Raw genomic sequence first — 57,671 nt, 5'->3', positions numbered from 1 at the left:
CTTAGAGCATTTGTTGGTATCTGAAATACATACAATACACAAGTTAGAGCTAATGCAACACAAATCAATACTACTTTTCTTACTTTAAGATACTTCATACACATACATCCTTTTTCTCGTTTTTTCTACTACACGAATTGATTTCTTATCAAATGTTGATATATTAATTATGTATTATCATAATCAATTTGATATTATAAATGAAGTGAAAATAAGAGTCTACCTTTTTTAGGTATTTATATAAAGATGGTGTGTGTTATATAAAATTAAATATGTATAGAGTATAAAAAAGGACTCCGCCTGGAAGTCCTTACCTTTATTATACGACTTGTTTAATCATCCAAATTGATTTTGTGAATTCCTTAATGTAGTCATCCATTTGGATACCTACAACATCAATGCCTTTATCTTCAGCACTTTCTTTTACTTCACGAACTTCACTAAGAATGAATTCAAAGTCTTTTAACACTTCTTTCCAGATAGATTTACTATCCTTGTGATCCATGTTTGCTTCTTCGATTGCTGTAATAGCTAAATAATCTTTAAGTGAGGCAAGTGGCTTTTCATTTACCATTAAGATTAGTTCGCCAACTTCATCAATGGCTTCATTAATAAAGTCATAGTATTCTTCTAATTTTACGTGAGCAGTAAAGAAGTCACTTCCTTTTACATACCAGTGAAAATTTTGTAGTTTATGATATTCTACAACTAAGTCTGCTAATAATTTATTTAATTTTGTTTCCATATAAATATACCTTCCTTTTCTTTTCCTTACATGTATAATTATACTAAGAATGATTCTTAATTCAAATCATATGAATGAGAAAAATAGCGGACTTGACAGGTTTGTTATAATGATAAGACATAAGCGGACGGATATTTGTTTGTAAGTCCAATTACGTCTGAAAAAGTGCTATAATGTTGGAGAGAATGAGGTTATTATGGAACAAAATACAATACGGATAAAAGGTGCAAGAGAGAACAACTTAAAAAATGTAGATTTAGAAATTCCTAGAGATAAGATTGTCATTATGACAGGAGTATCTGGTTCGGGAAAAACATCTCTTGCTTTTGATACAATTTACGCCGAAGGGCAACGTCGATACATGGAATCGTTGAGTGCATATGCAAGACAATTCTTAGGAAATTCAGAAAAGCCAGATGTGGATAGCATCGAAGGACTTTCACCTGCAATTTCTATCGACCAAAAAACAACTAGCAACAACCCACGTTCTACGGTTGGTACAGCTACTGAAATTTATGATTATTTGCGTTTGTTGTATGCGAGAATTGGAGTGCCATATTGTCCAGTTCACAACGAACCAATTACCTCACAAACCATCAAACAAATGGTGGATAAGGTTATGGAAACGGAGAATGGAACACGTCTTCAAATTCTATCGCCAATTGTTAGAGGAAAAAAAGGAACACACAAAGACTTATTTGAAAAGTTAATGAAAGAAGGATATGTAAGGGCACGTGTAGATGGTGAACTTACATTAATTGAAGAAGTTAAGGACTTAGAGAAAAATAAAAAACACGATATTGATGTTGTTGTTGACCGAATTATTAAAGGTGAAGATCGTGGTCGATTACATGATTCATTAGAAACTGCAATCAAGTTAAGTGATGGTCTTGCTTTAGTATTAGCGGGAAAAGATGAAATGCTTTTCTCAAGTAACTACTCATGTAAGTACTGTGATTTTGTGGTGCCAAAATTAGAGCCAAGATTATTTTCATTTAATGCACCATTTGGTTCATGTCCAGAATGTAAAGGTCTAGGAGTTACACAAAAAGTAGATTTATCGTTATTAATGCCAGATAAGAATTTGAGTATTATGCAAGGTGGGATTGTCTACTATAAAAATATTCTAAAAAAGGATAACTTGGAATGGCAAAACTATAAAGCGATGTTGGATTACTACAATATTGATCCAAACAAACCATTAAAAGACATGACAAAGAAAGAAATGAATTACTTGTTATATGGAAGTGATGTGCCAATTGCCTACAAGATTTACTCAAAATCAGGAATGGTTACCCAAAAAAATCAATATATTGAAGGAATTGTAAATTTAATCGAACGTCGTTATATGGAAACAACATCATCATTCTCACGTGAATGGTATGCTTCATTTATGGGAGAAGATGTATGTCCAGTTTGTCATGGTTCACGTTTAAATGAAATTGCTTTAAGTGTTCGTGTAAATGGAATAAACATTTACGAATGGACACAAATGTCGATTAAACAAGCTTTAATCTTCATGGATAACATGGAATTAAGCAAAACACAGATGTCGATTGCAAAACTAATTCTTGCAGAAATTAAAAACCGTTTAAGTTTCTTGAGTGATGTAGGACTAAATTATTTAACCTTAGACCGACTTGCAGGAACCCTTAGTGGTGGAGAAGCACAACGAATTCGTTTAGCTACGCAAATTGGTTCACAGTTAACTGGAGTTCTTTACGTACTTGATGAGCCAAGTATTGGACTACATCAACGCGATAATGAACGTTTAATTAATTCCTTAAAGAAAATGCGTGATTTAGGAAATACGTTAGTCGTAGTTGAGCATGATGAAGAGACAATGCGTCAAAGTGACTATATTGTGGATATCGGTCCAGGTGCTGGTGTACACGGTGGTCAAGTTGTTGCGGCTGGAACGTATGATGAAATCATCGACAATGAAGGAAGTATTACTGCTAATTATTTAAGTGGACGTCTATCGATTCCAATTCCAAAAGAACGAAAAAAAGGAAATGGAAAGTTCATTGAAATTAAGGGGGCAGCTGAAAATAACTTAAAGAATATCAATGTAAAATTCCCGCTTGGAACATTGACTGTAGTTACTGGAGTTTCTGGATCAGGAAAGAGTAGTTTAGTAAATGAAATCCTTAGTAAAGGAGTTTCACAAGCACTTGGTCGTGTTCGTATGAAACCAGGAAAGTTTAAAACGATTAAAGGAATTGAAAATATCGATAAGATTATCAATATCTCACAAGATCCAATTGGACGTACACCACGAAGTAACCCAGCAACATATACTGGGGTGTTTGATGATATTCGTGATTTGTTTGCCCAAACACCAGATGCGAAAATGCGTGGATATGAGAAAGGTCGTTTCTCATTTAACGTTCGTGGTGGTCGTTGTGAAGCATGTCAAGGAGATGGTATTATTCGTATCTCGATGCACTTTTTACCAGATGTTTATGTAGAGTGTGAAGAGTGTGGTGGAAAGCGCTACAATGAAGAAACCTTAGAAGTAAAATACAAAGGAAAGAACATTCATGATGTTCTTGAAATGGATGTTGAAGAAGCAGTTGAGTTCTTCAAAAATGTACATAAAGTAAAACATAAACTACAAACATTAGCAGATGTTGGTCTTGGATATGTGAAACTTGGACAAAGTGCAACTACACTATCTGGTGGGGAAGCACAACGTGTAAAACTAGCAAGTGAATTACAACGTAAAGCAACAGGTAAAACGTTGTTTGTTTTAGATGAGCCAACAACTGGACTACACAGTAGTGATGTAAATACCTTATTAAAGGTATTACAACGTATTGTGAATAATGGCGATACGGTTGTGGTTATTGAACATAACTTAGATGTGATTAAATGCGCAGACTATATTATTGATATTGGACCAGAAGGTGGAGATGAAGGTGGACAATTGATGGGTGCAGGTACACCTGAGAAAATTGCTGCAATTGAAGAATCATACACTGGACAATACTTGAAACCAATTCTAGAGGAGAATAAGAAATGAGTGTAAAAGTAAGAGAGTTAAAAGAGCATTTTGATTTTGATGTACTTTGTGGGGATGAAAAAGCACTAAATCGTGAAATTAGTATTGCAGATCCAAACCGTGCAGGACTAGAACTTGCTGGATTCTTTGCCTATTCACAACCAAAACGTATTGTAATTTTGGGAGATAAAGAAATCGAATATATCAAAACGATGACAAGTGAACAAAAAGAAAAAAGTTTTGATTTTATTACAGGTGAAAAAACACCATTGATTCTTGTGACGAACCATCATGAATGTCCAGTGGAACTATTAGACATTGCAAAGGAAAAGAATTTTCCGATCTTACGGTCAAACCAAAGAACCAGTCGTATGACAACAAATCTAGTATCGTACTTAGATGAACGACTAGCAAAAATTGATTCACTACATGGTGTCCTTTTAAATATTTATGGAAAAGGAGTTATGATCCGTGGAGAAAGTGGAATGGGGAAAAGTGAGGTTGCGTTGGATTTGGTCCGTCGTGGTCACCAATTAATCTCTGATGATTTAATTGATTGTTATCTCATTCATAATGAAATTATTGGATATCCACCAAAATTATTGGAAGGATTTATTGAGCTAAGAGGAATTGGAATTATCAATATCCGTAAGTTATATGGTTCAAGTTCCACATTACCAAGAAAGAAAGTAGACTTTGTTATTGAGCTAACAAGTTGGGATAATGCACAAGAATACGATCGTGTGGGAATCGAAGATCAAAAATACGAGTGTATCCTTGGGATTGAAATTCCAAAGATTATTTTACCGATTCGTGGTGGTCGTTCAATGGCAACCATTATTGAAAGTGCAGTAACAAATATTGTACTTCAAGAAGAAGGATATAACTCAGCTAGAGATTTCGAACAACGTGTACTTAGTTTGATCGAAACTCAAAAAAGTGAAAGTGAAGGAGATAAGTAATGCGTTTATTTCCTGATTTAAAAACGTTTATGGAAATTGAAATTGGAAGTTTTCATTTACGCATTGCATGGTATGCCATTTTAATTGTTACAGGTGCGATTATTGCATATCGCATGTCATTACGAAATGCGAAAAAGATTGGTTATGGAAAAGAACTTCTTGAAGACTATTTTTTAATGATGATGCCTCTAGCAATTCTAGGAGCTCGTGTTTGGTATGTCATGTTTGATTGGGCAAGTTTTGCTAGTGAACCAATTCGTATCTTCTATATATGGGAAGGTGGACTTGCTATACATGGTGGATTAATTACCGGTATTATATTTTCCTATTTCTTCTTTCGTAGTAAAGGTGCAAATCTACTGCGAATTGGAGACTGTATTATGCCAAATGTACTAATTGCACAAGCAATTGGACGTTGGGGTAATTTTATGAACCAAGAGGCATATGGTGGAATTGTAAATGAAGAATACTTTCGGATGTTTCCTTCATTTATTAAAGATACTATGTACATCGATAGTGCCTATCGCCAACCGATGTTCTTAATCGAAGGGATTGGAAATATCATTGGTTTTATCTTAATCATTACACTATTCAAACGTTTTATTCGCAAGAAAAATGGAGACATGATTTTTGCGTATGTGATTTGGTATGGAATCATCCGCTTTATTGTGGAAATCTATCGTACCGATGCACTATATGCAGGAAGTTTAAAAATCGCACAAGTTACAAGTATTGTCTTTATTTTAGTTGGATTACTTGGACTTGCTGGCGTATTTGATCGTCTGTTTAAAAACATATATCCATTTAAAAAGGAAAAACCAGTGGTGCTATTTGATGCAGATGGAACTTTGATTGATACACAAAAGTTAATCTTTGATAGTTTCCGTCATACATTTGCGACATTAAAACCAGAAGTTCAATTAACGGATGAAGAACTTTTATTATTTATGGGACCACCATTATATGAAAGTTTGGCAAAATACTTTGATGAAAGTGAAGTAGATAAAGCACTTGAAGTCTATCGTGATTTCAATCATGGTCGTCATGATGAATATGTAAAAGCGGTGAATCATGCAAAAGAATTACTCGATTACTTGAAAGAAAATGGATATGAAATCGGTGTTGTCTCAAGTAAGATGCACTGGTTGGTAGACAAAGGATTGATTCAAAGTGGACTTGCAGATTACTTTGATGTGGTTGTAGGACGAGAAGATGTTACTCACTTTAAACCAAATCCAGAACCTTTACTAATTGCTTGTAAAGAAATGCGTGTACCACACGATAATTTGATTTATGTTGGTGATGCAACAAGTGATGTACAAGCAGCACAAAATATGGGTGCAGTAAGTATTGCTTTTGTGAATGATCCAAGAATGAAAGAAGCATTAATCAAGACAAAACCTAGTTACATGGTATATGATTTGATTGAAATTATAGAAATAGTAAAGGAGGATCGCACATGGAACGAATTAGTGATGTAGTGATCATCGGAGCTGGACCTGCAGGAATGACTGCAGCAATTTATGCTTCACGCGCTGGATTGAAAACAATTATGCTAGAAGCTGGAGCACCCGGTGGAAAATTAACGAAAACAAATGAAATTAGTAACTATCCTGGATATAGTTCAGCTGGTGGTTTCGAACTAGCAACGGACATGTTTCAACACTCAACAACTTTTGGGGCAGAATATCTGTATGGAAATGTTGTAGATATTGAAATTGATAAAACAAATAGTGGATTTCATTCAGTGATTACAGATGATGATACAGTATACAAAGCACGTAGTGTAATCATCGCTACAGGTACAAAAGAACAACTTCTACAAGTGCCTGGAGAAATGGAAAATATCGGACGTGGAGTTAGTTATTGTGCTGTTTGTGATGGAGCCTTTTTTAAAGGTAAAAAAGTTGCAGTCATCGGTGGAGGAAATTCTGCATTAGAAGAAGCACTGTACTTATCTACGATTGTAGAAAAGGTATATGTCGTGATTCGTCGCGATGTATTTAGAGCGGATAGCATCGTTGTAGATCGTGTCGAAAATACACCAAACATTGAAGTGATTCGTGAAAGAAAAGTAGAAGAAATTGTAAGTGATGGAAAATCTGTCACTGGAATTAAACTGTATGATAGTCACGATGAAAGCGAAAAAGAACTACTTGAAGTGAGTGCTGTATTCCCATATATTGGAGCAACACCTATTAGTAGTTGGATTGCAGATGAAGGTGTTACAGATGCAGAAGGGTACATTGAAGTTAATGAGCATATGGAAACAAAAATTCCTGGTTTATTAGCTGCAGGAGATGTAACAAAGAAATCATTACGCCAAGTTGTTACAGCAACAAATGATGGAGCAATTGCTGCTCAAAGTTGCGTACGCTACATAAAATGTGTCTAAATAAAGCACTTGCCATATAAATGGTGAGTGTTTTTTTGATATACTACAAGAAAGAACAGTAGAGGGAAACTTATGAGAATACAAAAACTTACAGAACGTACTACGATATTTACAATCTTTGAAGCATGTGAAGGTTTTGATTTACATCTTCAATTGATTCAAGGGAAACATCGTAATTATTTAATTGATACAGGACTAGGAGATAAAAGTTTAGAGCCAATATTTGAACATCTAAAAGATAGTACAAAAGAACTGATTGTGATTAATACACATCATCATTATGATCACATATGGGGAAATCTTTGTTTTAAAGATCATACGATTATTGGACATCGCAGCATTCTTGAAGCAATTAAAACAGACTGGCAAAGAGCCACAACGCAGTTTATTGAGTGGAAACAAGGGAATATTGAAATGGTGCTACCAAATCTAGTGTTTGATGAACGTATGATGTATGTTGATGATGGAATAGAAATCTTTTATGCACCAGGTCATGCAGGGTGTGATATTGCGATTTATGATGCAGTGGATCGCACGTTAAATGTTGGTGATAATATTGGTGATACGCCAGAAGAGTTAGTACCAAGTCTTGTCTGTGATGAAGAAATCTATAAAGCATCATTAGCACTTTATGAAACTTATGATGCAAAATATGTTATTTCTGGACATAATCACATTATGGATAAGTGCGTATTTCAAGAAATTCGTGAATGTTTATCTAAGTAGCTAGACGCGCTATTTGCGTATACTTATGCTATAATATTTGCAAGGTGGTGGGTGTTATGGAAGTAATGAAAAAGCAGAATATTATCTTAGTCACTGGGATGTCTGGTGCAGGAAAAACAAGTGCTATTGGTGTACTAGAAGATATGGGATATCACTGTATCGATATGTTTCCTGTGCAACTCTTAGATGAACTAGGAAAGATTATTAGTGATGAACATGATCCGCGATATCAAAATATTGCATTTGCGACAAGTGCACAAGATTATCAAAAGTTCCTTTCTTATTTTGAAGGACGCGATAAAAATGTACGTGTTGTTTATTTAGATGCAAGCAATGAAGAACTACTAAAACGCTATAAATTCACAAGACGTAATCATCCACTTATTGTCAGTGGAAAAGCAAATACATTAGAAGAAGCAATTGAAGCTGAGCGTGACTTGTTTAACGATATTAACTATCGTAAAGTCATTCATATTGACACGACAAAACTATCAATTAAAGCATTACGTGAGATGTTAGAATCACGCCTTGCCATTGACGCGAAAAATAGTTTTGTTATTTCATTTGTTTCCTTCGGTTATAAAAATGGGGTTCCTTTAGATGCCGATTTAATGTTTGATGTCAGATTCTTACCAAATCCATATTGGATTGAAAGTATGCGAAATCAAACCGGAGATGACAAAGATGTCTATGACTTTGTCATGGAAAAAGAAGAAACAAAAGAGTATCTTACGCACTTATTACCGTTTTTGGATTACTCGTTTGAACAGTATAAAAACGAAGGGAAAAATCACTTAACAGTAACGATAGGTTGTACCGGTGGACAACACCGTAGTGTAACACTTGTGAATTACTTATTTGATCATTATCGCAATCGCTATAAATGTCACAAGGGACATCGAGATAAAAAGGTGGACTAAATGAAAAATGTTGTTGTAATTGGAGGAGGGACAGGACAGTCTGTTATCTTACGCGGAATCAAAGATATTGAAAATATAAAATTGACAACGATTGTGACAGTAGCTGATGATGGAGGAAGTACTGGACGTTTACGTGATGCATATCAAATCCCAGCGATGGGAGATATTCGTAACGTTATGATTGCTTTAGCAGAAAGTGAAACACTTCTATCTTCACTGATGGATTTTCGCTTTGACGGGAAAGGGGATCTTTCTGGGCATAACTTAGGTAACTTACTTCTTACGGCTTTAACGCAAATTAGTGGGAACTTTTTAGAAGCGATTCAAACGTTCTCACGTGTCTTACGGGTGAAAGGGGAGATTGTCCCATCAACAACCCAAATCGTGACACTGATGGCTATTATGGAAGATGGAACAAAGGTTGCAGGAGAAAGCAACATACCAAAGTTTCATAACCGTATTGATAAAGTATATTATGATGAAAAAGTGTATGCCACAAAGCGTGCGGTGTCAGCCATAACCAATGCAGATTACATTATTTTTGGAATTGGAAGTTTGTATACAAGTATTTTACCAAACATCATTATTCCAGAAATTATCTCCGCTTTAAAATCGAGTAAAGCAAAAACGATTTACTTTTGTAATGCGATGAGTCAACCTGGAGAAACCGATCACTTTACGATGGAAGATCATGTTGAAGCATTAGAAAAGCATACCTATAAGGGGATCATTGATACGGTGGTTACCCACAATAATATCTTGCATGAGGAAACATTAGATCGTTATCGCAAACAAGATAGTTATCCAATATGGCAAGCAGGAAATGAACATCCATACGAAGTTGTGAAATACAACTTGTTGAAATTTGACGACGGTTTGATTCGTCATGATAGTATGAAAATCAAACGCGCGTTTGAAGAAATATTGAAATAGTTAGGAGTGAATGAAGTGTCCTTCACAAGTGATGTAAAAAAAGAAATATGCCTTTATGACTGGAATGACGAATGTAAAAAAGCACTATTAAGTGCATTTTTGCAGTTAAGTGCTTCACTTCATTTTACTAGTGAGGGTACGTCGATTAGTGCACAAACAGAAAATGTCTCTACTGCTAAATACATTTACCAAATCATCAAAGAATTGTATCAAGTTGAAACACAGTTATCGATTATTAAAAAGATGAAACTGAAGAAAAACAATATCTATGTGATTCGTATTAAAACCAAAGCCTTAGAGATTTTAAAAGATTTGGATATTATGAATGATGAAGGATTAAATGAAACACCAAGCAAGAAAATCGTGAAAAATGAAGATTGTGTACGTGCATATTTAGCGGGAGCTTTTTTATCCAACGGAAGTGTGAACTCGCCAGTTAAAAGTAACTATCATCTAGAAATATCTACTACACATACGGCACTTGCAAAATATCTAGCAAAGCAAATGAACCGTTTCTATTTATCTGCGAAAGTCACAAAACGTAGAAATCATGAAATGGTGTACATTAAAGCAAGTGATAAGATAAGTGATTTTCTAAAGATTGTAGGTGCAAGTAGTTCTTTATTTGCATTTGAAGATACACGAATTCAAAGAGATTTTATGAATTCACTAACAAGACTTGATAATTGTGAACTTGCCAATGAAGTAAAAACAATTAAGGCAGCTCAAAAACAATTGGAAGATATTGACTGGATTGATAATTATGGTGGACTGGAAAATCTACCAGAAGGATTGAAGCGTGTTGCATATACACGCAAAGAACATCCAGAAGCAAATTTAAATGAGTTATGTCAGTTCTATGAAGAACAGTATAATGAAAGTATTTCAAAATCGGGAATTCGTCACCGCTTAAATAAGATACGTGACATTGCCCAGGATTATAAACGATAGGAGTTACTTATGGAAAGTTTGAAAAAGATATTAGCTGCCATTTTAACCGTTTTAATTATTATTTGGTTAATTCCAGTTATTGCATGGTTAGTTGTACTTCTACTAATCGTGGGGATTTGTTTATATGCGTATTACCGATATAAACTTCGTAAAATGATGAATGATGCAGAATATCCATATTATCACTCACGTGATGATTACGAACAAGAAAGAGATCAAGCAAATGGATCACGTATTGATCCAGATGTAATTGATGTTGAGTATACAGAGAGGGAAGAAGAGTAATGGTTGAGATTGCAACAGAGAAAGAAAAAGAAGAGTTATTGCTGCTAAATGTGCAAAATCACCCAGCAAAAGATCAAGTGTTCTTCGAACAATATTTTCAAGATCAATTCAGTAGAAATAAAACCTACTTTTTAGAAAATGATACACGAATTTATGCAACGATGTCTTTTCAAGAACATCCATTGCGTTTTCAAGATAAAGTACTTTTATGTAGTTATATCTTTGGTGTTGCAACCCATGTCGATTATCGCAATCAAGGAGCGATGAGTGAATTGATGCACTATGTTCTTGATGAGTGTTCACAAAATTACTTGCTGACATTTATTGAAGCATACAATCCAAAGATCTATGAGAAATATGGCTTTCGTACCGTTTCGTATCGTAAAAAACTGCATTTAAGTCAAAAAGATATTCGTATCAAAGATCTTAAAGGGATTTCTACACATGTTGATATTGATGTCATGGTGTATTTATATCAAGAGTTTGCCAAACGTTTTGATTGTTACTACATCCGAGATCGTGAATACTATTTACGATATGTTGAAGCGATTGAGAAAAATGGTGGAGCCATTTGTATGTGCTATGATGAAGAAAATCAACCGTTAGGGTATGCAGTATCGTATGAAAAAGGAGATGTGATTGAAGTAGATGAAGTCATCTATTTAGACTCACATACACTGAGTAAACTGCTTCGTTATTCTTTGCAAGATAAAGAGAATATTATCGTTGAAGTATCAAGTAATGAAAGAATTGAAAAGATTTATAAAAACGTCGTTCCACGAACAACTTCGTGCGTAATGGCGCGCATCAACAATGTTCCGTTGTATGAAAAACTATACGATGTAAAAATACGAAGTGTCGATGAAGCCTTCTATAAATTAAAAAAACCAGTATTGTTAGATGAAAAGTGTTAAAAAATGCTTACACATGAAAAAAATATGTGGTAGTATAACCTTCGTCGAGTAGCAAAAGCGTAAGTCCAGATGTGGATTTACGTTTTTTTTACGGATAGAGGGAGAGATTTTTTTATGAATACAAATGATTATATGACAACTGAAAAAACAAGCGTATTAATGCGCAAATATACGATTCCGTGTATTATTTCTTTACTAGTGGGGGCACTTTACAATATTGTGGACCAAATCTTTATCGCAAATGCAGATTACTTAGGTTCTTTTGGAAATGCTGCCAATACCGTAGTATATCCATTAACGATAATTGCACTAGCTATTGCCGTTATGATTGGAGATGGAGCATGTGCTTTTATTAGTATCCGCTTAGGAAAAAAAGAACATAAACCAGCGAGTGTTAGTGTAGGAAATGCAATTGTATTATCACTTATTGCAAGTGTTGCTTTGATGGTACTATACTTAGTTTTCCAACAAGATATCGTACGTATGTTTGGGGGAGCAATTAACGAGCAAACTTTTGAATTATCAAATGAATACTTCTTTTTCATCACAATTGGTTTACCGTTCTACATGTTAGGACAAACGTTAAATCCAATTATTCGTGCAGATGGAAATCCAAAATATGCAATGTTTGCGACACTATCAGGAGCTTTATGTAATGTGATTTTGGATCCAATTTTTATCTTTGTGTTCCGTTGGGGAATGATGGGTGCAGCACTTGCGACAATAATTGGACAAATTCTTAGTTTTGCATTATCAGTGATTTACTTATTTAAGCTACAACGTTTGGAACTAAGAAAATCATATTTCATCTTAAAACTAAAATATGTAAAATCAATTCTAGAACTTGGATTTTGTAGTTTCATCTCACAATTATCAATCGTGGTATCTATTGCAGCAATCAATAATATGATTCAAACCTATGGTGCTCTTGATACAATATTCTCACAAGAGATGTATGCACATATTCCAATGGCAATTGTTGGAATTGTAATGAAGTTCTTTGGTATTGTCTTGTCGATTGTGATTGGATTAGCAGCAGGAAGTATTCCACTTGTTGGTTACAATTTAGGAGCAAACCGTAAAGATCGAGTAAAAGAAATGTTTGTAAGTTTAATGAAAATTGAAGCAATTGTTGGAGCAATTGGTTTACTAGTTGTAGAACTATTCCCAAATACACTACTTAATATCTTTGGGGCGCAAAGTGAAAGTGTCTACTATACAGCCTTTGGAATAAAAACGTTCCGTATGTATTTAAGTATGTTGATTTTTGCATCAGTGAATAAAGGAATGTTCATTTTCTTACAATCTTTAGGTAAATCCTTAATGTCTACGGTTTTATCACTAATTCGTGAAATCGTATTAGGAGTTGGACTTGTCATGATCTTGCCACGATTCTTTGGCTTGGATGGAATTTTATATTCTATGCCAATTGCGGATTTCGTAACATTTATTCTAGTTGCTTTTTTGATTGTTCATACATACCAAAGTATAAGTGAGAAAAGCAGTTTACAAGTAGAAGCGGCTACATCATAAGATTTGTCCATTTTTAAAGCTTTGTTTGTCTTTTTTAGCACATTTTTTATGTTAACTAACAAACTCTGTGTACAATACATGCATAATCTTCTAAGAGTGATATAATGCAATTGATGGAGGAATCATTATGAATCAAAACCCTTTAAAACAAATTGTTAAACTACAGAAAGAAGGAAACGCTGTAGGAATTTACTCATGTTGTAGTGCAAATAAATATGTCGTCGAAGCGGTCTTAAAACGCGGAAAAGAAGATGACTCTTGTGTGCTTATTGAAAGTACTGCAAACCAAGTTGACCAATTTGGTGGATATACTGGAATGAACCCACAAGCATTTATGGACTACGTATGTGACATTGCCAAAACATATGACTTCAATATGAAGAAATTGTTCATGGGAGGTGACCATTTAGGACCACTAACATGGGCACACTTACCAGAAAAAGAAGCAATGAAAAATGCCGAAGATCTTGTTCGTGCATATGTATTAGCAGGATTCACAAAAATCCACATTGATACATCTATGAAAGTTGCTGATGATGATCCAAATACACGCTTAAGTGATGAAAAAATTGCAGAACGTGGAGTACGACTAGCAAAAGTGGCAGAAGCTGCTTATGCAGAATACGTGGAAAGTCACCCAGATGCATTCCAACCAGTTTACATCGTTGGTAGTGAAGTACCAATCCCTGGTGGAGTACAAGGTGATGGAGAAGGTATGCAAGTCACAAGTGTTGCTGACTTTAAAGCAACAGAAGCATTATTTGAAGATGCATTTAAAAATGCAGGTTTAGAAAAAGCTTGGGACAATGTAATTGGATTTGTTGTACAACCTGGTATTGAAGAAAAAGATGCAGGATGTACAGAATATGATCGTGCAAAAGCTGCAGACTTAATGGCTTCAATTAAAGAATATCCAACCTTAGTATTTGAAGGACACTCTAGTGACTATCAAACAAAATACAAACTTCGTGAATTAATCGAAGATGGAGTTGGAATCTTAAAAGTTGGACCTGGTTTAACGTTCATGGCTAGAGAAGCACTATTTGCTTTAGCATATGCAGAAAAAGAAATCTATGCAGATCGTCCAGAAATGCAAAGTCACTTTATTGAAGTGTTAGATAAAGTTATGTTAGAAGATCCAAGTCGTTGGCAAAAATACTACACAGGTAATGAAAATGAAATTCGTATCAAACGTAAATTCTCATTCTCAGACCGTTCCCGTTACTACATGCAAAATGCAGAAGTTGTAGGTGCAATTGATTTACTTATGAAAAACATGAAGGATGGAGTTCCTTTAAACTTATTAAGTCAATTTATGCCAATTCAATATACAAAAGTACGTGAAGGATTCCTTACAAATGATCCAGAAGAACTTGTAAGAGATCGTGTAATTAACTGTATTGACGAATACTTATTCGCAACACACCAAAAAGAAATATTCTAATGGTATGAGTTTCTCTTTTTGAGGAACTCATTTTCTAAAGTAGATGAAATATAGACAAGAAAACAAAAAAGATAAACTTATTATCAAAAAAGATAAGCATTTATCGTTCGTTTTCGTCTAGAAAGATGTATAATGCAAGTACAAAGATGGAGGAATGCCTAATGATAATTCAAAGTAAAAAGGTTTGGATTGCAGGACAATTTATCCCTGCACAAATCGACGTAGAAAACGACAAAATTGTTGGTATCTACGATTATGGTGAAAAAACTGTTGATAAAGACTATGGTGAAAACCGTATTGTCCCAGGATTTATCGATATTCACTGTCATGGTGCATATTCATTTGATACAAATGATGCGCAACCAGAAGGTTTATTAAACTGGGTAAAACACATTCCAGGTGAAGGTGTTACTGCCTTATATCCAACAACGATTACACAAAGTAAAGAAGTACTTAGTGAAGCATGTGAAAACGTTGCAAATGTAATGGAAAAAGGCGATTATGAAGGTGCAGAAATTATGGGGATTCACTTTGAAGGTCCATTCCTAGATATGCAATATAAAGGTGCACAACCGCCTGAACATATTCGTAAACCAAATGTAGACGAATTTAAAGAATTCCAAAAAGCCGCGAAAGGTCATATTAAAATTATGACAATGGCAACAGAACACGATGATGACTTCAAACTTACAGAGTATGCAAGTCAAAATGGTGTAATGGTAAGTATGGGACACTCAGGTGCAACATACGAACAAGCAGTTATGGGTGTTGCTCATGGGGCAAAATCAATGACGCACGTATTTAATGGAATGTCTCCATTCCACCACCGTAATCCAGGATTGGTTGGTGCAGCTATGCGTATGCGTGATGTATATGGTGAATGTATTTGTGATGGAAACCACAGTAATCTAAATGCGGTAAATGATTTATTTATGGCAAAAGGACGTGACCACATGATTATGATTACGGATGCATTAATGGCAAAAGGTTGTCCAATTGGATCACACCACATGTTTGGTGGACATGAAATTGAAATCTATCCTGATGGAAGTGCACACTTAATTGAAGGTGTAAAAAGTTTAGCTGGTTCAACATTGCATGTAAACCACGGACTTAAATTGCTAGTCGAAGAAGCACTTATTCCATTTGACTATGCACTAAACTCTTGTACATTAAACCCAGCACGTGCACTAGGTATTGATGACCGTAAAGGTAAAATCTGTACTGGACATGATGCGGACTTAGTTGTACTAGATCCTAACTACGATGTTGTGGATACATACTGTCGTGGTAAACTTCATGTAAAAGATGGAGACGCAAAATAAAATCTGTAATTGACTCATCTACTGATTCATTAGAATCAGAGGTGGGTCTTTTTCTTTTCTTTCTTTCAAATCATGATATATAAATTATTTCATATTATTAGTTGATAATCATAATTACATCATATATAATGTCGCTTGTGTAATTTGTATGATACAAAATACACATCTAACATATGGGGATTTAACATGCGTATGTGTGCAAAAAAAGAGAAGGAGCAAACGGAATGAATAGAATGAAAAAGATAAAAATAAAGTTCTTAAATTATGCATTGTTGGTAACTGTTGTTGGATTACTATGTATAAATGTGACTTTTGTACAACTATCAAAAGATAATAAAGTTCTTATGAAGCAAGAACAATATGTAAAAATAGAGTACGATGACGAGCAAACTGAAAAAAATGAGAATAATGAGAGCCATATTGTAACTCGATCGAGTGGAAATCAATTTGTGATTACGATTGATGAAGAACCTACAGGTGCAGAATATATTATCAATAGTAAAAAGGTTGCACCTTTGCGAGTTTCAGGTCATGTTGAAGGAAAACCAAGTTCAACTTTTACATATTCCTGGTCAGTAAATGATAAACCAACAGTTGACGGGTGGAAGAAAATTGAAGGTGCAGATCAAGCAACATATACACCTCCCGTTAATGAGGTTGGGACAAAATATTATCGTGTAATGTTAGGGACTATGGTTTATGATGGTGCCTTTGTGCCATACATAGGATTAAGTAAAGCAGTCGCAATTAGGGTGCATGATGTTGCAAAAACTCCAGTGATTGAAATGCAACCAGTAGACTCAACATATATTCAAAATGAGGCTGCTAATGCATTAAGTGTAAAAGCCAAAGCGATTGATGATGGTACATTATCGTATCAATGGTTTGTGACAAATAGCAATGGCAATACACAAGGAACTAAAATCACAGGTGCTACAAATAGTAGTTATATTCCAAGCACAAGTGAGGTAGGAACAAAATATTACTACGTAGTAGTAAGAAATACTGGTTTTGATAATACCACTGCTACGGTGAATAGTGTGCCTGCAAAAATTGTGGTTAAAAAAGTAACACCAACTCCAGTTATTACAAAGCAACCAGTAGGTGCAAAGTTAGCCAAAGGTGAGACAAATCATAAACTAGATGTGACAGCTAGTGTTCTTGGGGGAGGAACATTAACATATACATGGTTTTCAAATACGAAAAAAAGTATAGATGGTGCTACAAAAATACATGAAGGAAAAGATAACTATTTTGAGGTGCCAACGACTTCATTAGGTAATCTATATTATTATGTAATCGTATCGAATGAACAAGATGGTCAAAAAAAGAGTGTTACCAGTGATATCGTTGAAGTAAATGTTTGTGAGGCTGAAATTCCCAACATTACAAAGCAACCGATATCTACGGCATATCTTGAGGGGCAAAATGCAGTTAAACTTGAAGTGATAGCAGAAAATACTGATGATGGAAATCTAACATATCAATGGTATAAAAATACAAAAAATAGTACATCAGGAGGAATTTTGATTGATGAAGCAATACAATCTACATATCTTCCAAATACAACAGATGTGGGTTCCACTTACTACTATGTACAAGTAAGTAATACATGGAAAACAAGTGTAAAAACAGTTGTAAGTAAAACTGCAAAGGTGGATGTTCTTGCAAAAGCACAAGCTCCTAGTATTACGCAACAACCTAGAAATCTTAAATTTATTGAAGATAAAATTAGTGGAGCACTTGAAGTGCAAGCAAAGTCAATAGATGGCGGAGCTTTGACATATCAATGGTATCAACATGACCATAGCGCTGGAGGAAAAGGAACTAAAATTTTAAATGCAACACAAGCAAGATATGTTCCGCTTACTCAACCACTAGGTATAAAATACTATTCAGTTGTGATTACAAATGAATTGAATTCTACAGTTGCATCAATAGAAAGCGAACGCGTTTCTGTGACATTAAGTAGTAAAGCACAAAAACCAATTATTGTGGAGCAACCCAAAGAAGTAATATATGGACAAGGGGCTAAAGCAGATCCGTTACAAGTAATTGCTACAGTGTTTGATGGGGGAACTCTAACTTATCAGTGGTACAAAAATACAGCAAGAACAACAGCAAATGATGTTGAAATGATTGGTGAGACAATGGATTTTATTACTCCTGACACAAGTGAAATTGGGGAAACGTATTATAATGTAATGGTTTCAAACCATTTGGGAAAAGGATATGCAGCACAACGAAGTAAAATTGTAAAAGTTGAAGTCGTACCTGCAGCACAAAAACCAATCATCGAAGTACAGCCAAAAGATGCGATTTATGAAATGCATCAACAAATAAATGTATTGAATGTTGATGCAAAGGTAGAAGATGGTGGGGCTTTAAGTTATCAGTGGTACGAATTCGAGTCAACAGATGGTGATAAAAAGCAACCAATTCAAGGGGCGACAAGCAAAACGTACAAACCATCAATAAAAACGATAGGAAAAAAAGCGTATAGTGTTGTGGTTACGAATACACGCTATGGAACAACGAAATCAACAGAGAGTAAGAAAGTTGAAATTCAAGTAGTTGAGCCAACCGAAAAACCAACGATTACAGAGCAACCAAAATCAAAGATTTATAGACAAAATGAAAAATCACAACCACTACAAGTAGTTGCGTCGACAAAACAAGATGGTGTGATAACGTATCAATGGTATCAAAATAAGAGTAAAGATAGTGTTGGTGCAACTGCAATTATGAATGCTACAAGTAGTTCCTATAGACCAAGTACAAACGCGATAGGACATTTATATTATTATGTTGTGATTACAAATACGAATCATGGGATTTCTAGAGAAGTAACTAGTGAAATTTCAGACATTGAAGTCATCAAACCAGCTGTAGTTCCAACAATCACAAGTCATCCCAAAGATGCTTGCTATGTTGAAGGTGAATCAGCACAAACGCTTACTGTGAAAGTAAGCAAATCAGATGCGGGTACATTAAGTTATCAATGGTATCAAAGTGATGTTAGAGATACTTCGAAAGCAACAGCAATCGAAGGGGCTAATCAAGCAGTCTATACACCAAGTACAAAGGATATTAAAACGACATATTACTATGTAAAGATAACGAATACAGTATTAGATACAACAGCAGAAGTAACAAGTGATGCTGCACAAATCGAAGTTGTTGAAAAAGCAAAGAAACCAGTGATAAACAAACAACCTGAAAATGCAAAGTTTTTAACTAATACTGATGTAGCTTTTTTAGAAGTGAATGCAACTACAACTAATGGAACACTAAGTTATCAGTGGTATGAAAGTGCTAGTCCAAACTTGACTAATGGAAAGGCAATTGCAGGTGCAACAAAACCTACATATTCGCCAAATATCGACAAAGAATCAATACGAAATTATTACGTAACAGTAACAAACACATTAAATGGTACTACTGCAAGTTTGATAAGTAACGTTGCGACAATTACAGTTATTGATGAACCAAAAGTACCAACAATTCATCAGCAACCACAAGGTGCAAGATATTTTGTAAATGGTACAGCGGAGCACTTATTTGTAGATGTTGAAATCTCTGATGGTGGAATGCTAAATTATCAATGGTATGTATCGAAAACAAAAAACTTTGATGATGCAATATTGATTGCAAATGCAACTGCAGATGGATATCTGCCAAAGACGGATGAAAAGGGAATCTACTATTATTGGGTTAAGATTACAAATACACGTAAAGGGGAAGCAAGGCATACTATAAGTGATGCAGCAAGAATTATGGTTGTTCAACCAGCAGCAATACCAATTATTCACAAACATCCAGAAAATAGCACATACAAACAAGGTGAAACACCGCTTGCTTTACATGTACAAGCAAGTGTAGAAGATGGTGGGAAATTAACATATCAGTGGTATGAGAAAACAAGTGAAAATCTAGAAGATAACTTGATAGATACTGTAACATCTCATACCTTCACACCTGATATAACATCCATTGGTTCTACATCATATTATGTGGTAGTAACAAATACGCTTGATGATCAAATTAGTCAAGTAACAAGTGAAGTTGCTACTATCAAAGTAGAACAAAAAGAAGAACTAATGATGGAGCCAAAAGAAAAAAATCCTTCACCTAGTGAGGAAACAAATATAATGACACCTACATCTCCAGAACTAGGAACGAGTGGTGATGTAGATGGATTAATACCTAGTACTAATGAATCAAGTACAAATGTGAATGCGGCACAAGAAACAAAAAATGTAGAACAAGCATCAACTCAAAATAATCAAGTTGAAAATCAACAGGGTGTGACAAAAGATGAAGTCAAAAACACAAATAACGATCAACATCACAAATCAAAAACTGCCAATACAAATAAAGATATGCTAACTCTATCTGACGATCATAAAGAATGGAATACTAGCGCATATATTTTAATGGGTGCACTTTTACTTACATTATTTGGATTATTCTTCTTACTCTTTATTTTATGGAAACGTAAAAAAGATGACGAAGAAAATGAAGAGCAAACAGCATAAGAACATTAGATACTAGCACAAAAAAGCTTGACTCAATCATAGAGCCAAGCTTTTATTCGTTATTTAATATCTTCTTTCATTAAATCTTTAGAGATATCCGCATATTTTTTAGCGTTTATTTTCTCACCTTTGTTATCGTATTGCACCGATAATAAGTAAGCAGTAACACCTTTTGCTGTGCTATCTTGCATTTCGTATTGTTCTAACATTTCATCAATGTAGTTTGATTTTTTCATCATAAAGATATCATAAATACGTTGTGCCTCAGCTTCCATTGCCGGATGATCAAGTGTTTTAACTAAATCTAAAGCTTCTTTAGCTTTTCCTGGTTTTTCAACACCTACATAGTAATTAAATGTCTTCATATACAAATCTTCTTTTTGTTTTCTTGAAATTTTGTAACTTAACAGTTTTTGTAAGGTTGCTTCAATTTTCTTTTCGTCATTTTGAATCACGTAAGCATTCAAACGCAAGTAATCAAGATTGAATTGTGGATACAAATATCTTGACAGTGGTGCATCTACAAGTTCTTCGAATGATTTAAAATCTCCAGCTTGTAAAAGTGTTAGCATTTTTTTGAATTGTTTACGTTTTAGTACTTGTATAATAATCGTTGATAATGCAACGACAACAATTGCGATAATGATAAAAGTCATGAGTCTTCTCCTTATTTCTTAACTAATGCAAGTATATATCGTACTGCCATGTATCCACTAAGTGCTGAAATCACAAATGAAGCGATTGCAATAAGGATATTTGTTTCTAAATACTTGCCTAAAAAGACATTAATAATTAATAAAATAGATAGTGCGATGTACAAACATACACGTAGAATTAGTCCACCTGTATCGATGTTCTTAGCTTCACTTACTGATGGTCGAGCATTACTTGGATTGAAACTCTTAATTTGAGTAGTTCGAGATAAGAATTTTCGATAGTTCCATTCCATATATCCATAACCACCTACAGCAACAAGTAAGGACATCCAAATATTAAAATTAAATAAAGACTGACAGAATACAAATGCAATTAGTCCAATCGTATAACGATAGCTTAATGCTTGGTAACGAGAGGTTAATTCGTTAGGGATGATGTATCCAGTTTTTGTTCGCTTGTTGTAGTAAATTGCACGGTTGTGTTTATCATAGTATATATTTCTTCCGTTTAAAACGATTTCTTTAGCCATAATATATTTCACCTCTAGAGTTTATTATATAGTCTTCATTGTGTAATATCCATAATAAATTAGCAAATCATTTGCACAAATTAACAAATCAAGGCGTATTTATTGAATTATAGTGCAAGAGAGTTATAATTCAATTGAGCGGAGGTATTAAAATGATTTATAACGTATCAATAGATGAATTGAAAAAAGAAAATGCGTTTTGGACGGCAAGTGAAATTCACCAACAACCAGAAACGTGGAAAAAAACGTTAGCGCAAGTAGAAAGTGAAAAAGATGCGATCCAAGCATTTATCAATAAGGTAATCACACAAGATGACTTTGATGTTATCTTAACTGGTGCTGGAACAAGTGAATTTGTTGGGAATGCAGTATTCTCATACTTAAACACAAAACTAAACAATAAGGCACGTTCTTATGCAACAACGGACATTGTTGCTTGCCCAGAAAACTACCTATCACGTACGAAACCAACCTTACTTATTTCGTATGGACGTTCAGGAAACTCTCCTGAATCTGTAGCAGCAGTTGAAGTTGCAAACGTGGTTTGTGAAAACATTTACCACCTATTTATTACATGTAACCATGAAGGTGCATTATCAGAATTTGCAAAAGGTAAAGACAACTGTTATGCAATTAACTTAACACCAGAAACGCATGACCAAAGTTTTGCGATGACTTCAAGTTTCTCAAACATGTATTTGGCTACGGTATTAAGTTTTAACTTAGATAACTTAGAAGAAATGAAAAACCGTGTGGATGCAATTGTTGCAGGTGTAGATGAATTAGTGAATGAACAATACACATTCCCTGAAATGTTAGTCAGTGGATTTGATTTCAAACGTATTGTATATTTAGGAAGTAATACAAACAAAGGTGTTGCGCAAGAATCAGCATTAAAAATGCTAGAATTAACAGCTGGTGAAGTTGTTACTATGTACGACACACCACTTGGTTTCCGTCATGGACCAAAATCGATTATTGACCCAGAAACACTTACAGTTGTATACTTAAGTGACGATGCTTATACACGTCAGTATGAGATTGATATTCTTAAAGAAATGAGTCCACAACGCAAAGGTAATAAAATTCTTGCGATTTCATCAAGTGAAGATGAACAAGCTGAAGAACTTGTAGATTACTTCTACAGTTTTGACAACAAGGAAAAATTAGAAAATGTATTCTTAGGACTTGAATACATAACTATGGCTCAATTAATTGCATACTACAAAAGCCTTTCACTTGAAAAAACACCAGACAATCCATGTCCAACAGGTGAAGTGAACCGTGTAGTAAAAGGGGTAACAATCTACCCATATGTAAAGAAATAAAAGGAGAAAAATTATGATCGGATTAGTAGTAACAGGACACGGAAATTTCGGGTCAGGGCTTACAAGCTCAGTAAACTTAATTGCTGGAGAACCAGCAAACTATGAATTTGTGGATTTTACAGCAGAAAAAACACCAGAAATCTTAGAAGATGAATTACGCGAAGCATTCGACCGCTTAAAAGAATGTGAAGGAATCATCGTGTTAAGTGACCTTCCAGGTGGTTCACCATTTAAAGTGGCTGCTACACTTGCACAAGGATACAAAGATGTATATGTTTTAGGTGGAACAAACTTACCAATGATTGCTGAATTAACAATGGCAAGAACTATGATTGAAGATGTTCATGCATTAGTAGATATGGCAATTAATACTGGTAAAGATCAAATTGTAAAGTTTGAAATTAAAAAACCAGCGGCTCAAGTAGAACCAACAGACGGAATTTAATTGATACAAGACGGACTTTAGCAGGTCCGTTTTTTTGAACTAACAATGTGTGTAAACAACATCACCAATATAAAAGCAGCTCGATTATTGAGCTGCTTTTAATTATAGATTGTTTTGGCATAGTCACTTGGTGTGATTCCAAATTGTTGTTTGAACTTTCTTGAAAAGTAATGAATTGATGCAAATCCTAGAATGTTTGAAATTTCAGATATTGTATATTTTGATTCCTTGATTAACTGTTTTGATCGATTGAGTTTCAAATCGGAAATGTATTGTTTTGGTGCAGTGTTTAAGTTGGTCTTGAATAATTGTTGTAGACTACTGCGTGATATATTAAATTCACTACATAGATTTTCAATTGTGATTACTGAGTAGATATTGTCATTGATGTGTATTAAAATCTCATTTAATAATTCATTTTCAAATTTTTGCTGCATTGGGCTTGTTTTAACTGGTAAGTCATCAATGTAATCAAAGTACATCAAACGAATTAAGATTTGTTCAAGGTATGAGACAAGTAATTCTCTTTGATAAGGTTCATCACCTTCGCTTGTTTTAACGAAGAGGTTAATCGTATCAAGTATTTCGCGATTTGCTTTAAATACGCGTTGGTTAAGACTGTCTACGTGTTCATTGTCACAACTCATATCAAACATAACTGTTAAATAGGAGCATGTTTGGTCTGCTTTTGTGTATTGGTTATGAAATTGGTTTGGCATATAAAACATTAGATCATATTGACCAAGTTCAAAATCTTGATCTTCTACACGTGTTTGCAGTTCTCCATTATCAATAAAGGTTAGTTCCCAGTGATTAGTAGATTCTCCTGCAAATGAGTAACTTGTGTTTCGCACTTGGTAATAACAGGCAAGCACTTCCTCCACGAAAATACGAGGACGAATTGGCATATATTGAATTGGCTCTTCTAATTTTACTCGATTACGCGTGTAATTCCCAGTTGTTGATATTTCAAGTTTCGCTGAACTTGTAATACTAATGAAATTAAAACGGACACCAGGTTCTAATCGTACGACACGGTGAATGACAAATTTCTCAATTGCACTGTCATCACTGCTTTGTACTAAAAGTAAAACAATTCCTTCGTTAACACGTAAGTATGTGTCACTTTCACTATAATACAAAAAATCAACGCTCTTGTTTGAGATTTTCTTTATCTTTTTACCTGGGGAGAGTATAGAACTGCCTTGTGAGAAGTCTTGGAAAATCTCTCCATATTTTTGAAAGATATAACTTGTTGTTTTTTTAAACATAGCGTATAGTCCTCCCTTGTCTTTTTAGTGTATCACACAAATTAATGAACGCAAAAATGAAATGATAGAAAATTACAAGAAAATACTATCACATAAGTATTTATCTTTGAAAACGCTTATATTGTTGTAAAAACAACAATATATTATGTGATTCACACAATTTTAATAAAAAATGCAAACTCATTAATAATAAGTGCAAATACTTTTACCCTTTGTGTATTAAAATGAAAGTGTAGTGAAGCCTGTCTCGATTTGCACTACAGAAGGAGAGAGAGTATATGCCAAATATTGTTTTAACTAGAATCGACAACCGTCTGATTCATGGTCAAGTTGCTACGCAATGGGCCGGAGTTGTAGGAGCTAACTTATTGTTAGTTGCAAATGATGCGGTGGCTGCTGATGAGTTCCGTCAAGGACTTATGGATATGGCTGCACCTGCATATGCACAAACACGTTACTTCACAATTCAAAAAACGATCGATGTGATCGGAAAAGCAAGTGATGCACAAAAAATTGCAATTATCTGTGAAACACCTCAAGATGTACTAAAACTTGTTGAAGGTGGAGTTCCAATTAAAAAAGTGAACATTGGAAACATGCACATGGCTGATGGAAAACGTCAAGTTGCTACATCAGTTGCAGTTGATGATGCAGATGTTGCAGCATTCAAAAAAATGCAAGAACTAGGTGTTGAGTTAGAAATCAGACGTGTTCCTGACATTGCAGCTGAAGATCTTGCAAAATTATTCAAGTAAATTTATTTAAAAAAGGAGAAAAACGATGGAAATAATTCAAATTGTTTTATTAGCAGTCGTAACATTTATTTTTGCGATTGACCAATTCTCACTAACTGAGTTAATCTACCGTCCAATTATTGCTTGTCCTATTATTGGTCTTGTTTTAGGAGACTTAAATACTGGATTAATTGTTGGTGGTACTTACGAGTTAATGATGGTTGGAAACATGCCAGTTGGTGGGGCACAACCACCAAACGCCGTACTTGGTGGTGTAGTAGCGATGGTGTTTACTGTAAAAGCAAACATGGACATTGACACTGCATTAGGAACATCTGTAATTTTCGCAGTGTTCGGACAATACGCAGTAACATTAACATTCACAATTATGTCAGGATTAATGTCAAAAGCTGATAAAGCAGCTGAAGATGCTAACCCTAAAGGAATCACAGCAGTTAACTTAACTTCAATGTGTATTCTAGGATCATTATTTGCAGCTATGGCTGTAGTTGCTTACATTGGTGGATCTGCTATGCAAAAACCTTTAGCTGATTTCTCTGAAAACTTCTCATGGATTATGGGAGGATTAGGAGCAGCTGGTGGAATGATGCGTTATGTAGGGTTCGCGACTCTATTAAAAATCATGTTATCAAACGACCTATGGGGAATCTACTTTGCTGGATTCGCTGCAGCAGCAGTTTTAGGAAATGTTGAAGCAACAGCTGGAGCAACATTGCTACTAGTAGCATTTATTGGTCTTGCAATTGCACTTTACGACTTTAACACTAGCATTCGTATGAAAGAGAATGCTGGAAGTGGAAATGGAGGTATGACTGATGGCATCTAATGCAACTGTTTATAAAAATACTACTCCTGCTCAAGCTTTAGACAAAAAAACGATGAACAAAATGGTTTGGCGTTCTCTAAATCTTCAAGCTTCATTCAACTATGAAAGAATGCAAGCTGCAGGTTGGTTATGGGGTATTCTTCCAGGATTGGAAAAAATCCACACTGATAAAGAAGACTTAAGTGCTTCAATGGAACACAACCTTGAGTTCTTTAACACTCACCCATTCTTAGTAACATTCGTTATGGGTATCGTTCTATCATTAGAACAACAAAAAGCTGATATTGCTACAATCCGTTCAGTACGTGTTGCAGCAATGGGACCATTAGGTGGAATCGGGGATGCATTATTCTGGTTTACATTAGTTCCAATTACAGCTGGTATTACAGCTAACATGGCAATCGATGGAAGTCTTGTTGGACCTATCTTATACTTTGTAATTACTTTCGGAGTACAAATGGGATTACGTTTCTGGTTAATGAACTGGTCTTATTCTTTAGGAACAAAAGCAGTTACTACATTAACAAAAAATGCAAAAGAATTTACTCGTGCTGCATCTATGCTTGGAGTATTCGTAGTTGGTGCATTAACTTGTAACTACGGAGCAACATCATTAGGAATGATGATTCCAAATGGTACAATAATTGATGAAACTGGTGCTGAAGTTGCTAACTATATCGATATTCAAGCACTATTAAATGGTATCTTACCAGCATTAATTCCATTAGCATTAACTTTAATGTGTTTCTTCTTGATTAAAAAGAAAAACTGGAGTGCTGTTAAATGTATCGCATTACTATTAGTAATCGGTATTGTAGGATGTGCTGTTGGTATTTGGTCAGGTGACTATCAAACACTTATCGACGTACCTTGGCATAACTAAAATATTGGAACTCTCTCTGTTCTAAGGAAAGTGTCGTTCATACGGCACTTTTTGTTGTTTTACGTAGATATGCTAGTATTTTTCATTGTAGTGAATGTGCCAAATAGATATTCAAAAAATAGATTAAAAAATGTGCAAAACTTTGGAAGTAGCGTATACTAGAAGAAAAGGTAGTAAATAGAGAGAGGCTACCAAGGAGGAAATAAATTATGCCAAATATAGTACTAACAAGAATCGATAATCGCTTGATTCACGGACAAGTTGCAACACAGTGGACTGGTGTAGTAGGAGCTAACTTGTTATTGGTCGCAAATGATGCAGTAGCTGGAGATGAGTTTCGTCAAGGGTTGATGAATATGGCAGCACCAGCATATGCACAAACACGGTACTTTACCATTCAAAAAACAATCGATATTATCGATCGTGCAAGTGATGCACAAAAAATTGCAATTATCTGTGAAACACCTCAAGATGTATTAAAACTTGTTGAAGGTGGAGTTCCAATTAAAAAGGTGAATATTGGAAATATGCATATGGCTGATGGAAAACGTCAGGTTGCCACTTCTGTAGCAGTTGATGATGCAGATGTAGAAGCATTTAAAAAGATGCAAGAATTAGGCGTAGAATTAGAGATTAGACGTGTGCCTGATATCGCAGCAGAAGATATCGATAAATTATTCAAATAATAAATAATAAAAAACTAGCAAACGGTCAAAATCGTTTGCTAGTTTATATATATAAGGATGTAAAAGACATTTTTGAGCTACCTGCATTAATTGTTGTGTATGAATGAATAAGGATGATAAGTTCACAGTAATTAGATGCAAAGAAGTAACTAGAGGATATATCTAAAGGTGCATGTGAATTGAATGTCAAAGTGAGAAGTCATGTACATTAATAAATAAAAAAATTGTCTATAATAAATTTGTGTGATGTATTACATAAACCTTTATTTCATGCATGATTCCGCGAAAGTTAAAATTTTCACAAAAGTTGAATTTTTCGGGTGATGTTAATTGACATTAACATTTGTTAATCATATAATGGTTAGGTAAAACGAAGGAGGACTTTTAACATGGCAGTAAAAGTTGCAATTAATGGTTTTGGACGTATTGGACGTCTAGCATTCAGACAAATGTTTGGTGCAGAAGGATATGAAGTCGTAGCAATTAACGATTTAACAGATCCTAAAATGTTAGCGCATTTATTAAAATATGACTCAGCACAAGGAACTTACGCATTAGCTAGTAAAGTAGAAGCTGGTGAAGGTTCAATCACAGTTGACGGAAAAGAAATTAAAATTTACGCAGAAGCTGACGCTTCAAAATTACCTTGGGGTGATTTAGATGTAGACGTAGTATTAGAATGTACTGGATTCTACACTTCAAAAGCTAAAGCAGAAGCTCACATTACTGCAGGAGCTAAAAAAGTTGTTATTTCAGCACCAGCTGGAAACGACTTACCAACAGTAGTATTCGGAGTTAACGAAGGTGTATTAACAGCAGAAGACACAATTATCTCAGCTGCTTCATGTACAACTAACTGTCTTGCTCCAATGGCAGACACATTAAACAAACTTGCTTCAATTAAAGCTGGAATTATGTCAACAATTCACGCTTACACTGGAGACCAAATGTTATTAGATGGACCTCACCGTAAAGGTGACTTACGTCGTGCTCGTGCAGCAGCAGTAAACATTGTTCCTAACTCAACAGGAGCTGCAAAAGCAATCGGATTAGTAATTCCTGAATTAAACGGAAAATTAATCGGTTCAGCACAACGTGTTCCAGTTCCAACTGGATCAAGTACAATCTTAGTATCAGTAGTTGATGGAGACGTTACAGTTGATTCAATCAACGCAGCTATGAAAGCAGCAGCTAACGATTCATTCGGATACACTGAAGACCAACTTGTATCTTCAGACATCGTAGGATCTACTTTCGGATCAATCTTCGATGCTACACAAACAATGGTTATCCCAATGGATAACGGAACTACACAAGTTCAAACAGTTGCTTGGTATGACAACGAAAACTCTTACACTAGCCAAATGGTAAGAACAATTAAATACTTCGCTGAATTAAGCAAATAATTTCAGAAAGCTCACTTAGGTGGGCTTTTTTCTTGCTTAAGTAAACTGAAAAGTGTATAGAAAAAGCCGGTTATATTTATCCGGCTTGTGTTTTATATTTTATCTTTCTCGTTAATGTATAAATCCATATCAATACAAGTACCAGTAATATGGCAAAAATCTATGATTTCTTTTCCTAAGGTGAATGATGGTGTAATTTCATCAGGGTAAAGAATGGGAACGATTTCTAAGTAGAGAGTAACGTCATACTTTTCATGAATTTCTTTTAGTATATCAGTTTTGGGGATTAAATCTTTAATAGTTGTGAGCAATTGATCTTCATTGTTAATGTTGTATTCATTAACGCGACCATACTCCCATAATGAAAATCCAAAAGGATGACCATCTTTTCGGAGTTCATTTCTATCTCTTCTTTTGCTTGGTTCTAATTGTAATATATCTGTGATCGTATCTGGGTTAAAATCTCCGCAAATTGAAAAATATGTATAACATTGGTTTGTTTCTTTCATGTAGTCACCTTTCTATTGTATATATGTGAATATCATAATTGTTATTCGTTAATGATTAAAATAGTTTTTCTTGTTTATGTGTGTTCTTTGCAGCATAAGTGAGTGGATATTGTTTTTGTAGTTGTCCAATGTATTTGTAGAGATGGGTGCGGTATTCGTTTTTATACTCTCTATCTTGATACATACGATTGAGTTTATCATAAAGATGTGGATGGGTTTGGCGAATATTCTGGAAAAATACTTTACGTGTTTGTCCACGCAAATACATCATCCCTGGCATAATATAGTCAAAGTCATGATCATAAGCAAATTTATACAATGTGTGCAAACTTTCTTTGTGATCTGTAATGTATGGAATGATTGGCATTAAGTGAATACCAACAGTCGCACTGGTTTCTTTTTTTATTATAGATGCTGCTTCTAATCGACTTGTTGAACTACTTGCACCGCTTTCTATCTGTTTTGCAATATCATCATTTGTTGTTGTCACAGTAAATGCAATATTAACTGATGCAACTTCTGATAACTGTTTCCACAAATCTAAATCACGTAAGATGAGTGCAGACTTCGTTGAAATATTTGTAGGCCACTTATGTTTGATTAAAACGGCTAATACGTCGCGCATCAATTCAAATTTCTTTTCAAGTGGTTGATAGCTGTCGCATACACCACCTAAGTTAATAGTGCCTTTTTCTTTGATCTTGGATAGTTCTTTATCCAAAACTTCAGCAATATTTTCTTTTACAAAGATGGTTTCATAATAATCATCAGATTCCATGTATTTGTGCGAGTAGAGTGCATAACAATATATACACTTATGCATGCATCCTCGATAAATATTTAAGTCATAAGGAAAAGGAAGCCGTCCTGGCTTCAATTTATGTAATGCACTTTTCGCTTGAATGATTTGAATGTTCATATATCTATAGTAGCACGATTTATAACAAGGGGGATGTTAGAATGACAAGCAGTGTATTATAATATAGAAAAATGAGGTGCAAGATGCGAAAAGCAAATAGAGAGATTAAAGATCGAAATGAAGTATTACAAGTAATAAAAAATAGTGATGTATGTCGAGTTGCATTCTTTGATGAAGAGTATCCATATATACTGCCATTTAACTTTGGTTTTACTGAGGAAGGTGGCCAACTTGTTTTATATTTTCATGGTGCTTTGGAAGGTAGAAAATATGAACTGATGCAAGCAAATCCAAATGTAGGGTTTGAAATGGATGGAAAGCATGAGTTGATGTATGATCATGAACACGGTAACTGCACAATGGCATATGAAAGTGTAGTAGGAACTGGGAAAATAGAAATTATCGATGATACAGATTTCGATAAGAAAATGAAAGGACTACAAATTATTCTAGATCATTATCGTGAACCAGATTTTCCAATCAATGAAAAGGTTGTTTCTTTTACAAGAGTATTTAAACTAACCGTTACTGAGATGAAAGGAAAACGTCGACCTGCATTATAACCCGGGAAATGATAAAAAATAATAATCCCTATTTGCACAGTGTTGCTAAAATAAATGCAATTAAGGCGGTTAGAAATTAACCAAAAGTATTTACTTTAGTGAATAATAGTTATATTACAAGGATATATTAATCTATTTGTATTCAAGATGAACCCACCAGAGAATCATCTTGAAAAAGTAAAACTAGTCATTGATATGTCATTAAATTCCACCAAAAAACTTACTTTTTGATACTATTACTCTAAAAAATGCGATTAAATGGAGGGTTAGTAGCAACACTGTGCAAATAAGGATTTAAAAATAATAAAAAACTGTTACTTTTGTTGATAAAAGTAGGTGTTTATGAGTATAATGTGCAAGAACATCCATGATGAAGAAAAGAACATAGAAAACGTGTATAGCGAGAACTTGGTTGGTGAAAAAGTTTGACGTGACTGTGCAGATGCAACTTCTAGATGAACCGTATCCTTGACGTTATCAAGCAATGAGAACCAAGTAGAGTGGAACCGCGACTTTTCGCCTCTATGATGGTTTTTTTATTTTTTGGAGGAAGCTATGAAACTATATAACTCATTACATAACAAGATTGAAGAATTTAAACCAATTGTGGAAGGAAAGGTTTCCATGTATGCATGTGGACCAACGGTTTATAATTATCCACATATTGGAAATGCAAGACCAATTGTAATTTTTGATACTTTAAAGAAAACCTTTGAAGCAAGTGGCTATGAAGTAAAGTATGTAAGTAACTTTACGGACGTAGATGATAAAATCATCAACAAGGCACAAGAAGAAGGTGTAAATGAAGATATTATTAGTGAACGCTACATTGATGCATATAATGCAGACCGTGCAGCACTACATGCAAACTTACCTGATGCAACACCTCGAGTAACCGAAACGATGGATGCGATTATTGCCTTTATTAAGGATTTAGTTGACACAGGTTTTGCCTATGAAATTGATGGCGATGTATATTTTCGCGTAAATAAAGTAGATGCCTATGGAAAACTGTCTGGTCAAAAAATTGAAGACTTGGTCGTTGGGGCAAGAATCGATGAAAATGATAAGAAGGAAAGTCCATTAGATTTTACATTGTGGAAACAAACGGATAAAGGAATCAAATGGGATTCACCATGGGGACAAGGACGTCCAGGATGGCATACGGAATGTGTGGTTATGATTTCCAATGAATTTGGTGGAACCCCAATTGATATCCATGGCGGGGGAATGGATTTAAAATTCCCACATCATGAAAATGAAATGGCGCAAAGCTGTGCACATGATCATAGTGGACTTGCCAATTACTGGGTACATAATGGAATGGTAAACATCGATGGTGAAAAGATGTCAAAATCTCTAGGAAATGTAATTTGGGCTCGCGATTTCATTGAAAAACTTGGCGGAAATCTTGTGCGTTGGGTACTATTATCTGCACACTATCGTGCACCACTGAACATCTCAGAAGAAACCATTGATACTGCAAGAAAAGAGCTTGATAAAGTAAGCAATCCATTAAAGCAAGCATATGTGAAATTATCACTTGCCGGTGCAAGTAGCAAAGGTGAAGTAATAGATGCAGAATTTGGACCATTTATTGAAGCAATGCAAGATGATTTAAATACAGAGAATGCATTTATGTCACTATTTGATACAGTAAAGCGTTTTAATCAAAACTTACGTCAAAGAGAAATTGATGTTGATGTGGTGGCAAACTACATTGAAACGATTCAAAAAATGCTGTATGTATTAGGGATTGAAATTGCACCTATCGTATTGAGTGATGAAGATAAACACTTATACCAAAAATGGAATGAAGCAAAAGCAAATAAAGACTTTGATGTTGCTGATAACTATCGTCAACAACTACAAGAAAAGGGAATTCTCTAATGGAATTGCAAGGGTTAAATGGAACTACCTTAGCATATATTGGAGATGCTTTATATAGTTTACAAATACGTGAGTATTTGGTAGAGAAGGGGTTACAAAGACCCAATGATTTACAAAAAGAAAGCGTGAAGTATGTAAGTGCAGTTGCACAAGCAAAGTTTTTACAAGCGATGCTTGAACAAGAACTACTAACAACAGAAGAACAAGCGATCGTAAAAAGAGGACGCAATACAAATATTCACTCGCGTGCCAAGAATGCAGATATGATGACGTATCGATTTTCAACAGGTTTTGAAGCCTTGTGGGGATACTTGTATCTATCTAAACAAAGGGAACGTATAGACGAGTTATTGAAATTTGTACTTGCACAGGAGGTGTAAGATGACACAAATTGTTTTCGGAAAGAATGTCGTTCGACAATTACTAAATGATAATAAAAATATTCATAATTTATGGATTTTAGAAGGATTTAAGGATAAAGAGATTTTATCGTTAATATATAATCGAAAGATTTCGTTTAAGAATTGTGGACGCAAAAAACTTGATGAACTTGCAAACGGGGGAAATCACCAAGGGATTGTAGCTGAAATTGATGCGTATAAATATGCAGATATTCATCAGTTGGTTGATTCCATTGATAAAGAATATCCACTGCTTGTGTTGTTGGATGGACTAGAAGATCCACATAATTTGGGAGCTATATTACGAACATGTGATGCAGTTGGTGCAGATGGAGTCATTATTGGAAAACATCGTAGTGTATCATTAAATCCAACGGTTGCCAAAGTATCCACAGGTGCAATTGATTATGTGCCTGTATGCCAAGTTACAAATCTAGCAAATACCTTGCGTGATTTGAAAAAGAAAGGCTATTGGGTGATTGGTAGTGATATGTATCAAGCGCAAGATTATAGTACACCTGACTATAAAATGCCAATTGTATTAGTGATTGGTAGTGAAGGGTATGGAATGAGTGATGTAGTAAAGAAACAATGTGATATGTTTGTTAGTTTACCGATGGTCGGACATGTTACTTCTTTAAATGCATCAGTTGCCTGTGCAGTACTCCTATACGGAATCTATACAAATAGAAATAAATAAAGTTAGGGGGTGAAATTGTGAGTCATTGTCATCAAAATGACAATGAGCTTCTATATTTGATTCGACAGGGCGATGAAGAGGCATTGTCATTATTAATTGACAAATATAAGCGAATCATTCGTGCATATGTGCACGGCTATAGTAGTAAGGTGAAGACATCTTGCGATTTAGAGGATTTGTATCAAGAGTGTATCATTGCATTATACAAAGCAGCCAACACGTACAAAGAAACAATGGACTGTAAGTTTAGTAGTTACTATCGTGTCGTGATGGAGCGTACGTGTTACAACTATCTTCGTTCTGCATATAATTTGAAAAATCGTGCCAATCAAAGTTTATTATCTCTTGATCAATATGTATGTGAACAAGGCGGCTTACTAATTGGAGATATTATCGCTTGCGATCCTTGTATTGAACCAACATGGGCATTTGAGATTAAGCAACAAATGGTATCCATACGGAGTTGTGTGAAAAACATGGGTGAGAAAGAACAAAAGATATTTACTTTATGGGAACTAGGTTACTCATATAAAGAGATATCAAGGATTCTATCTGAAGCAGAAAAAACGATAGATAATACGATGTATCGTTTGAAAAAAGATTTGCGAATTCAAATGATACGTGCAGGATATAAACTACCCTCAAAAAAATGAAATTAACTAACAAGGAAAATGAGCGTATGTAAGTGAAATACGTGCTTTTCCTTGTTTGTTTGTGGTAGGATAAATGTTAGACATTCATTGACTAAGTAACTTGACTTTAGAAGTTAAAAAAGCATAAAAAATGGCTAAGCCCTTTATTCATAAGGTTTTAGCCATTTTTAGTTTCACACTTTTTTGTAGTGTATTTTACTCTTTTTTGCTAGTTGCTATAATATTTTTGATTTTTGCTAGTGTCATTCGGTATTTTGATGTATCCAATCCAAATGTCTCATCTAATAAGTCTATTATCTCGTTGCGATTTAAACATTGATAAATATTCTCAGTTACCAAGGTGTAGTTAAAACTTCTAAGGCCTTCTATTAACTGTTGTGGTGAGTATTTGCGTTCAATCTCATGTTCAATCACACGTATTAATAGTAATGATAAGAAACATGTGAAAAAGTGCGATTCAATATGATCATCTCTTGATACGTGTGCTGGTCGGGATTCTAGTTCACTTTTTGTGATTTTAAATGACTCCTCGATTTTCCATAACCCACGATAGGTATTTAAGATTTCTATATCACTTAGATTCGTTTCACTAGTCACGATTGAATAATACCCATCATATTTCTCTTCTTCTTCAATCTTGTCATAATTTATATGACGCATAATGTTATCATTCTTCTTTTTTTGTAATAGTTCACCTGTCGATTGATCAATTACATTTTCTTCAATATAATTCATGCAACCATAGTTAGATGCTTGTGTATATTTTCCGCTTGATTCAATTAGACGCTGCGCCTTCTCAACTGATTCCAGTCTTTTCATTTTTTGTCTTTTTGCATACTTTGGACTATAGTAAACTACTTGCTTTTGTTTGATTGTGACCTCATGGTTTCGTTTGCCATTTTCTTCGATTTTAATTGTCTTTCCAATGATTCGAGACTTTATTTTAAATGCATCAATAACTTCATTCTCATCATCACCTGTAATTGTGTCGGAATGATCATTGTGAGTTATATATCCGTCTTCATCAAGGACCCAGTCACGATATTTCTTATCTGCTCCTCGAATACTTTGGCTATATACATAACCATCTCCTTTACCATGTGTATAGAAAATGTTGTCACTTGTATTTAGTCCACGATCTGCAACTACAATAACTCTGCCTATATTGTAGTCAATTTTGCATCGATTGATTACAGGACGTAAGTTTACTTTTTCACTCTCGTTACCAGGGAAGAGATGGTATGCCATTGGTATCCCATTCGAATCCATCAATAATCCCATTTGAACGATTGGTGTTTTTCTGTGTTCCTTACTTGGACCTTTTTTTCGAATCCCTTTTTCTGAATCAATTTCAAAATAATAATTTGTGCAGTCAAAGAATGCATGTTCATTAGATCTTCCATATTTTGCTTTTACACTTTCATGTAAATAAGCTTGTAGTTCATTACGTAATGGATAGAGTCGAGTTAATACATCGTAAATAGCATCTGAACTTGAAGCTAATTTCTCAAAATACATAGAAGATGATTTGAAAGTAGCGATTTTCGATTCCGGTTTTAAAATTCTTGAGAATACAAGTAAACAAATGACATTATTGAAATTGTATTCAATCTTCGTATTCCGTTGTTTATTCTTGAAAAACTCAGGAAGCTTCAATGAAGAATAAACAGATTGGAGAAACACATATCCTAGGTTTTTAACTTGGCTTTGGTTAATGGGTGTGCGTTGATTCATATCTAAAGAGACAGTGATAGAATCTTGGTTGTTAGCCTTTGCTTCTTCAGTTAAACGTTTGGCTTCAGCTTTGAAATGAGCGAGAGGATCATCATAGAGTTTCTCTAGGTCATCAAGAAAACCAATACGTTTAATGTGTTTTTGTCTAGGTATTCCATTTTTATCACGATACCCTTCATAATAAGCAAGAACGATACGACCAGCAGAGTTTTTATTTTTCTTAACGAACATAGAGGATCCTCCTAATATAGGTATATTATACCACATCACATAACAACACACAACACTTTAGTGTAAAAGTATTGACAAAAAAACATCGAAATAAATCGATGAACAAAAGGTAAATGATGATTATGGTTGTTTTTTTGCTTCTAAACTCGGGGAATTCAAATGATACGTGCAGGATATAAACTACCCTCAAAAAAATGAAATTAACTAACAAGGAAAATGAGCGTATGTAAGTGAAATACGTGCTTTTCCTTGTTTGTTTGTGGTAGGATAAATGTTAGACATTCATTGACTAAGTAAAGGTCATATGATAAAGTAATAAGGCAATGAGGTGATATCGTGGCTAATAATGGACAAGCACAAAAAGTGATACTGACATGTAGCGAATGTTTATCACGTAATTATTCAACAAAGAAGAATAAAACAACCTATACAGAACGTATGGAAATTAAGAAATTTTGTAAAAAGTGTGGAAAACACACGATTCATAAAGAAACGAAGTAGGAGGAATCGAGATGTTAAAATGGTTTAGTATCCGTGGGATTATAACTGAAATCAAGCGAATTCGTTGGTCATCACCAAAAGAACTTGCAAAAGATAGCGCAACTGTAATTATCTTTACAGCTGCATTTGCATTATTCTTTTTGGCATGTACAGCGTTCAATGCATGGTTCTTGACGGATTTATTAGGTGTATAATATATGAGTGAAATAAAAAAAGAATGGTATGTAGTAAATACATATGCAGGACATGAAAATAAAGTAAAGTTGAACTTGGAACGTCGTGTAGAAACAATGGGTCTACAGGATTCACTATTCCAAGTAATCGTTGCTGAAGAAACAGAAATCGAATACAAAAACGGTAAAAAAGTTGAGAAGGTAAAAAACCTTTTCCCTGGATACTTATTTGTTGAAATGATGATGACTGATGAAGCTTGGTATATTGTTCGTAATACACCAGGTGTTACAGGATTTATCGGTTCAAGTGGTGGTGGGGCAAAACCATTCCCAGTTGCTGAAGATGAAATTGATTCCATCCTACGTCGTTTAGGAATGAGTGAAAAGAAAGTCAACGTGAATTTCGAAGTTGGAGATCACGTGCGTATTCTTGATGGACCATTTGCAAACATGGAAGGAACAGTTGAAGAATTAAATGCAGAAACACAAGTTGCAACTGTATTAACAACGCTGTTTGGTAGAGAAACACCTGCAGAAATTGGATATGCTGATTTAGAAAAGTCAGAATATACAAAAACATTAGAAGATGTAAAACTAGTGGAAGAAGAATAATCTTCTACTTTTTTTATGGAATATGATATAAAATAAACGTGGAAAGGTTGGACGTATTATGAAAGAAATAAGCATGTTTGATGTCATTGGTCCAAATATGATAGGACCTTCATCAAGTCATACCGCAGGGGCATGTCGAATTGCACAAATTGCACGTCGTATTGCTAATGAAAAAATTGTAGATGTACGTTTTGATTTATATGGTTCATTTGCCAAAACATATAAAGGCCATGGGACAGATCGCGCGCTTGTTGCTGGTATGTTAGGCATGAATCCAGATGATGAACGAATCAAGGATTCATTTAGTTGTGCTAAAGAGGCGGGACTCGCTTTTACATTTAAAGAAAAACACGATCCTGCATTTGCACCAAACACGGTAATCATTCATATGGTGGATCAGTTTGGTGTGGAATACAAGATGCGTGGAGAAAGCGTTGGTGGTGGAGAAGTAATGATTAATTCCATCAACGGAGTTGAGGTAAATCTAAGTGGAGAATATGACACGATCGTAGTGAAGCAACAAGATGCTCCAGGAGTCATTGCTAGATTATCAAGTATTCTTGCCAAATATGGAATTAATATTGCCTTTATGAAACTCTATCGCGAAGACAAAGGGAAGATTGCCTATACGATAGTTGAAGTCGATGAATATTTTGATAATGCATTATTTGAAGAATTACGCAAAGATCAAGCGATTTTAAGTGTATCCTATATAGCTAGATTGGAGTGGGACTAATGTTTAAAAGTGCAAAAGAATTATTCGCTTTAACGAAAAAAGAAAACTGTAGAATTTCACAAATCATGGTGAAGCGTGAAATGGAAGTATTCAACCGTAAAGAAGAAGATATATATTTACGAATGGAAAAATCGTGGACGATTATGAAACAAGCAGCGCATAAACCAATTCATCAAGAACTGGAATCAATGGGTGGATTTCTTCGCGAAGAAGCAAAAGATATGCAAGCGTTTATCGAAAGTGGGAAAAGCTTTTGTGGGGAGCTTGTTGATAAAGCGGTACTATATGCACTAGCAGTCAGTCAAGTCAATGCTTCAATGGGACTGATTGTTGCGGCGCCTACAGCAGGTGCTAGTGGAGTGCTGCCAGGATGTTTTGTCGCATTACAAGAAGTTCGTGGTTTTAGTGATAAACAGATAATTGAAGCACTGTATAATGCAAGTGCGATTGGTTATTTAACGATGCGTAATGCAAATGTGTCTGGTGCACAAGGTGGTTGCCAAGCTGAGGTTGGTACAGCAAGTGCAATGGCAGCAAGTGCCATAGTGGAACTAATGGGTGGAAGTGTGCAACAATCACTGCATGCAGCAAGTCATGCATTTATGAATATCTTAGGACTTGTATGTGATCCAATTTGTGGATTGGTAGAAGTGCCTTGTCAAACAAGAAACACAGTTGGTGCAACAAATGCTCTGATTTGTGCGCAAATGGCAATGAGTGGAATTGCCAATGTAATTCCTTTAGATGACATGATTGAAGTCATGGAAAACGTTGGTCACTCTTTACCAGCAACCTTACGTGAAACCGCCATGGGTGGTAGTGCAAAAGCAAAACACATTTGCAAAGGATGCAAATAAAGATACATTACGAATTATGGCACGTAGAAAGTTGCAAGAATGCTTGCATTTCGCGTGCTTTTATTATATTATAAGGAAGCCTGTTTAGGCATAAGCTTACTATGCGTGGTAGGAAGGTGCGATCCTTTCGATTGACCACTGCATAAGACAAAGAAAACGGAGGTGTCTTATGAGCAAGAAAAAAATCGCAAAAGTAGCGAAGCTACAATTCCCAGCAGGGGGAGCGAAACCAGGACCTGCATTGGCATCAGTTGGAATCAACATGCCTCAATTTACACAAGCATTTAACGATGCTACTAGAGACCGTCAAGGTGATATCGTTCCAGTAATCATTACTGCATACGAAGACAAAAGTTTTGATTTTGTATTAAAAACTACACCAGCTTCAATCTTATTAAAGAAAGCCGCTAACGTAAACAAAGGTGCAAGTGACTCAAAAGTTTCTGTTGGAACTATTAGTGCTGACAAAGTTCGCGAAATCGCTGAATACAAAATGCCAGACTTAAATGCAAACGATATTGATGGAGCAATGAAAATCATTGCTGGTACTGCTCGCAACATGGGTATTGTTGTCGAAGGTATGGAATAGGAGGTCACCATGGCTAATAAAGGTAGAAAATATTTAGAAGCTGCAAAATTAGTAGACGCTGAAAAAACATACGCTATTAACGATGCAATCGCTTTAATTAAAAAAGCAAGTTACGCAAAATTTGACGAAAGTGTTGAATTATCAATGCGTTTAAACGTTGATCCACGTCATGCGGACCAACAAATCCGTGGAGCTATCGTTCTTCCAAACGGAAGTGGACGCACACAAAAAGTTTGTGTTATCGCTCAAGGAGCTCAAGAACAAGAAGCGAAAGATGCTGGAGCAGATTTCGTTGGTGGAAAAGAATTAATCGACGATATGAAAAAAGGTTGGTTAGATTTTGATGTAATCGTAGCAACACCTAACATGATGGGTGAACTAGGAAAAATTGGGAAAATCTTAGGACCTAAAGGTTTAATGCCAAACCCTAAAACTGGTACAGTAACAATGGACGTGAAAAAAGCCGTTGAAGATATCAAAAAAGGGAAAGTAGAATACCGTGTTGATAAAGATGGAAACATCAACGTACTTATGGGTAAAGTAAGTTTCGATGATGCAAAATTAGTTGAAAACTTCAACACATTATACGATGTTGTAGCTAAGGCTCGCCCAGCTGCAGTAAAAGGACAATACTTCTTAAATATTACAGTAAGTAGTACAATGGGTCCTGGTGTCAAAGTTGCAATTTAATTGTTGACTTTATCGTAGATACCATATAGAATAACAATGTTTCAATATGCCATAGACAGTAACGGCGCAAGCTTAATCATGTTACCGAGGTAAATGAGAAAAAGATGATAAACTTTTAACTCGTTTTGTCTATGTAAGGATAAGACGAGTTTTTTATTCTCTTAGGTATATTGATCAAATATAAGTAAGAGGAGGTTAAATATGAAAGAAGCAGTATTACAAGCAAAACAGGAACTCGTAACTGAAATTTCTGACAAGTTCAAAAATAGCTCAAGTAGCGTTATCGTTGAATACCGTGGGTTATCAGTTGCTGAAGTTACTGAACTTCGTCGTGAATTACGCGAAGAAGGTGTAGACTTCACAGTTTACAAAAACTCAATGGTAGTGCGTGCTGCAGAAGATGCTGGTTATAGTGATTTAAAAGAAAGCTTAACTGGACCTAACGCATTCGCATTCTCAGAAGATGCAGTTGCACCTGCAAGAGTATTAGCAAAATTTGCGAAAACTCACAGTGCATTAGTAATTAAAGCTGGTGTGGTTGAAGGAGAAGTTGTTGGAATTGACACAATTACAAAACTATCAAAACTACCAAACCGCGATGGTATGATCTCTATGTTCTTAAGTTGCTTACAAGCACCTATTAGAGACTTCGCATGTGTTGTATCAGCAGTGCGTGACCAAAAACAAGAACAAGAACAAGCTTAATAAAATAACATATAGGAGGAAAATTTATCATGGCTAAATTAAATAAAGATGACGTAATTGCTTCTCTAAAAGAGATGACAATTCTTGAATTAAACGAACTAATCGAAGCAATCGAAGAAGAATTCGGAGTTACTGCTGCTGCACCAGTTGCTGTAGTTGCTGCTGATGACGGAGCTGCTGCTGGGGAACCAACAGAAGTTACTGTAACAATCACAGAAGTTGGAGCTTCAAAAGTTAACGTAATTAAAGCAGTACGTGAAATTACTGGATTAGGATTATTAGAAGCGAAACAAAAAGTTGAAGCTACTCCTGCAGTAATTAAAGAAAACATTCCAGTAGCTGAAGCTGAAGAAATCAAAACTAAATTAGTTGACGCTGGAGCAGCTGTAGAAGTTAAATAATTTTACATTATCTTACTTATTAACACCAAAGGATGTGGTATGATGTCTCACTATTTCGAAGATAATAAACATACAAAATCTAACCGGAAGGAATTCTCTTTCCGGTTTTGGTGTTTTGATTCAACCTTCATAAGTGACCATGGTGTCTTTAGTAAAGATGGTCTTGATGTAGGTACAAAAGTCCTGTTAGAAAGCATTGAAAATGAAGAATTCAAAGGTGATATTCTTGATTTGGGATGTGGATTAGGGACGGTTGGAATCTTGTTTAAAAAACGCTATCCACAAACACGTGTAACGATGGTTGATGTAAATGATCGTGCACTTGAACTAGCAAAAGAAAACGCGCAGAAGAATCAAGTTGATGTAGAGACTTTAAAGTCTGATGGTTTTGATTCTTTACATGAACGAAGATTCGAAAGCATTATTACCAATCCACCCATACGTGCAGGTAAACAAGTTGTTTATAAATTACTAGCTGATAGTTATGCACATTTAGTGGATGATGGGTGTTTGTATTTTGTGATGCGTAAATCACATGGTGCAAAAAGCGCGCAAAAGTATGTAGAGTCGATATTTGGTAATTGCCAACTACTGGCAAAAGACAAGGGGTTCTACGTATATAAGTCAAGTAAGAAACTCAAATAAATGATTGACAGATTGACAAAGTGTTGGTAATATAATAAATTGCAATAAAGTAAAATTTTATGATGGGGTTACATGCCCTTTTCGTCGTTTTAAAATACATAAGAAAGGAAGGCATTCATGGCAAAAAAAGAAACATATCGTACTGTAAAAATCGGTAAAAAAGCTGAACGTAGAGATTATTCTAAAGTTAGTGGTGATCTTGAATTACCTAATTTAGTAGAAATTCAAACGGACTCTTTTGACTGGTTTAAAAGCGAAGGTATCCAAGAGGTTTTTAATGAGATTTATCCGATTCAAAACCACAGTGGAAACATTAAGTTGAACTTCGTTGATTACGAATTCGAAGAACCTAAATTCAATGCTTCAGAATCAATGTATAGAGAAATTAACTATGCAACTTCATTGAAAGCAAAAATGGAACTAGAAATTGAGGATCCTAACACAGGAGAATTGATTTCAAAAGAGGAGGATGTTTTCCTTGGGGATTTCCCAATTATGACAGACACAGGAACGTTTATCATAAATGGGGCAGAACGTGTTATCGTTTCACAAATCGTACGTTCTCCAGGAGCATACTTTGCAACTGGAGTTGAAGAAAAAACTGGGCGTCCTACATATCACTCAGAATTAATCCCTTCAAGAGGAACGTGGTTAGAATTCCAAAGTGACATTAAAAAACAAACGGGAGGTCGTTTATTAAATGTATTGATTGACCGTAAACGTAAGGTGGCAAGTACCATCCTTTTCAAAGCGCTTGGAATGTCTGTCGATTTAGATAACAACATTGACCCTAATGATTCTGAACAAATCCGTATTTTCTTAGATACAATGGGTCGTAAACTTGTAAGTGAATTGCCTGAAAATAACGAAGAAAAAGAATACTTAGATTTATACTTAAACCTATATGGTTCTTACTTCGGACAATATGAAGAAGTGGAAAACACTTTATTTGAAGAAAAAGTAGCAACAACACAAGAAGCGTTGTTGACGATTTATGAAAACCAAAGAGCGGATGAAATTCCTACACTTGATGGTTCAATTAACTTAATGAATCAAAAATTCTTTGATTCGCGTCGTTATGACTTAACAAAAGCAGGGCGTTACAAACTGTCTAAGAAATTATCAGTTGTAGACCGCATGTTCTCTAATTATTTAGCACATGACATCGTTGATATTGATGGAAAAGTGTTACATAAACAAGGAACACTTGTAGACCGTACGGTGCGTGATGCATTACGTGAAGAAATGAAACGTGGTATGCATGTTACTGCATTCCCATATAACACACTGTTCTACCATAATGATGTGGTAAGTGTGCCTGTAAGTTATGCAAGTGCTTTAGTAGGACGTGTATTAGCTTACGATGTAGAACTTAAGAAAACTACATTATTTGAAAACACAGTATTAACAAAAGAAGATGTAGAATTATTACAAAAAGAAGAAGTTGAAGAAGTTGAAATCTTAGCTGGATTAATGGCTAAGGAAATCACAATCACAAAAGATAACTTCAAAGCAGTGATGGCATATGGTCAAACACTATATACATTAGGTCGTATCGTTGATGCGAAAGGTAATGATTTAGCAGATTCTGAAGGTGAAGTATTTACATATAACTTCTCACAAAAAGATAAAGTTGCTACATTAAGTGAAGCACAAGAAAAAGAATTACGTGCCCTTGTTGAAAAAGGAAATGTACGTGCTTACTTAATTGGTTGTGCCGTACAAGAAGTGCTTGTTCATAGTGGAGATAACATTCCTGTAAGTGTGGTTGGTAATGATCCATTCCTAAACAAACACACAATTACTGTATCTGATATGTATGCACTATATTCATACACATTAACTAATATGTATGGTATTGGTGAAAATGACGATATTGATATGTTAGGTAACCGTCGTATTCGTTCAGTTGGTGAACTTATCCAAAATCAATTCCGTATTGGTTTATCACGTATGGAACGTGTGGTTAAAGAACGTATGTCAATTGCTGAAATTGAAACATTAACACCAAAGAAACTTACAAATATTCGTCCATTAACAGCAGCAATTAAAGAATTCTTCTCGAGTTCACAATTGTCACAATTCATGGACCAACAAAACCCACTTGCTGAACTTACAAATAAACGTCGTATTTCAGCATTAGGACCTGGTGGTTTAACACGTGATCGTGCGGGATTTGAAGTACGTGATGTTCACTCATCTCACTATGGTCGTATTTGTCCAATTGAAACACCTGAGGGACCAAACATTGGTCTGATTTCAAACTTGACAACATATGGAAAAATTAACGAGTATGGATTTATCCAAACACCATACCGTATTGTAAAAGATGGAAAAGTTAGCGAAGACTGTGTGTACTTAAGTGCAGACGAGGAAGCGGACTACATTATTGCCCAAGCCAACGAGGTTGTTGATGGATTACTTGTTAATGAACAAGTCGTTGCCAGATTAAATGGTGAAACAATCATGGCAGAACGCGAAAAAGTAGAACTTGCCGATGTCAGTCCAAAACAAATCGTTTCGGTAGCGACAGCTTGTATTCCATTCTTGGAAAACGATGATGCTTCTCGTGCCTTAATGGGAGCGAACATGCAACGTCAAGCGGTACCTTTAATTAAGCCACAAAGTCCATTTGTTGGTACAGGTATCGAAAACAAAATTGCCAAAGATTCTGGTTCAGCAGTTGTTGCTGCAGAAGATGGTGTGGTTGATTTTGTTGATGCAACACGTGTTGTTGTAAGTGAAAAAGGCGGAAAACGCGAATACAAACTTAAAAAATTCGAATGTTCAAACGCTGGTACTTCAATTAACCAAATGCCAATCGTGCAAAAAGGTGAAAAAATTGAAAAAGGTGATGTAATTGTCGATGGACCTTCTATGCAAAATGGAGAGTTAGCATTAGGACAAAACGTTACGATTGCCTACATGACTTGGTATGGATATAACTATGAGGATGCGATCATTATGTCTGAACGCTTAGTGCGTGATGATGTATATACATCAATCCACATTGAAGATTACGACATTGACTGTCGTGATACAAAACTAGGACCTGAAGAAATTACACGCGATATTCCAAACGTAAGTGAAGCTGCTTGTCGTAACTTAGACGAACGCGGAATCGTTATGGTTGGTGCGGAAGTTAAAGAAGGAGATATCCTAGTTGGTAAAGTAACACCAAAAGGACAAAGCGAAGTAAGTCCTGAAGAAAAACTTTTATTAGCAATCTTCGGTGAAAAATCTCGTGAAGTTCGTGACAATAGTTTAAAAGTACCTCACGGTGGAGATGGTATCGTACATAGTGTGCGTGTCTTCAAACGTAGTGAAGGTCACGATTTACCTCCAGGGGTAAATGAAACGGTAAAAGTATACATTGTTCAAAAACGTAAAATCTCTGAAGGGGATAAAATGGCCGGACGTCACGGTAACAAAGGGGTTATCTCTAAAATCTTACCGATTGAAGATATGCCATATATGCCAGATGGAACTCCAGTTGACATTATGTTAAATCCATTCGGGGTACCTTCACGTATGAACATTGGACAAGTTCTTGAGATCCACTTAGGATTCGCAGCTAAGAAATTAGGTGTAAAATTCTCAACTCCAGTATTCGATGGAATCGATAACGAAGAGTTAAGTGGAATCATGGATGAAGCGAGTATGACTAAAGATGGTAAATCTGTACTATACGATGGACGTACAGGGGAACCATTTGATGAAAGAATTTCTGTTGGGGTTATGTATATGATTAAGCTTGCCCACATGGTTGATGACAAGCTACATGCACGTGCAACAGGACCTTACTCATTAGTAACGCAACAACCTCTTGGAGGGAAAGCGCAAAATGGTGGTCAAAGATTTGGGGAAATGGAAGTTTGGGCTCTTGAAGCATATGGAGCAGCACACACATTACAAGAAATCTTGACAATCAAATCAGATGATATCCAAGGACGTACAAAAACGTATGAAGCGATCATCAAAGGTAAAGATATTCCTGAAGCTGGTATTCCTGAATCATTCAGAGTACTTGTTCACGAATTACAAGCCTTAGCTATCGATGTAAAAATGTTTGATGACAATGGGGAATTGGTAGACATCAATAACCAAGAAGAACAAGCACCTAAAGATAGTAGACAAGAAGCCAACAATGCTGATGCAACAATTGCTCAACTTGATGATGAACTTGCAAATGTACACATTGATGATGAAGAACAATTAGTTGAAGCAGAAGAAGAAATGGCAGCCGAGGATCATGATCACTCGGATGAAGTAAAAGAAGAAATTAGCGATAGTGGGCTTGAAGCTTTACTAGACGTGATTGAATAGGAGGCTAAAAGATGAGTGTAAATAAATTTTCGTCAATTCAGATTAATTTAGCATCTCCTGAAAGAATCTTAGAATGGTCTTACGGAGAAGTAAAAAAACCAGAAACAATTAACTACCGTTCACAAAAACCAGAACGTGATGGATTGTTCTGTGAGAAAATCTTCGGACCAAGCAAAGACTGGGAATGTTACTGTGGTAAATACAAAAAAGTACGTTACAAAGGTGTAGTTTGTGATCGTTGTGGAGTTGAAGTAACAAAGTCTAGCGTTCGTCGTGAACGTATGGGACATATTTCTTTAGCTGCACCAGTTGCACACATTTGGTACTTGCGTGGAATCCCTAGTCGTATGGGGCTGTTACTTGATGTAACACCTAAACAACTTGAAGAAGTAGTTTACTTCGTATCTTGGATTGTAACGGATCCAAAAGATACAAAGCTAGAATACAAAAAAGTTCTTTCGGAAAGAGAATATCGTGAAAACGTGGCACTGTATGGTGCTGGGGCGTTTGAAGCAAAAACCGGAGCTGAAGCAGTAAAAGTATTGCTTGAGCAAGTGGATGTTGAAAAAGAATACAAGGCAATCCAAGATGCACTTGACGGTGCACAAGGAGAAAAACGTAACAAACTAATCAAACGTTTGGATACAGTTAATGCATTTAGAAATTCTGATAACAACCCTGAGTGGATGATACTAACTGAATTACCAGTTATCCCACCTGATTTACGTCCAATGTTACAACTAGATGGTGGACGTTTCGCAACAAGTGATCTTAACGACCTTTACCGTCGTGTAATTACGCGTAACAACCGTCTAAAAAAATTATTGGAACTTGGAACACCTGCAATTATCGTGCAAAACGAAAAACGTATGTTACAAGAAGCTGTTGATGCTTTAATTGACAACGGACGTCGTAGTAAACCAATTACAGGAGCTGGAGGACGTGCATTAAAATCACTTTCTCACTCATTAAAGGGGAAACAAGGTCGTTTCCGTCAAAACTTACTTGGTAAACGTGTTGACTTCTCAGGACGTTCAGTTATCGCGGTAGGTCCAGACTTGAAAATGTACCAATGTGGTATCCCTCGTGAGATGGCTATCCAATTATTTAAACCATATGTTATTAATGAAATCGTTAACCGCGAAATCGCTAGTAACCATAAAACTGCTGAAAAATTAATCGACAAAGGTGACCCAAGAATTTGGGACATCGTTGAAGATGTAATTGAAGGACACCCAGTTCTATTGAACCGTGCCCCTACACTTCACCGTCTTGGTATTCAAGCATACCTACCAAAACTTGTAGAAGGTAGAGCAATCCGTCTTCACCCTCTAGTTTGTCCTGCATTCAACGCGGACTTCGATGGTGACCAAATGGCGGTCCACGTTCCATTAAGTGAAGAAGCAAGAGCTGAAGCATATGTATTAATGCTAGGTTCTAACAACATCCTTGGTCCAAAAGATGGAAAACCTATCGTTACACCATCACAAGACATGGTACTTGGTAACTTCTACTTAACAATGGAAGAAACAAAAGAAGAATTCTATGCAGAAAGTGCAGAATATAGAGCACTAGGTTGTGATAATGAAGCTGATAAATGGCAAGCGTATGGTGACAATGAAGGTCATGCTTACAACAACATCAATGAAGTTATGATGGCATATGAAGCAAACCAAGTGCACTTACATACACGTATTGCGCTTCACGGTCGTTCTTTACAAAAAGATGGATTTACAGAAGAACAAAACAACTCATACTTGGTAACAACTGTTGGTAAAGTTATCTTTAACAACATCTTGCCAAAAGACTTCCCTTACATTAACGAAGTAAGTGAAGAAAACTTCGTTGCAACTCCAGACAAATACTTCTTCCCAATGGGAACAAATATGCCTGAAGTAATCGCTGGGTTAGAACCAGTTGATGCAATGAAGAAAAAGGATTTAGGACTTGTTATCGGTCAAGTGTTTAAACGTTACTCGACGGTTGAAACAAGTGAAATTCTTGATGAAATCAAAAACAATGGATTCAAATATTCTACAGTTGCGGGTATTACAGTATCACTAGCGGATATTGAAGTTGCCCCTAACAAGAAAAAATACGTTGATTACGGTCGAGAAAAAGCAGCAGTGCTTATGGAATATCGTAAAAAAGGTAAACTTACTATGCAAGAATGGGAACGTCTACTTAACAAACTATGGGATGACGTGAAAAAAGACATTCTGATTGAGTTCAAAGCGGCAATTGCTCGTAAAAACCCAATCAACATGATGGCGACTTCAGGAGCCCGTGGTAATGACAGTAACTTTACGCAACTTGCTGGTATGCGTGGATTGATGGCACGTCCATCACAATCGAAGTCAGCTTCAGGTTACCAACCAGGAGTTATTGAGGTACCTATTTATTCTTCATTCCGTGAAGGACTAAACGTATCTGAGTTCTTTACTTCTACCCATGGGGTACGTAAAGGTCTTACCGATACAGCCTTGAAAACAGCCGAGTCAGGATACTTAACACGTCGTTTAGTTGACGTTGCACAAGATGTTGTTGTGCGTGAAGATGACTGTGGAACTGACCGTGGTTACCTTGTAGAAGAAATTCGTGACCGTAAACAAGACACAAAAATCGAATCACTATTTGACCGTCTTGTTGGTCGTTATACAAAAGATGCAATCTATCATCCTGAAACAAATGCATTGATTATTGATGCTGGAGAATTCATGGATGAAGATATAGCACAAGAAATCGTTGATGCTGGTGTAAAACAAGTGTACATCCGTTCAGCATTCACTTGTCAAACCGTTCACGGTGTATGTAAAAAATGTTACGGACGTAATATGGCGACTGGTGAAGTTGTTGAAGTTGGAGAATCTGTTGGTACAATGGCAGCACAATCCATTGGGGAACCAGGTACCCAACTTACCATGCGTACATTCCACACCGGTGGGGTTGCTGGTGGTGGAGATATCACCCAAGGGTTACCTCGTGTAGAGGAACTATTTGAAGCTCGTTCACCAAAAGGTGCTGCAGTTCTAGCGAAAATTACTGGAGATATTGTTGAAATTAAACAACTTGAAGGTATCGGTGGAATTGAAGTAACTATTGCAAACGAAACAGAATCAATTGTTCATAAAGTTGGTCCAACACAAACACTTCGTGCTTGGTTAATTGAAAAACCAGCATCTAAGAAGGAACGCGACCAAATTGAGAAGAACTTAAAAGTGGGACATGCAGTTCCTTGGCGTTTAACTGCAGGTGATAAAATCACTGAAGGTCAAGTAGCACCAAAAGAACTTCTTGAAGTAGCTGGAGTACAAGACGTACAACAATACATTCTGAAAGAAGTTAAAAAGGTATATGCAAGTCAAGGTATCGATATTTCCGATAAACATATCGAGATCATGATTCGCCAAATGTTACGTCGTGTGGAAATTATCGAAGGTAATGACACAGGCTTAATCGCTGGTGAAAAAATCTCATTAACGAAGATTACAAAAATTAACCGTGATGTATTATTGTCAGGAAAACGCCCTGCGGTGTTTAGACCAACACTACTTGGTATTTCAAAAGCATCTGTACAAACAGATTCATTCCTATCAGCTGCATCATTCCAGGAAACAACAAAAGTATTAACGGATGCTGCAATTAACGGTAGCCGTGACCACTTAGTTGGATTAAAGGAAAATGTAATCATTGGGAAAATGATTCCTGCGGGAACAGGTCTTGATGTAGATCGTGAATCAACTCGCTTAATTAATGAAAAAGCAGAAGAATTACGTGCAAAACGTATCGCTGCTAATACAAAAGAAAGCGATGAAGAAGATAAGCTATTGAGCTTTGTGCCAAAAGAACTTTTGGAAAAAGACTCAGAAGCAATCGATGCTGCAGTAGCTGAAGATGAATTAAGTATTCAAGAAGGCGAAACAGAATTATAGAATGAAAGTGGAGTTCGAAAGGACTCTGCTTTTTTTGCGCGTTGATTGAATAAACAGATGTAGATATGATGTAAATGTGTGTGCTCTACTAAAATACGTTTACACAAAAGGAAATTATGTTTAGAGTTAATGAAGTATGTAAAGAACACAATATACATGGCCGCTACCAAAAGTAAGTTTGTATATTGCGATAGTATGTATGCTTGTTTCGGTATGTACGTTAGGTTTTGGTGTTTTCCAAAAAAAACAATGCAGGAAAAGCTGAAAGGGTAGTTCAACTGGATATATTTACAGAAAGATACAATGAATCAGATTATGCAAGTTCACTTGATTTACCTAAGTTTGAATCATATGCAATAGAAGATGATGGTGAAGGAATTGAGTGTTATTATGATAATGGTATCAATTATTTATAGCACTTGCAGTCATTACATTCTAGAAATCAGATAAGAAAAGCGCGACTTGGATAAGAGAATTGTCCATCCGCGCATTTTTTGAAAAAATCGTTGACAAGATACACTAGATTGTTATATTATGAACAGGCTAGTGGGTTCCAGTGATGGAACATTTATTATGCCAAAGGATGGCACACCCGGAAATGTGTGCTTAGATTTGAAAGGAGAAATTATGCCTACTATTAACCAATTAGTAAGAAAAGGTCGTCAAGACAAAGTTTGGGTTACAAAATCACCTGCTTTAAACAGAGGTTACAACTCTTTACGTTCTCGTCCAACAAAACAAGCTGCACCACAAAAACGTGGAGTATGTACTCGTGTTGGTACAATGACGCCAAAGAAACCAAACTCTGCATTACGTAAATATGCTCGTGTTCGTTTATCAAACGGAATGGAAGTAACTGCGTACATCGGTGGAATCGGACATAACCTTCAAGAACACAGTGTTGTTCTTATTCGTGGAGGACGTGTTAAGGATTTACCAGGGGTACGTTACCACATCGTTCGTGGAACACTTGACTGTGCTGGAGTTAATGACCGTAATCAATCAAGATCTTTATACGGTACGAAAAAACCAAAAGCGAAATAGTCGCAAACTAAGAAGAAGGAGGAAATACTATGCCTAGAAAAGGACATGTCCCTAAACGTGATGTATTGGTCGATCCAATTTACAACTCGAAATTAGTTACTCGCTTAATTAATAAGATCATGGTAGATGGGAAAAGAGGAGTTGCTCAAACAATTCTTTATAATGCATTCGATATTATCGAAGTAAAAACAGAAAAGAAACCAATGGAAGTATTTGAAGCTGCGTTAGAAAACGTTATGCCTATGTTAGAACTTAAAGCACGTCGTGTTGGGGGATCTAACTACCAAGTACCAGTTGAAGTTTCTGCTGAAAGACGTTTAACATTAGGGCTTCGTTGGATCGTAAACTATGCTCGTTTACGTAACGAAAAAACAATGGAACAAAGATTAGCTGCTGAAATTATGGATGCAGCTGCAGGAAATGGAGCTTCAGTTAAGAAACGCGAAGATATCCACAAAATGGCAGAAGCAAACAAAATGTTTGCTCACTACCGTTGGTAGGAGGTTATTTATATGGCTCGCGAATTTAGTCTACAAAACACTCGTAACATCGGTATCATGGCTCACATCGATGCTGGGAAAACAACTTGTACAGAACGTATTTTGTACTATACAGGGGTAAACCACAAAATTGGAGAAACTCACGATGGAGCTTCTACAATGGACTGGATGGAACAAGAAAAAGAACGTGGGATCACAATTACTAGTGCGGCTACTACAGCTCACTGGAAAGGTCACCGTATTAACATTATCGATACTCCGGGTCACGTTGACTTCACTGTAGAAGTTGAACGTTCACTACGTGTATTAGATGGTGCTGTAACTGTTCTTGATGCAAAAGCTGGGGTTGAACCTCAAACAGAAACTGTTTGGCGTCAAGCAACAACTTATGGAGTTCCTCGTATTGTATTCTGTAACAAAATGGATGCAACAGGGGCAGACTTCGAAATGAGTGTAAACACAATTAAGGATCGTTTAGGAGCAAAAACTGCACCTATCCAATTCCCAATTGGAGCAGAAGCTAACTTCACAGGTATCATTGATATCGTTGAATTAAAAGCTTACAACTACACAAATGACTTAGGAACTGATATTGAAGAAATTGAAATTCCTGCTGACTTAAAAGACAAATGTGAAGCATTACACCAAGAATTAGTAGAAACAGTTGCTGACTTTGATGATGACATGATGATGATGGTTCTTGAAGGAGAACAACCATCTCTTGAACAATTAAAAGAAGCAATCCGTAAAGCTACAATTACTGGAGAATTCTTCCCAGTATTATGTGGATCTGCATACAAAAACAAAGGGGTACAATTACTTCTTGATGCAGTTCTTGCTTACTTACCTTCACCAGTTGATGTACCTGCAATTACAGGAACAACTCCTGACGGTGAAGAACAAGTACGTGAATCAAGTGATGATGCACCATTTAGTGCATTAGCATTTAAAATCGCTGTTGACCCATTCGTAGGTAAATTATCTTACTTCCGTGTGTACTCAGGAACAGCAAAAAGTGGAACTTACGTATTGAATGCAACGAAGGGTAAAAAAGAACGTTTCGGACGTATTCTTCAAATGCACTCAAATGAACGTAAAGAAATCTCTGAAGTTTACGCTGGAGATATCGCTGCAGCTGTTGGTCTTAAAGATACAACAACTGGAGATACACTATGTGCTGAAAACGCAGCAATCGTTCTTGAATCAATGGTCTTCCCAGAACCAGTTATCCGTGTTGCGGTAGAACCTAAATCAAAAGGTGACCAAGACAAAATGGGACTTGCACTTGCAAAACTTGCTGAAGAAGATCCAACATTCAAAACATACACTGATGATGAAACGGGACAAACAATCATCGCTGGAGTTGGGGAATTACACCTTGACATCATCGTTGACCGTATGAAACGTGAGTTTAAAGTAGAAGCAAACATTGGGGCACCTCAAGTTGCTTACCGTGAAACAATCCGCAAAGAAGCAGAATGTGAAGGGAAATACATTAAACAATCAGGTGGACGTGGACAATATGGACACGTTTGGATTCGCTTTGCACCAAACCCTGACCAAGGATTTGAGTTCGAAGATAAAACAGTTGGTGGATCTGTACCAAGAGAATACATCAAAGCTGTTGGTGAAGGGGTTGAAGCTGCTTTACATAACGGTATGTTAGCTGGATATGAAGTTATTGACTTGAAAGCAACATTATTTGATGGATCTTACCACGATGTCGATTCAAGTGAAATGGCATATAAGATTGCTGCATCTATGGCGCTTAAAGAAGCTGCTAAGAAATGTGATCCTGTCTTACTTGAACCAATCATGGAAGTTGAAGTTACAGCACCATCTGAGTACCTTGGATCAGTTATGGGAGACGTTAGTTCTCGTCGTGGTATGATCGATGGTCAAGAAGAAAGAGGAAATGCGATCTCAGTTAAAGCAAGTATTCCACTTTCTGAAATGTTTGGATACGTTACAGACTTACGTGGATTTACACAAGGTCGTGGTAACTATTCAATGAAGTTTGCTCGCTATGCTGAAGTACCAAAAAGCATTAGTGAAAAAATCATGAAAGAACGCGCTGCTGCGTAGTCTTTCATACAATTGATTTATTGTTTTAACATATTGCTTTTCTTAGTAACATGATTTAAAATGATAAAGGATAACGAAAATTCGATATTTTAAAATGTACTTAAAATTAGGAGGAAATGAAAGATGTCTAAACAAAAGTTCGATAGATCGAAAACTCACGTTAATATTGGAACAATTGGTCACGTTGACCACGGAAAAACAACATTAACTGCTGCTATTACAAACGTATTAGCAAAAACAGGAAACGCTGAAGCACAAGCTTACGACCAAATTGATGGAGCGCCTGAAGAAAAAGAACGTGGAATTACAATTAACACGGCTCACGTTGAGTACCAAACAGCTAACCGTCACTACGCACACGTTGACTGTCCAGGTCACGCCGACTACGTAAAAAACATGATTACAGGGGCTGCACAAATGGATGGAGCAATCTTAGTTGTTGCTGCTACTGATGGGCCTATGCCTCAAACTCGTGAACACATCCTTCTTGCTAACCAAGTTGGTGTAGAAAAAATTGTTGTGTTCTTAAACAAATGTGACATGGTTGATGATGATGAATTAGTTGACCTTGTTGAAATGGAAGTTCGTGAATTATTAAGCGAATACAACTTCGATGGAGATAACGCACCAGTTATCCGTGGATCAGCAAAAGGTGCATTAGATGGTGATGAAGCATGGGTTGGTAAAATTACTGAACTTATGGATGCAGTAGATGCATACGTACCAGATCCAGCACGTGAAACTGACAAACCATTCCTTATGTCAGTAGAAGATGTTTTCACAATCACAGGTCGTGGTACAGTTGCTACTGGACGTGTTGAACGTGGACAATTAAACATCAACGAAGAAGTTGAAATCGTTGGTATTAAAGACACTAAGAAAACAGTTGTTACTGGAATCGAAATGTTCCGTAAACTTCTTGACTTCGCTGAAGCAGGAGATAACATTGGAGCATTATTACGTGGGGTTAACCGTGACGAAATCGTTCGTGGACAAATCCTTTGTAAACCTGGAAGTGTAACTCCTCACACTACTTTTAAAGCACAAGTATATGTACTTTCAAAAGAAGAAGGTGGACGTCACACACCATTCGTTTCTAACTACCGTCCTCAATTCTACTTCCGTACTACAGATGTTACTGGAGTAATCACATTACCAGAAGGAACTGAAATGGTTATGCCTGGTGATAACGTAGAAATGCACGTAGAACTTATTGCGCCAATCGCGATCGAACAAGGAACTAAATTCTCAATTCGTGAAGGTGGACGTACAGTAGGTGCTGGAAACGTTACTGAAATTATTAAATAATTTTAGTTTTATCACAAAACTTAAAAAGTCGCGCAAGCGGCTTTTTTTCTGTATGGAATGCTAAAAATATTTCGTATTTGCATATTTTTCGCTATAATAAAACGTAGAGGGAACGAAAATGAAACAAAAATGGATACTGTGTGTGGTGTGTGCATTACTTGTCATGATTACAGGGTGTGACAAAGGAAGAGAAGAGCACTATACGAAAGAAGAAGCACTGTCATATTTAAAAGATGCATATGACGAAACATTTACATATGTAAGTGAAGATAAAGTAAATAATGAAATCATCTATACCTTCACACCAGAGAAACGTAAAAACTTACAAGTACAAGTCACAAGTCATAAGGCAAGTGGTGGACTATTTGGTTGTGCAGGAAGTGGCTGTGAATACATTTTGGATGATGACTATAAAGATGTAAGTATAAAATGGGAACTTGAACAGCAAAAACAAAACTTGTTAAGTGAACAAGCATATGTAGATGAATCAAATACATCTATCTATATGATGTATACTGCATATCATGAAATTGAATATAATGTGGATCGTGCCAAGGATATTTATACACAAGTAAATGAAGGTCTACCTAAGGGAGCAAATATTCCTGTAAAACTGCAATATGAAAAGGATGCATTCAAACATCTATTTCCTGATGTGTATATTATGCGTGAAGATTTAGATACAAAAATAACAAGTGAAGAAATGCAAACTGCATATGTGCAAAAAATCGTGCAATATCGTTTGGAAGATACAAGTATTCCAAATTCGAAGTTAAGTGAAGCAAGAGATAAAACTCAAGAAGTTCACATTCAATATCATGATTCATATAAACGATATACACTAAGTGGATCTAAAGATGTCACGTATGGGATACTATTTGAAATCTTTCAAGAAATTGAGTATAACGAACATTTAGGTTATGGAATTGCAGGAACAAATCAAGATTATACGATTACGTATAATGGCGATATATATCATTTTAGTTATGATTTTTACGATAAAGATGGAAGCTACTATCTAGAAAATGATGTGAAGATACCTACCAATGATTTTACAGTGAATAAAGTTGCAGGAATTAGCATATCTTCATTAACTGATAATGTTTGTATCATAAATGATGCTGGTGGAAAAACAAGTATCTGCTTTGATCAAAAAGATCAACAATATGTCCTAAAAGTTGGTAGCAATATTACAACTGCTTATCATTTTGTTGCTGGACTAGATTATGTAATCGAATATCCAAGTAACTGTTCAGGTATATGTCTAGATAAAGATAAGGAAAACTACAAGAAATATCAAAAACTTGAAAAAGATTTTGGTTCTTCACTTGTATCGTATACAGTTTATGAAATTGGTGGAAATACCTATATCATCGATGATGAATTCGCAGATAAAAAAGGTCTCTACTATTTAATGTCATTAAGTTAAGAATCCATTAACCAAGCAAAATTCATCGATGAAGTGAATTTTGCTTGGTTTTTTGTTATCTTCAGAAAGTTGTGATA

Annotated in this window: 52 protein-coding genes and 1 other annotated feature (1 of these 53 running past the window's edge); of the genes, 44 read left to right on the top strand and 8 right to left on the bottom strand. The window is 35.7% G+C overall.

Going from position 1 to position 57,671, the window contains the following annotated elements; all coding sequences use genetic code 11:
- Together M2098_RS03310 and M2098_RS03305 are read right to left on the bottom strand one after the other, a co-directional pair.
- Positions 1-98: the 5' portion of a hypothetical protein gene (locus M2098_RS03310; RefSeq protein ID WP_280681693.1), read on the bottom strand. The gene continues 859 nt to the left of window position 1, outside the view; only the first 98 of its 957 coding nucleotides appear in the window; its start codon is at positions 96-98; its stop codon lies beyond the left edge, outside the window.
- Between the two features lie 221 nt (positions 99-319).
- Complete coding sequence (locus M2098_RS03305) at positions 320-745, bottom strand: DNA starvation/stationary phase protection protein (protein ID WP_280681691.1); 426 nt, start codon at positions 743-745, stop codon at positions 320-322.
- A gap of 196 nt (positions 746-941) precedes the next feature.
- Between M2098_RS03305 and uvrA the strand changes: the two genes are divergently transcribed.
- The 14 genes from uvrA to M2098_RS03235 all read left to right on the top strand — a co-directional run bounded on the left by uvrA (position 942) and on the right by M2098_RS03235 (position 20,675).
- Positions 942-3,770 (top strand): excinuclease ABC subunit UvrA, encoded by a 2,829-nt coding sequence (gene uvrA, locus M2098_RS03300; protein WP_280681689.1) that lies wholly within the window; start codon positions 942-944, stop codon positions 3,768-3,770.
- On the top strand, positions 3,767-4,711 hold the full coding sequence (gene hprK / locus M2098_RS03295; RefSeq protein WP_280681687.1) for an HPr(Ser) kinase/phosphatase: 945 nt from the start codon (positions 3,767-3,769) through the stop codon (positions 4,709-4,711). The genes uvrA and hprK overlap by 4 nt, the downstream gene beginning before the upstream one ends.
- Positions 4,711-6,192, top strand: a complete 1,482-nt coding sequence (lgt, locus tag M2098_RS03290) for a prolipoprotein diacylglyceryl transferase (RefSeq protein WP_280681685.1) — start codon at positions 4,711-4,713, stop codon at positions 6,190-6,192. Before hprK ends, lgt begins: the two co-directional genes overlap by 1 nt.
- Positions 6,171-7,106 carry a thioredoxin-disulfide reductase gene (gene trxB / locus M2098_RS03285; RefSeq protein WP_280681683.1) on the top strand — a complete coding sequence of 312 codons (936 nt, stop codon included), beginning with the start codon at positions 6,171-6,173 and terminating at the stop codon, positions 7,104-7,106. The genes lgt and trxB overlap by 22 nt, the downstream gene beginning before the upstream one ends.
- 72 nt (positions 7,107-7,178) lie before the next feature.
- A complete protein-coding gene (locus M2098_RS03280) occupies positions 7,179-7,832 on the top strand; it encodes an MBL fold metallo-hydrolase (protein WP_280681681.1) in 654 nt (217 codons plus the stop codon).
- A gap of 65 nt (positions 7,833-7,897) precedes the next feature.
- Positions 7,898-8,752, top strand: coding sequence for an RNase adapter RapZ (gene rapZ, locus M2098_RS03275; protein ID WP_134169158.1), 855 nt, complete (start codon positions 7,898-7,900; stop codon positions 8,750-8,752).
- Positions 8,753-9,685, top strand: coding sequence for a uridine diphosphate-N-acetylglucosamine-binding protein YvcK (gene yvcK, locus M2098_RS03270; protein ID WP_280681679.1), 933 nt, complete (start codon positions 8,753-8,755; stop codon positions 9,683-9,685).
- Positions 9,686-9,700: 15 nt separating this feature from the next.
- Entirely contained in the window at positions 9,701-10,636 is a 936-nt protein-coding gene (gene whiA, locus M2098_RS03265; protein WP_280681677.1) for a DNA-binding protein WhiA, read from the top strand.
- A 9-nt stretch (positions 10,637-10,645) separates the two neighbouring features.
- Positions 10,646-10,921 carry a hypothetical protein gene (locus tag M2098_RS03260; protein ID WP_280681675.1) on the top strand — a complete coding sequence of 92 codons (276 nt, stop codon included), beginning with the start codon at positions 10,646-10,648 and terminating at the stop codon, positions 10,919-10,921.
- Positions 10,921-11,835: a GNAT family N-acetyltransferase gene (locus M2098_RS03255; RefSeq protein ID WP_280681673.1), complete on the top strand. Its 915-nt coding sequence runs from the start codon at positions 10,921-10,923 to the stop codon at positions 11,833-11,835. Before M2098_RS03260 ends, M2098_RS03255 begins: the two co-directional genes overlap by 1 nt.
- Positions 11,836-11,949: 114 nt before the next feature.
- On the top strand, positions 11,950-13,368 hold the full coding sequence (locus M2098_RS03250) for an MATE family efflux transporter (RefSeq protein ID WP_280681672.1): 1,419 nt from the start codon (positions 11,950-11,952) through the stop codon (positions 13,366-13,368).
- A 124-nt stretch (positions 13,369-13,492) separates the two neighbouring features.
- Positions 13,493-14,812 (top strand): class II D-tagatose-bisphosphate aldolase, non-catalytic subunit, encoded by a 1,320-nt coding sequence (locus tag M2098_RS03245; RefSeq protein WP_280681826.1) that lies wholly within the window; start codon positions 13,493-13,495, stop codon positions 14,810-14,812.
- A 161-nt stretch (positions 14,813-14,973) separates the two neighbouring features.
- The gene (nagA, locus tag M2098_RS03240; RefSeq protein ID WP_280681671.1) at positions 14,974-16,137 is read left to right on the top strand and encodes an N-acetylglucosamine-6-phosphate deacetylase; all 1,164 of its coding nucleotides are present in this window, start codon (positions 14,974-14,976) and stop codon (positions 16,135-16,137) included.
- Positions 16,138-16,361: 224 nt separating this feature from the next.
- Positions 16,362-20,675: a hypothetical protein gene (locus M2098_RS03235; RefSeq protein ID WP_280681669.1), complete on the top strand. Its 4,314-nt coding sequence runs from the start codon at positions 16,362-16,364 to the stop codon at positions 20,673-20,675.
- A 59-nt stretch (positions 20,676-20,734) separates the two neighbouring features.
- Here M2098_RS03235 and M2098_RS03230 read toward each other — a convergent pair whose 3' ends face one another.
- Together M2098_RS03230 and M2098_RS03225 are read right to left on the bottom strand one after the other, a co-directional pair.
- The gene (locus M2098_RS03230; protein ID WP_280681668.1) at positions 20,735-21,331 is read right to left on the bottom strand and encodes a hypothetical protein; all 597 of its coding nucleotides are present in this window, start codon (positions 21,329-21,331) and stop codon (positions 20,735-20,737) included.
- Positions 21,332-21,342: 11 nt separating this feature from the next.
- Positions 21,343-21,861: a hypothetical protein gene (locus tag M2098_RS03225; RefSeq protein WP_280681666.1), complete on the bottom strand. Its 519-nt coding sequence runs from the start codon at positions 21,859-21,861 to the stop codon at positions 21,343-21,345.
- A 152-nt stretch (positions 21,862-22,013) separates the two neighbouring features.
- On the opposite strand from M2098_RS03225, the gene M2098_RS03220 reads away from it, so the two are divergent.
- Complete coding sequence (locus M2098_RS03220; RefSeq protein WP_280681664.1) at positions 22,014-23,189, top strand: SIS domain-containing protein; 1,176 nt, start codon at positions 22,014-22,016, stop codon at positions 23,187-23,189.
- 13 nt (positions 23,190-23,202) lie between these two features.
- Positions 23,203-23,634: a PTS galactosamine/N-acetylgalactosamine transporter subunit IIA gene (agaF, locus tag M2098_RS03215; RefSeq protein ID WP_280681662.1), complete on the top strand. Its 432-nt coding sequence runs from the start codon at positions 23,203-23,205 to the stop codon at positions 23,632-23,634.
- Positions 23,635-23,732: 98 nt separating this feature from the next.
- On the opposite strand, the gene M2098_RS03210 is transcribed toward agaF, so the two are convergent.
- A complete protein-coding gene (locus M2098_RS03210; protein ID WP_280681660.1) occupies positions 23,733-24,905 on the bottom strand; it encodes a helix-turn-helix transcriptional regulator in 1,173 nt (390 codons plus the stop codon).
- A 278-nt stretch (positions 24,906-25,183) separates the two neighbouring features.
- Between M2098_RS03210 and agaV (M2098_RS03205) the strand changes: the two genes are divergently transcribed.
- From agaV (M2098_RS03205) to gap, 5 genes are all read left to right on the top strand, one after another.
- Positions 25,184-25,660, top strand: coding sequence for a PTS N-acetylgalactosamine transporter subunit IIB (agaV, locus tag M2098_RS03205; protein ID WP_280681658.1), 477 nt, complete (start codon positions 25,184-25,186; stop codon positions 25,658-25,660).
- A 25-nt stretch (positions 25,661-25,685) separates the two neighbouring features.
- Positions 25,686-26,486 (top strand): PTS sugar transporter subunit IIC, encoded by an 801-nt coding sequence (locus M2098_RS03200; protein ID WP_280681656.1) that lies wholly within the window; start codon positions 25,686-25,688, stop codon positions 26,484-26,486.
- On the top strand, positions 26,476-27,369 hold the full coding sequence (locus M2098_RS03195; RefSeq protein WP_280681654.1) for a PTS system mannose/fructose/sorbose family transporter subunit IID: 894 nt from the start codon (positions 26,476-26,478) through the stop codon (positions 27,367-27,369). The genes M2098_RS03200 and M2098_RS03195 overlap by 11 nt, the downstream gene beginning before the upstream one ends.
- Before the next feature lie 209 nt (positions 27,370-27,578).
- Positions 27,579-28,055: a PTS N-acetylgalactosamine transporter subunit IIB gene (gene agaV, locus M2098_RS03190; protein ID WP_280681652.1), complete on the top strand. Its 477-nt coding sequence runs from the start codon at positions 27,579-27,581 to the stop codon at positions 28,053-28,055.
- Positions 28,056-28,444: 389 nt separating this feature from the next.
- A complete protein-coding gene (gene gap, locus M2098_RS03185) occupies positions 28,445-29,461 on the top strand; it encodes a type I glyceraldehyde-3-phosphate dehydrogenase (protein WP_280681650.1) in 1,017 nt (338 codons plus the stop codon).
- A 92-nt stretch (positions 29,462-29,553) separates the two neighbouring features.
- Here the strand turns inward: gap and M2098_RS03180 are convergent, their stop codons facing one another.
- Both M2098_RS03180 and M2098_RS03175 read right to left on the bottom strand, forming a co-directional pair.
- Positions 29,554-29,970, bottom strand: coding sequence for a DUF4279 domain-containing protein (locus tag M2098_RS03180; protein WP_280681648.1), 417 nt, complete (start codon positions 29,968-29,970; stop codon positions 29,554-29,556).
- 55 nt (positions 29,971-30,025) lie between these two features.
- On the bottom strand, positions 30,026-30,889 hold the full coding sequence (locus M2098_RS03175; protein WP_280681646.1) for a radical SAM protein: 864 nt from the start codon (positions 30,887-30,889) through the stop codon (positions 30,026-30,028).
- Between the two features lie 83 nt (positions 30,890-30,972).
- On the opposite strand from M2098_RS03175, the gene M2098_RS03170 reads away from it, so the two are divergent.
- From M2098_RS03170 to M2098_RS03150, 5 genes are all read left to right on the top strand, one after another.
- Positions 30,973-31,452: a pyridoxamine 5'-phosphate oxidase family protein gene (locus M2098_RS03170; protein ID WP_280681644.1), complete on the top strand. Its 480-nt coding sequence runs from the start codon at positions 30,973-30,975 to the stop codon at positions 31,450-31,452.
- Between the two features lie 555 nt (positions 31,453-32,007).
- Positions 32,008-33,342, top strand: a complete 1,335-nt coding sequence (gene cysS / locus M2098_RS03165; RefSeq protein ID WP_280681642.1) for a cysteine--tRNA ligase — start codon at positions 32,008-32,010, stop codon at positions 33,340-33,342.
- A complete protein-coding gene (locus M2098_RS03160; protein WP_280681640.1) occupies positions 33,342-33,722 on the top strand; it encodes a ribonuclease III domain-containing protein in 381 nt (126 codons plus the stop codon). The genes cysS and M2098_RS03160 overlap by 1 nt, the downstream gene beginning before the upstream one ends.
- 1 nt (position 33,723) lies before the next feature.
- On the top strand, positions 33,724-34,443 hold the full coding sequence (rlmB, locus tag M2098_RS03155; protein WP_134169670.1) for a 23S rRNA (guanosine(2251)-2'-O)-methyltransferase RlmB: 720 nt from the start codon (positions 33,724-33,726) through the stop codon (positions 34,441-34,443).
- A gap of 17 nt (positions 34,444-34,460) precedes the next feature.
- Positions 34,461-35,096, top strand: a complete 636-nt coding sequence (locus M2098_RS03150; RefSeq protein ID WP_280681638.1) for a sigma-70 family RNA polymerase sigma factor — start codon at positions 34,461-34,463, stop codon at positions 35,094-35,096.
- 195 nt (positions 35,097-35,291) lie between these two features.
- Here M2098_RS03150 and M2098_RS03145 read toward each other — a convergent pair whose 3' ends face one another.
- Complete coding sequence (locus M2098_RS03145) at positions 35,292-37,061, bottom strand: IS1634 family transposase (RefSeq protein WP_280681636.1); 1,770 nt, start codon at positions 37,059-37,061, stop codon at positions 35,292-35,294.
- Positions 37,062-37,397: 336 nt separating this feature from the next.
- Between M2098_RS03145 and rpmG the strand changes: the two genes are divergently transcribed.
- The 18 genes from rpmG (at position 37,398) to M2098_RS03055 (ending at position 57,594) form a co-directional block, all read left to right on the top strand.
- Positions 37,398-37,562: a 50S ribosomal protein L33 gene (rpmG, locus tag M2098_RS03140; protein ID WP_067425738.1), complete on the top strand. Its 165-nt coding sequence runs from the start codon at positions 37,398-37,400 to the stop codon at positions 37,560-37,562.
- An 11-nt stretch (positions 37,563-37,573) separates the two neighbouring features.
- Entirely contained in the window at positions 37,574-37,756 is a 183-nt protein-coding gene (gene secE / locus M2098_RS03135; RefSeq protein WP_280681634.1) for a preprotein translocase subunit SecE, read from the top strand.
- Between the two features lie 3 nt (positions 37,757-37,759).
- Entirely contained in the window at positions 37,760-38,347 is a 588-nt protein-coding gene (nusG, locus tag M2098_RS03130) for a transcription termination/antitermination protein NusG (protein WP_280681632.1), read from the top strand.
- A 58-nt stretch (positions 38,348-38,405) separates the two neighbouring features.
- Positions 38,406-39,083, top strand: coding sequence for an L-serine ammonia-lyase, iron-sulfur-dependent subunit beta (gene sdaAB, locus M2098_RS03125; protein WP_280681630.1), 678 nt, complete (start codon positions 38,406-38,408; stop codon positions 39,081-39,083).
- Positions 39,083-39,940 (top strand): L-serine ammonia-lyase, iron-sulfur-dependent, subunit alpha, encoded by an 858-nt coding sequence (gene sdaAA / locus M2098_RS03120; RefSeq protein WP_280681628.1) that lies wholly within the window; start codon positions 39,083-39,085, stop codon positions 39,938-39,940. Before sdaAB ends, sdaAA begins: the two co-directional genes overlap by 1 nt.
- A gap of 169 nt (positions 39,941-40,109) precedes the next feature.
- Positions 40,110-40,529 (top strand): 50S ribosomal protein L11, encoded by a 420-nt coding sequence (gene rplK / locus M2098_RS03115; protein WP_280681626.1) that lies wholly within the window; start codon positions 40,110-40,112, stop codon positions 40,527-40,529.
- A gap of 9 nt (positions 40,530-40,538) precedes the next feature.
- On the top strand, positions 40,539-41,219 hold the full coding sequence (rplA, locus tag M2098_RS03110) for a 50S ribosomal protein L1 (RefSeq protein ID WP_134169682.1): 681 nt from the start codon (positions 40,539-40,541) through the stop codon (positions 41,217-41,219).
- Between the two features lie 31 nt (positions 41,220-41,250).
- Positions 41,251-41,383, top strand: a sequence feature (ribosomal protein L10 leader region).
- 37 nt (positions 41,384-41,420) lie between these two features.
- Positions 41,421-41,924: a 50S ribosomal protein L10 gene (gene rplJ / locus M2098_RS03105; protein ID WP_280681623.1), complete on the top strand. Its 504-nt coding sequence runs from the start codon at positions 41,421-41,423 to the stop codon at positions 41,922-41,924.
- 29 nt (positions 41,925-41,953) lie between these two features.
- A complete protein-coding gene (gene rplL, locus M2098_RS03100) occupies positions 41,954-42,325 on the top strand; it encodes a 50S ribosomal protein L7/L12 (protein ID WP_067425762.1) in 372 nt (123 codons plus the stop codon).
- 42 nt (positions 42,326-42,367) lie between these two features.
- A complete protein-coding gene (locus M2098_RS03095; RefSeq protein ID WP_134169716.1) occupies positions 42,368-42,970 on the top strand; it encodes a methyltransferase in 603 nt (200 codons plus the stop codon).
- Positions 42,971-43,087: 117 nt separating this feature from the next.
- Positions 43,088-47,296, top strand: coding sequence for a DNA-directed RNA polymerase subunit beta (locus M2098_RS03090; RefSeq protein WP_280681620.1), 4,209 nt, complete (start codon positions 43,088-43,090; stop codon positions 47,294-47,296).
- 11 nt (positions 47,297-47,307) lie between these two features.
- A complete protein-coding gene (gene rpoC, locus M2098_RS03085) occupies positions 47,308-51,228 on the top strand; it encodes a DNA-directed RNA polymerase subunit beta' (protein WP_280681618.1) in 3,921 nt (1,306 codons plus the stop codon).
- Between the two features lie 230 nt (positions 51,229-51,458).
- Positions 51,459-51,644, top strand: coding sequence for a hypothetical protein (locus tag M2098_RS03080; protein ID WP_280681616.1), 186 nt, complete (start codon positions 51,459-51,461; stop codon positions 51,642-51,644).
- Positions 51,645-51,855: 211 nt separating this feature from the next.
- Positions 51,856-52,272, top strand: a complete 417-nt coding sequence (rpsL, locus tag M2098_RS03075) for a 30S ribosomal protein S12 (RefSeq protein WP_067425773.1) — start codon at positions 51,856-51,858, stop codon at positions 52,270-52,272.
- 29 nt (positions 52,273-52,301) lie between these two features.
- Positions 52,302-52,772, top strand: a complete 471-nt coding sequence (rpsG, locus tag M2098_RS03070; protein ID WP_067425776.1) for a 30S ribosomal protein S7 — start codon at positions 52,302-52,304, stop codon at positions 52,770-52,772.
- 12 nt (positions 52,773-52,784) lie between these two features.
- The gene (gene fusA, locus M2098_RS03065) at positions 52,785-54,857 is read left to right on the top strand and encodes an elongation factor G (protein ID WP_280681613.1); all 2,073 of its coding nucleotides are present in this window, start codon (positions 52,785-52,787) and stop codon (positions 54,855-54,857) included.
- A gap of 123 nt (positions 54,858-54,980) precedes the next feature.
- Entirely contained in the window at positions 54,981-56,165 is a 1,185-nt protein-coding gene (tuf, locus tag M2098_RS03060) for an elongation factor Tu (protein ID WP_280681611.1), read from the top strand.
- A gap of 118 nt (positions 56,166-56,283) precedes the next feature.
- Positions 56,284-57,594, top strand: coding sequence for a hypothetical protein (locus M2098_RS03055; protein WP_280681609.1), 1,311 nt, complete (start codon positions 56,284-56,286; stop codon positions 57,592-57,594).
- The last annotated feature ends 77 nt before the right edge of the window (positions 57,595-57,671 follow it).

Source organism: Breznakia sp. PFB1-19 (assembly GCF_029893935.1).
Lineage (GTDB): Bacteria > Bacillota_I > Bacilli_A > Erysipelotrichales > Erysipelotrichaceae > Breznakia > Breznakia blatticola.
This window is presented reverse-complemented; position numbering and strand designations above follow the sequence as displayed.

Bases quoted from the DNA above. Each gene is read 5' to 3' on its own strand.
- M2098_RS03305 (WP_280681691.1), bottom strand. From the start codon at position 745: ATGGAAACAAAATTAAATAAATTATTAGCAGACTTAGTTGTAGAATAT.
- uvrA (WP_280681689.1), top strand. From the start codon at position 942: ATGGAACAAAATACAATACGGATAAAAGGTGCAAGAGAGAACAACTTA.
- hprK (WP_280681687.1), top strand. From the start codon at position 3,767: ATGAGTGTAAAAGTAAGAGAGTTAAAAGAGCATTTTGATTTTGATGTA.
- lgt (WP_280681685.1), top strand. From the start codon at position 4,711: ATGCGTTTATTTCCTGATTTAAAAACGTTTATGGAAATTGAAATTGGA.
- trxB (WP_280681683.1), top strand. From the start codon at position 6,171: ATGGAACGAATTAGTGATGTAGTGATCATCGGAGCTGGACCTGCAGGA.
- M2098_RS03280 (WP_280681681.1), top strand. From the start codon at position 7,179: ATGAGAATACAAAAACTTACAGAACGTACTACGATATTTACAATCTTT.
- rapZ (WP_134169158.1), top strand. From the start codon at position 7,898: ATGAAAAAGCAGAATATTATCTTAGTCACTGGGATGTCTGGTGCAGGA.
- yvcK (WP_280681679.1), top strand. From the start codon at position 8,753: ATGAAAAATGTTGTTGTAATTGGAGGAGGGACAGGACAGTCTGTTATC.
- M2098_RS03260 (WP_280681675.1), top strand. From the start codon at position 10,646: ATGGAAAGTTTGAAAAAGATATTAGCTGCCATTTTAACCGTTTTAATT.
- M2098_RS03255 (WP_280681673.1), top strand. From the start codon at position 10,921: ATGGTTGAGATTGCAACAGAGAAAGAAAAAGAAGAGTTATTGCTGCTA.
- M2098_RS03250 (WP_280681672.1), top strand. From the start codon at position 11,950: ATGAATACAAATGATTATATGACAACTGAAAAAACAAGCGTATTAATG.
- nagA (WP_280681671.1), top strand. From the start codon at position 14,974: ATGATAATTCAAAGTAAAAAGGTTTGGATTGCAGGACAATTTATCCCT.
- M2098_RS03235 (WP_280681669.1), top strand. From the start codon at position 16,362: ATGAATAGAATGAAAAAGATAAAAATAAAGTTCTTAAATTATGCATTG.
- M2098_RS03230 (WP_280681668.1), bottom strand. From the start codon at position 21,331: ATGACTTTTATCATTATCGCAATTGTTGTCGTTGCATTATCAACGATT.
- M2098_RS03225 (WP_280681666.1), bottom strand. From the start codon at position 21,861: ATGGCTAAAGAAATCGTTTTAAACGGAAGAAATATATACTATGATAAA.
- M2098_RS03220 (WP_280681664.1), top strand. From the start codon at position 22,014: ATGATTTATAACGTATCAATAGATGAATTGAAAAAAGAAAATGCGTTT.
- agaF (WP_280681662.1), top strand. From the start codon at position 23,203: ATGATCGGATTAGTAGTAACAGGACACGGAAATTTCGGGTCAGGGCTT.
- M2098_RS03210 (WP_280681660.1), bottom strand. From the start codon at position 24,905: ATGTTTAAAAAAACAACAAGTTATATCTTTCAAAAATATGGAGAGATT.
- agaV (WP_280681658.1), top strand. From the start codon at position 25,184: ATGCCAAATATTGTTTTAACTAGAATCGACAACCGTCTGATTCATGGT.
- M2098_RS03200 (WP_280681656.1), top strand. From the start codon at position 25,686: ATGGAAATAATTCAAATTGTTTTATTAGCAGTCGTAACATTTATTTTT.
- M2098_RS03195 (WP_280681654.1), top strand. From the start codon at position 26,476: ATGGCATCTAATGCAACTGTTTATAAAAATACTACTCCTGCTCAAGCT.
- agaV (WP_280681652.1), top strand. From the start codon at position 27,579: ATGCCAAATATAGTACTAACAAGAATCGATAATCGCTTGATTCACGGA.
- gap (WP_280681650.1), top strand. From the start codon at position 28,445: ATGGCAGTAAAAGTTGCAATTAATGGTTTTGGACGTATTGGACGTCTA.
- M2098_RS03180 (WP_280681648.1), bottom strand. From the start codon at position 29,970: ATGAAAGAAACAAACCAATGTTATACATATTTTTCAATTTGCGGAGAT.
- M2098_RS03175 (WP_280681646.1), bottom strand. From the start codon at position 30,889: ATGAACATTCAAATCATTCAAGCGAAAAGTGCATTACATAAATTGAAG.
- M2098_RS03170 (WP_280681644.1), top strand. From the start codon at position 30,973: ATGCGAAAAGCAAATAGAGAGATTAAAGATCGAAATGAAGTATTACAA.
- cysS (WP_280681642.1), top strand. From the start codon at position 32,008: ATGAAACTATATAACTCATTACATAACAAGATTGAAGAATTTAAACCA.
- M2098_RS03160 (WP_280681640.1), top strand. From the start codon at position 33,342: ATGGAATTGCAAGGGTTAAATGGAACTACCTTAGCATATATTGGAGAT.
- rlmB (WP_134169670.1), top strand. From the start codon at position 33,724: ATGACACAAATTGTTTTCGGAAAGAATGTCGTTCGACAATTACTAAAT.
- M2098_RS03145 (WP_280681636.1), bottom strand. From the start codon at position 37,061: ATGTTCGTTAAGAAAAATAAAAACTCTGCTGGTCGTATCGTTCTTGCT.
- secE (WP_280681634.1), top strand. From the start codon at position 37,574: ATGTTAAAATGGTTTAGTATCCGTGGGATTATAACTGAAATCAAGCGA.
- nusG (WP_280681632.1), top strand. From the start codon at position 37,760: ATGAGTGAAATAAAAAAAGAATGGTATGTAGTAAATACATATGCAGGA.
- sdaAB (WP_280681630.1), top strand. From the start codon at position 38,406: ATGAAAGAAATAAGCATGTTTGATGTCATTGGTCCAAATATGATAGGA.
- sdaAA (WP_280681628.1), top strand. From the start codon at position 39,083: ATGTTTAAAAGTGCAAAAGAATTATTCGCTTTAACGAAAAAAGAAAAC.
- rplK (WP_280681626.1), top strand. From the start codon at position 40,110: ATGAGCAAGAAAAAAATCGCAAAAGTAGCGAAGCTACAATTCCCAGCA.
- rplA (WP_134169682.1), top strand. From the start codon at position 40,539: ATGGCTAATAAAGGTAGAAAATATTTAGAAGCTGCAAAATTAGTAGAC.
- rplJ (WP_280681623.1), top strand. From the start codon at position 41,421: ATGAAAGAAGCAGTATTACAAGCAAAACAGGAACTCGTAACTGAAATT.
- rplL (WP_067425762.1), top strand. From the start codon at position 41,954: ATGGCTAAATTAAATAAAGATGACGTAATTGCTTCTCTAAAAGAGATG.
- M2098_RS03095 (WP_134169716.1), top strand. From the start codon at position 42,368: ATGTCTCACTATTTCGAAGATAATAAACATACAAAATCTAACCGGAAG.
- M2098_RS03090 (WP_280681620.1), top strand. From the start codon at position 43,088: ATGGCAAAAAAAGAAACATATCGTACTGTAAAAATCGGTAAAAAAGCT.
- rpoC (WP_280681618.1), top strand. From the start codon at position 47,308: ATGAGTGTAAATAAATTTTCGTCAATTCAGATTAATTTAGCATCTCCT.
- rpsL (WP_067425773.1), top strand. From the start codon at position 51,856: ATGCCTACTATTAACCAATTAGTAAGAAAAGGTCGTCAAGACAAAGTT.
- rpsG (WP_067425776.1), top strand. From the start codon at position 52,302: ATGCCTAGAAAAGGACATGTCCCTAAACGTGATGTATTGGTCGATCCA.
- fusA (WP_280681613.1), top strand. From the start codon at position 52,785: ATGGCTCGCGAATTTAGTCTACAAAACACTCGTAACATCGGTATCATG.
- tuf (WP_280681611.1), top strand. From the start codon at position 54,981: ATGTCTAAACAAAAGTTCGATAGATCGAAAACTCACGTTAATATTGGA.
- M2098_RS03055 (WP_280681609.1), top strand. From the start codon at position 56,284: ATGAAACAAAAATGGATACTGTGTGTGGTGTGTGCATTACTTGTCATG.